51 protein-coding genes and 1 pseudogene (1 of these 52 running past the window's edge) are annotated in these 56,170 nt (G+C 72.2%); 21 read left to right on the top strand and 31 right to left on the bottom strand.

All coding sequences use genetic code 11. The features are described from left to right. Positions 1–114 precede the first annotated feature (114 nt). Genes ACIBI5_RS20000 through ACIBI5_RS19975 form a run of 6 tightly spaced genes read right to left on the bottom strand, consistent with a single transcriptional unit; the run spans position 115 to position 7,345 of the window. Positions 115–489, bottom strand: coding sequence for a Fur family transcriptional regulator (locus ACIBI5_RS20000; protein ID WP_397248724.1), 375 nt, complete (start codon positions 487–489; stop codon positions 115–117). Next, the gene (locus ACIBI5_RS19995) at positions 486–1,319 is read right to left on the bottom strand and encodes a metal ABC transporter permease (RefSeq protein ID WP_397248722.1); all 834 of its coding nucleotides are present in this window, start codon (positions 1,317–1,319) and stop codon (positions 486–488) included. The genes ACIBI5_RS20000 and ACIBI5_RS19995 overlap by 4 nt, the downstream gene beginning before the upstream one ends. Positions 1,320–1,346: 27 nt before the next feature. After that, positions 1,347–2,102: a metal ABC transporter ATP-binding protein gene (locus ACIBI5_RS19990; protein ID WP_397249143.1), complete on the bottom strand. Its 756-nt coding sequence runs from the start codon at positions 2,100–2,102 to the stop codon at positions 1,347–1,349. A 14-nt stretch (positions 2,103–2,116) separates the two neighbouring features. Next, the gene (locus ACIBI5_RS19985) at positions 2,117–3,040 is read right to left on the bottom strand and encodes a metal ABC transporter substrate-binding protein (RefSeq protein WP_397248720.1); all 924 of its coding nucleotides are present in this window, start codon (positions 3,038–3,040) and stop codon (positions 2,117–2,119) included. Positions 3,041–3,079: 39 nt separating this feature from the next. Beyond that, positions 3,080–6,733 carry a helix-turn-helix domain-containing protein gene (locus tag ACIBI5_RS19980; protein ID WP_397248718.1) on the bottom strand — a complete coding sequence of 1,218 codons (3,654 nt, stop codon included), beginning with the start codon at positions 6,731–6,733 and terminating at the stop codon, positions 3,080–3,082. 51 nt (positions 6,734–6,784) lie between these two features. After that, complete coding sequence (locus ACIBI5_RS19975; RefSeq protein ID WP_397248716.1) at positions 6,785–7,345, bottom strand: DUF664 domain-containing protein; 561 nt, start codon at positions 7,343–7,345, stop codon at positions 6,785–6,787. A gap of 48 nt (positions 7,346–7,393) precedes the next feature. Here ACIBI5_RS19975 and ACIBI5_RS19970 point away from each other — a divergent pair, with 48 nt between their 5' ends. Further along, the gene (locus ACIBI5_RS19970) at positions 7,394–9,787 is read left to right on the top strand and encodes a GH1 family beta-glucosidase (RefSeq protein WP_397248714.1); all 2,394 of its coding nucleotides are present in this window, start codon (positions 7,394–7,396) and stop codon (positions 9,785–9,787) included. Here ACIBI5_RS19970 and ACIBI5_RS19965 read toward each other — a convergent pair. Then, positions 9,771–10,931, bottom strand: a complete 1,161-nt coding sequence (locus ACIBI5_RS19965) for a hypothetical protein (protein WP_397248712.1) — start codon at positions 10,929–10,931, stop codon at positions 9,771–9,773. The genes ACIBI5_RS19970 and ACIBI5_RS19965 overlap by 17 nt on opposite strands. 57 nt (positions 10,932–10,988) lie before the next feature. Between ACIBI5_RS19965 and ACIBI5_RS19960 the strand changes: the two genes are divergently transcribed. Further along, entirely contained in the window at positions 10,989–11,936 is a 948-nt protein-coding gene (locus ACIBI5_RS19960) for an isopenicillin N synthase family dioxygenase (protein ID WP_397248710.1), read from the top strand. Here ACIBI5_RS19960 and ACIBI5_RS19955 read toward each other — a convergent pair. Together ACIBI5_RS19955 and ACIBI5_RS19950 are read right to left on the bottom strand one after the other, a co-directional pair. Further along, positions 11,933–12,637, bottom strand: coding sequence for a hypothetical protein (locus tag ACIBI5_RS19955; protein ID WP_397248708.1), 705 nt, complete (start codon positions 12,635–12,637; stop codon positions 11,933–11,935). The two genes, ACIBI5_RS19960 and ACIBI5_RS19955, sit on opposite strands and share 4 nt — an antisense overlap. Further along, entirely contained in the window at positions 12,634–13,401 is a 768-nt protein-coding gene (locus ACIBI5_RS19950) for a hypothetical protein (protein WP_397248706.1), read from the bottom strand. The genes ACIBI5_RS19955 and ACIBI5_RS19950 overlap by 4 nt, the downstream gene beginning before the upstream one ends. Before the next feature lie 193 nt (positions 13,402–13,594). On the opposite strand from ACIBI5_RS19950, the gene ACIBI5_RS19945 reads away from it, so the two are divergent. The 3 genes from ACIBI5_RS19945 to rocD all read left to right on the top strand — a co-directional run bounded on the left by ACIBI5_RS19945 (position 13,595) and on the right by rocD (position 16,249). After that, a complete protein-coding gene (locus tag ACIBI5_RS19945; RefSeq protein WP_184966517.1) occupies positions 13,595–14,068 on the top strand; it encodes an Lrp/AsnC family transcriptional regulator in 474 nt (157 codons plus the stop codon). Between the two features lie 139 nt (positions 14,069–14,207). Continuing rightward, positions 14,208–14,999, top strand: a complete 792-nt coding sequence (ddaH, locus tag ACIBI5_RS19940) for a dimethylargininase (protein WP_397248704.1) — start codon at positions 14,208–14,210, stop codon at positions 14,997–14,999. A gap of 38 nt (positions 15,000–15,037) precedes the next feature. Beyond that, on the top strand, positions 15,038–16,249 hold the full coding sequence (gene rocD, locus ACIBI5_RS19935; protein WP_397248702.1) for an ornithine--oxo-acid transaminase: 1,212 nt from the start codon (positions 15,038–15,040) through the stop codon (positions 16,247–16,249). Between the two features lie 728 nt (positions 16,250–16,977). On the opposite strand, the gene ACIBI5_RS19930 is transcribed toward rocD, so the two are convergent. Next, the gene (locus tag ACIBI5_RS19930) at positions 16,978–17,691 is read right to left on the bottom strand and encodes a methyltransferase domain-containing protein (protein ID WP_397248700.1); all 714 of its coding nucleotides are present in this window, start codon (positions 17,689–17,691) and stop codon (positions 16,978–16,980) included. Positions 17,692–17,713: 22 nt separating this feature from the next. Continuing rightward, the gene (locus ACIBI5_RS19925; protein WP_397248698.1) at positions 17,714–19,255 is read right to left on the bottom strand and encodes an alkaline phosphatase D family protein; all 1,542 of its coding nucleotides are present in this window, start codon (positions 19,253–19,255) and stop codon (positions 17,714–17,716) included. Positions 19,256–19,498: 243 nt separating this feature from the next. On the opposite strand from ACIBI5_RS19925, the gene ACIBI5_RS19920 reads away from it, so the two are divergent. The 3 genes from ACIBI5_RS19920 (at position 19,499) to ACIBI5_RS19910 (ending at position 21,536) form a co-directional block, all read left to right on the top strand. Continuing rightward, positions 19,499–20,776: a Glu/Leu/Phe/Val dehydrogenase gene (locus ACIBI5_RS19920; RefSeq protein WP_397248696.1), complete on the top strand. Its 1,278-nt coding sequence runs from the start codon at positions 19,499–19,501 to the stop codon at positions 20,774–20,776. A 75-nt stretch (positions 20,777–20,851) separates the two neighbouring features. Further along, on the top strand, positions 20,852–21,040 hold the full coding sequence (locus ACIBI5_RS19915) for a hypothetical protein (protein WP_397248694.1): 189 nt from the start codon (positions 20,852–20,854) through the stop codon (positions 21,038–21,040). A gap of 16 nt (positions 21,041–21,056) precedes the next feature. Continuing rightward, positions 21,057–21,536 (top strand): cupin domain-containing protein, encoded by a 480-nt coding sequence (locus ACIBI5_RS19910; protein WP_397248692.1) that lies wholly within the window; start codon positions 21,057–21,059, stop codon positions 21,534–21,536. Positions 21,537–21,539: 3 nt separating this feature from the next. Here ACIBI5_RS19910 and ACIBI5_RS19905 read toward each other — a convergent pair whose 3' ends face one another. Next, on the bottom strand, positions 21,540–21,911 hold the full coding sequence (locus ACIBI5_RS19905) for a VOC family protein (protein WP_397248690.1): 372 nt from the start codon (positions 21,909–21,911) through the stop codon (positions 21,540–21,542). 170 nt (positions 21,912–22,081) lie between these two features. On the opposite strand from ACIBI5_RS19905, the gene ACIBI5_RS19900 reads away from it, so the two are divergent. Genes ACIBI5_RS19900 through ACIBI5_RS19890 form a run of 3 tightly spaced genes read left to right on the top strand, consistent with a single transcriptional unit; the run spans position 22,082 to position 25,310 of the window. Beyond that, the gene (locus tag ACIBI5_RS19900) at positions 22,082–23,461 is read left to right on the top strand and encodes an APC family permease (protein ID WP_397248688.1); all 1,380 of its coding nucleotides are present in this window, start codon (positions 22,082–22,084) and stop codon (positions 23,459–23,461) included. Further along, complete coding sequence (locus tag ACIBI5_RS19895; protein WP_397248686.1) at positions 23,458–24,468, top strand: acetamidase/formamidase family protein; 1,011 nt, start codon at positions 23,458–23,460, stop codon at positions 24,466–24,468. The genes ACIBI5_RS19900 and ACIBI5_RS19895 overlap by 4 nt, the downstream gene beginning before the upstream one ends. A gap of 53 nt (positions 24,469–24,521) precedes the next feature. Next, positions 24,522–25,310, top strand: coding sequence for a trypsin-like serine peptidase (locus tag ACIBI5_RS19890; RefSeq protein WP_397248684.1), 789 nt, complete (start codon positions 24,522–24,524; stop codon positions 25,308–25,310). Here ACIBI5_RS19890 and ACIBI5_RS19885 read toward each other — a convergent pair. From ACIBI5_RS19885 to ACIBI5_RS19875, 3 genes are read right to left on the bottom strand one after another with little or no spacing between them, the layout of a single operon-like run. Then, on the bottom strand, positions 25,294–26,184 hold the full coding sequence (locus ACIBI5_RS19885; RefSeq protein WP_397248682.1) for a Gfo/Idh/MocA family protein: 891 nt from the start codon (positions 26,182–26,184) through the stop codon (positions 25,294–25,296). The genes ACIBI5_RS19890 and ACIBI5_RS19885 overlap by 17 nt on opposite strands. Then, positions 26,181–27,092 (bottom strand): NAD-dependent epimerase/dehydratase family protein, encoded by a 912-nt coding sequence (locus ACIBI5_RS19880; protein ID WP_397248680.1) that lies wholly within the window; start codon positions 27,090–27,092, stop codon positions 26,181–26,183. Before ACIBI5_RS19880 ends, ACIBI5_RS19885 begins: the two co-directional genes overlap by 4 nt. A gap of 2 nt (positions 27,093–27,094) precedes the next feature. Beyond that, positions 27,095–27,439 carry a YrdB family protein gene (locus ACIBI5_RS19875; protein WP_397248678.1) on the bottom strand — a complete coding sequence of 115 codons (345 nt, stop codon included), beginning with the start codon at positions 27,437–27,439 and terminating at the stop codon, positions 27,095–27,097. 121 nt (positions 27,440–27,560) lie between these two features. Here ACIBI5_RS19875 and ACIBI5_RS19870 point away from each other — a divergent pair, with 121 nt between their 5' ends. Then, positions 27,561–28,274 carry a TetR/AcrR family transcriptional regulator gene (locus tag ACIBI5_RS19870; protein WP_397248676.1) on the top strand — a complete coding sequence of 238 codons (714 nt, stop codon included), beginning with the start codon at positions 27,561–27,563 and terminating at the stop codon, positions 28,272–28,274. Here ACIBI5_RS19870 and ACIBI5_RS19865 read toward each other — a convergent pair. From ACIBI5_RS19865 to ddaH (ACIBI5_RS19845), 5 genes are all read right to left on the bottom strand, one after another. Then, a complete protein-coding gene (locus ACIBI5_RS19865) occupies positions 28,240–28,836 on the bottom strand; it encodes a TetR/AcrR family transcriptional regulator (RefSeq protein ID WP_397248674.1) in 597 nt (198 codons plus the stop codon). The genes ACIBI5_RS19870 and ACIBI5_RS19865 overlap by 35 nt on opposite strands. A gap of 9 nt (positions 28,837–28,845) precedes the next feature. Beyond that, positions 28,846–31,119 carry a PEP/pyruvate-binding domain-containing protein gene (locus ACIBI5_RS19860; RefSeq protein ID WP_397248672.1) on the bottom strand — a complete coding sequence of 758 codons (2,274 nt, stop codon included), beginning with the start codon at positions 31,117–31,119 and terminating at the stop codon, positions 28,846–28,848. Beyond that, positions 31,116–32,450: an MFS transporter gene (locus ACIBI5_RS19855; RefSeq protein WP_397248670.1), complete on the bottom strand. Its 1,335-nt coding sequence runs from the start codon at positions 32,448–32,450 to the stop codon at positions 31,116–31,118. Before ACIBI5_RS19855 ends, ACIBI5_RS19860 begins: the two co-directional genes overlap by 4 nt. Before the next feature lie 132 nt (positions 32,451–32,582). Next, positions 32,583–34,289 carry a 2-isopropylmalate synthase gene (leuA, locus tag ACIBI5_RS19850; RefSeq protein WP_397248668.1) on the bottom strand — a complete coding sequence of 569 codons (1,707 nt, stop codon included), beginning with the start codon at positions 34,287–34,289 and terminating at the stop codon, positions 32,583–32,585. A gap of 163 nt (positions 34,290–34,452) precedes the next feature. Next, positions 34,453–35,196: a dimethylargininase gene (gene ddaH / locus ACIBI5_RS19845; protein WP_397248666.1), complete on the bottom strand. Its 744-nt coding sequence runs from the start codon at positions 35,194–35,196 to the stop codon at positions 34,453–34,455. 38 nt (positions 35,197–35,234) lie between these two features. Here ddaH (ACIBI5_RS19845) and ACIBI5_RS19840 point away from each other — a divergent pair, with 38 nt between their 5' ends. The 5 genes from ACIBI5_RS19840 to ACIBI5_RS19820 all read left to right on the top strand — a co-directional run bounded on the left by ACIBI5_RS19840 (position 35,235) and on the right by ACIBI5_RS19820 (position 39,927). Then, on the top strand, positions 35,235–35,480 hold the full coding sequence (locus ACIBI5_RS19840) for a DUF2630 family protein (RefSeq protein WP_397248664.1): 246 nt from the start codon (positions 35,235–35,237) through the stop codon (positions 35,478–35,480). Between the two features lie 24 nt (positions 35,481–35,504). Beyond that, complete coding sequence (locus tag ACIBI5_RS19835) at positions 35,505–36,488, top strand: GNAT family N-acetyltransferase (protein ID WP_397248662.1); 984 nt, start codon at positions 35,505–35,507, stop codon at positions 36,486–36,488. Between the two features lie 109 nt (positions 36,489–36,597). After that, a complete protein-coding gene (locus ACIBI5_RS19830; protein WP_397248660.1) occupies positions 36,598–37,914 on the top strand; it encodes an MFS transporter in 1,317 nt (438 codons plus the stop codon). A gap of 10 nt (positions 37,915–37,924) precedes the next feature. Continuing rightward, positions 37,925–38,590, top strand: coding sequence for a response regulator transcription factor (locus ACIBI5_RS19825; protein WP_397248658.1), 666 nt, complete (start codon positions 37,925–37,927; stop codon positions 38,588–38,590). Then, complete coding sequence (locus ACIBI5_RS19820) at positions 38,587–39,927, top strand: sensor histidine kinase (protein WP_397248656.1); 1,341 nt, start codon at positions 38,587–38,589, stop codon at positions 39,925–39,927. The genes ACIBI5_RS19825 and ACIBI5_RS19820 overlap by 4 nt, the downstream gene beginning before the upstream one ends. On the opposite strand, the gene ACIBI5_RS19815 is transcribed toward ACIBI5_RS19820, so the two are convergent. The 3 genes and pseudogenes from ACIBI5_RS19815 to ACIBI5_RS19805 form a co-directional block, all read right to left on the bottom strand. Beyond that, entirely contained in the window at positions 39,906–40,220 is a 315-nt protein-coding gene (locus tag ACIBI5_RS19815; RefSeq protein WP_397249141.1) for a carboxylesterase family protein, read from the bottom strand. The genes ACIBI5_RS19820 and ACIBI5_RS19815 overlap by 22 nt on opposite strands. Before the next feature lie 212 nt (positions 40,221–40,432). Continuing rightward, positions 40,433–41,356 (bottom strand): annotated as a pseudogene (locus ACIBI5_RS19810) (carboxylesterase/lipase family protein); the annotation flags it as partial. An 86-nt stretch (positions 41,357–41,442) separates the two neighbouring features. Further along, positions 41,443–41,652 (bottom strand): hypothetical protein, encoded by a 210-nt coding sequence (locus ACIBI5_RS19805; RefSeq protein ID WP_397248654.1) that lies wholly within the window; start codon positions 41,650–41,652, stop codon positions 41,443–41,445. A 104-nt stretch (positions 41,653–41,756) separates the two neighbouring features. On the opposite strand from ACIBI5_RS19805, the gene ACIBI5_RS19800 reads away from it, so the two are divergent. Then, a complete protein-coding gene (locus ACIBI5_RS19800) occupies positions 41,757–42,353 on the top strand; it encodes a TetR/AcrR family transcriptional regulator (RefSeq protein ID WP_397248652.1) in 597 nt (198 codons plus the stop codon). Here ACIBI5_RS19800 and ACIBI5_RS19795 read toward each other — a convergent pair. Then, positions 42,350–43,255, bottom strand: coding sequence for a TAXI family TRAP transporter solute-binding subunit (locus ACIBI5_RS19795; RefSeq protein ID WP_397248650.1), 906 nt, complete (start codon positions 43,253–43,255; stop codon positions 42,350–42,352). The two genes, ACIBI5_RS19800 and ACIBI5_RS19795, sit on opposite strands and share 4 nt — an antisense overlap. 26 nt (positions 43,256–43,281) lie before the next feature. On the opposite strand from ACIBI5_RS19795, the gene ACIBI5_RS19790 reads away from it, so the two are divergent. After that, positions 43,282–44,076 carry a Mut7-C RNAse domain-containing protein gene (locus tag ACIBI5_RS19790; RefSeq protein WP_397248648.1) on the top strand — a complete coding sequence of 265 codons (795 nt, stop codon included), beginning with the start codon at positions 43,282–43,284 and terminating at the stop codon, positions 44,074–44,076. Here ACIBI5_RS19790 and ACIBI5_RS19785 read toward each other — a convergent pair. Next, a complete protein-coding gene (locus ACIBI5_RS19785) occupies positions 44,032–47,532 on the bottom strand; it encodes a protein kinase (RefSeq protein WP_397248646.1) in 3,501 nt (1,166 codons plus the stop codon). The genes ACIBI5_RS19790 and ACIBI5_RS19785 overlap by 45 nt on opposite strands. Positions 47,533–47,590: 58 nt before the next feature. On the opposite strand from ACIBI5_RS19785, the gene ACIBI5_RS19780 reads away from it, so the two are divergent. After that, positions 47,591–50,113: a BTAD domain-containing putative transcriptional regulator gene (locus tag ACIBI5_RS19780; RefSeq protein WP_397248644.1), complete on the top strand. Its 2,523-nt coding sequence runs from the start codon at positions 47,591–47,593 to the stop codon at positions 50,111–50,113. 116 nt (positions 50,114–50,229) lie between these two features. Continuing rightward, the gene (locus ACIBI5_RS19775; protein WP_397248642.1) at positions 50,230–51,774 is read left to right on the top strand and encodes an endonuclease/exonuclease/phosphatase family protein; all 1,545 of its coding nucleotides are present in this window, start codon (positions 50,230–50,232) and stop codon (positions 51,772–51,774) included. A 39-nt stretch (positions 51,775–51,813) separates the two neighbouring features. Here the strand turns inward: ACIBI5_RS19775 and ACIBI5_RS19770 are convergent, their stop codons facing one another. The 6 genes from ACIBI5_RS19770 to ACIBI5_RS19745 all read right to left on the bottom strand — a co-directional run. Then, entirely contained in the window at positions 51,814–52,299 is a 486-nt protein-coding gene (locus ACIBI5_RS19770; RefSeq protein WP_397248640.1) for a hypothetical protein, read from the bottom strand. Between the two features lie 51 nt (positions 52,300–52,350). Then, a complete protein-coding gene (gene era, locus ACIBI5_RS19765; RefSeq protein ID WP_379616648.1) occupies positions 52,351–53,259 on the bottom strand; it encodes a GTPase Era in 909 nt (302 codons plus the stop codon). Positions 53,260–53,277: 18 nt separating this feature from the next. Continuing rightward, on the bottom strand, positions 53,278–53,757 hold the full coding sequence (locus tag ACIBI5_RS19760) for an NUDIX domain-containing protein (RefSeq protein ID WP_397248638.1): 480 nt from the start codon (positions 53,755–53,757) through the stop codon (positions 53,278–53,280). A 1-nt stretch (position 53,758) separates the two neighbouring features. After that, positions 53,759–54,076, bottom strand: a complete 318-nt coding sequence (locus ACIBI5_RS19755) for a cytidine deaminase (RefSeq protein ID WP_397248636.1) — start codon at positions 54,074–54,076, stop codon at positions 53,759–53,761. 11 nt (positions 54,077–54,087) lie between these two features. After that, positions 54,088–54,720 (bottom strand): hypothetical protein, encoded by a 633-nt coding sequence (locus ACIBI5_RS19750; protein WP_397248634.1) that lies wholly within the window; start codon positions 54,718–54,720, stop codon positions 54,088–54,090. Positions 54,721–55,276: 556 nt separating this feature from the next. Further along, on the bottom strand, positions 55,277–56,170 hold the 3' portion of the coding sequence (locus ACIBI5_RS19745) for a hemolysin family protein (protein ID WP_397248632.1). Its footprint extends 396 nt past the window's final position; 894 of the gene's 1,290 nt are visible here — the last part of the coding sequence; its start codon lies beyond the right edge, outside the window — the gene reads right to left on this strand; the stop codon is at positions 55,277–55,279.

Here is a 56,170-nt window from a genome sequence, read left to right as displayed (position 1 = left end):
GAGCGCAGCGAGGCCCTCCAGGGGTCGGGGCCGGCCCCGACCGGAAGAACGCGCGGAGCGAAGCGGAGCACCTTGCCTTTTCAGGCCCGGTGGAACGCGCGGAGCACCTTGCTTTCAGGCCGAGCACCCAGCGCAGGTCCCGAACACCTCGACGGTGTGGGTGATCTCGGTGAAGCCGTGTTCGCTGCCCACCGCCTCAGCCCACCGCTCCACCGCGGGCCCGGCCACCTCGACCGTCCGCCCGCACCGCCGGCACACCAGGTGGTGGTGATGGTCGTCGGTGGCGCAGGCCCGGTACACGGACTCGCCGTCGTCCGTACGCAACACGTCGACCTTGCCCCCGTCGGCCAAGGCCTGAAGCGCGCGGTAAACAGTAGTGAGGCCGATCTTGGCCCCATCCTGCCGCATCTCGGCGTAGACGTCCTGCGCGCTGCGGAACCCCGCGCTGCGGCGCAGCGTGTCGTGGACGGCATCGCGTCTGGTCGTCATGTGGTCTCCTGTGGTCGGCCTCGCCGTACGAACTTACCGACCCCGAGGGCCAGCACGAAGCCGGCGAGCGCGAGTAGGACGATCGAGGCTCCCGGCGGCACCTTGGGCGAGACCGTGGACACGAGCAGACCGCCGACCGCCGCCACCATCCCGAACACCGTCGCCAGCCCCATCGTCGCCTTGAATCCCCTGGTCAGCTGCTGGCTCGTGGCGACCGGGATCACCATGAGCGCGCTGACGAGCAGCAGCCCCACCACCCGCATGGCGATGACCACGGTCAGTGCCGCGGTCACGGCGATCAGCAGGCTGAGGAATCGCACCGGCAGCCCGCTCGCCTTCGCCACCTCCTCATCCTGGCAGAGCACGAACAACTCTCTCCCGAAGAACCCCACGACCGCCAGCACCGCGACGGCGAGCCCGCCGATGATCCAGATGTCCTGGCGGGTGACGCTGGCGATGGCGCCGAACAGGAAGGAGTTGAGTTTGGCGTTGCTGCCGCCGGGCGCGATGGCCATGAGCATGACGCCGCCGGCGATGCCGCCGTAGAACAGCAGCGCGAGGGCGACGTCGCCGCTGGTACGCCCGCGCGCCCGTACCAGCTCGATGGCGATGGCTCCGGCGACGGAGACGAGCACGGCGGTGAGCACCGGCGCCGTGTCGGTCAGGAATCCGAGGGCGACGCCGGTCAGCGCCACGTGGCCGATGCCGTCGCCGAGCAGGGCGAGGCGGCGCTGCACGATGAACGTGCCGACGGCGGGCGCGCACAGGCCCACCAGCAGGGCGGCGATGAGGGCGAGCTGGAAGAACTCCCTCTGGAGAAGGTCGCTCACGGTGCACTGCCAATCGGTCGGGGGTGGCTACGGTTTGACGCGGAGGTCGGTCAGCGGGCCGGTGACGGTTTCCTCGGCGTGCGGGTGGACGTGCTCGTGTCCGGGTTTGGCGCATTCTCCTTCCGGCTGCGGCGGCCGTCCGTCGTGCTCGATGAGCCCGGCGCGTACCACGACGCCGCGTGAGATGACGGGTTCGAGCGGGCCGAGCTCGTGGGCGACGAGCACGACGGTGCGTCCTTCGCGGACGAGCGTGGCGAGCGTCCCGGCCAGCAGCTTCTGGCTGTCGGCGTCGACGCCGGCGGTGGGCTCGTCCATGACGAACGTGTCCGGCTCGCCGGCCAGCGCCCGCGCGATGAGCACCCGCTGCTGCTGCCCGCCGGACAACGACTGCACGGGGTCGCCGGCCCGCTCGGACAAGTCGACCGCCGCGAGCGCGCGCGCCACCGCCGCGTGGTCTTCCTTGCTGGTACGGCGGAGCCTGCTCTGCCTGGCGATGCGCCCGGAGGCGACGATCTCCCTGACGGTGGCGGGCACGCCGCCGCCGACGGCCAGGCGCTGGGGCACGTAGCCGATGCGCCGCCAGTCGCGGAATCTGCCGGGCGGCACGCCGTACAGGAGAGTCTGCCCGCCCGACAGCGGCGTGAGGCCGAGCAGGGCGCGCACCAGCGTCGACTTGCCGGAGCCGTTGGCGCCCATGATGGCGACGACCTCACCGGGGCACACGGTGAGGTCGACGCCGCGCAGGATGGGGCGGCGGTCGAGGGTGACCTGGCCGCCGGTCATCTGGAAGACGGTGTTCACGCGCAGCCCAGGGCGGTCTGGAGTGTCTTGAGGTTCTGCCGCATCTGGGAGAGGTAGTCGCCGTTGCCCGGCTTGCCCTCCAGCGGGTCGAGTACCGCGGTCTTGGCGTGGACCTCCTGGGCCAGTACCTCGGCGACCTTCGGGCTGACCAGGGCCTCGGTGAAGATGGTGGTCACCTTTTCGGCGTTGGCGAGCTTGGCGACCTCGGCGATGCGGGCGGGCGACGGCTCGGTCTCGGGGTCGAGGGTGATGCCGATCTGCTTGAGCTTGTAGCGGTCGGCGAGGTAGCCGAACGCCTCGTGGCTGGTCACCATGGTCTTGGTGGTGCAGTTGGTCAGGCCCTTGGTCATCTCCTGGTCGAGCGCGGTGAGGTCGGCGGCCGTCTTGGCGGCGCGGTCCTTGTACGCCTGTGCGTGCGCCGGATCGGCCTGGGCCATGCGCTCGCCCAGCTTCCCTGCGACGGCGGCGAACCTGGACGGGTCCAGCCACAGGTGCGGGTCGTAGGAGACCTCGTGCTCGTGCGCCTCTTCTTCCCCGGCGTGCTCGGGGGCGGGCAGTGTCTTCACGGCGGTCGCCGCGTCGAAGGCGCGCTCGCCCTGCTGCGCGAGCGCGTCGTCCACGGCCGGCTGGACGCCTTTGATGTAGACGGACAGGGTGGCGTCCTCCAGGTCGGCGATCTGCTGGGCGCCGAGTTCGAGGTCGTGCGGCTCGACGCCGGGGGCGGTGAGCACGGACACGTCGATGTCAGCGCCGCCGACGCGCTCGGCCAGCCACTGCAGCGGGTAGAAGGCCGTGACCACGCGGGGCTTGTCGCCGGCGGCGGCGGGGGCGGCGGCGCCCGAACCGCAGGCGGCGGTGGCGAGGAGTCCGGCACCCGCGAGCAAACCCACAGCGCGCACCCGGAAATGTCCTGACATCATGGGAGTCATTATGCGGCAAAATGAAAATGGTTGTCAAAATCAGGTGTGATCTCCGCACGGCGGTTCGAAGGTCAGACCCGGGAAGTAGTGCTGCCACTCGGCGGCGGTGATCCGCGGCGTCGCCAGCGCGCACAGCCGCCGCGCGACACGTTCCGGATCCATGTCCCACAACCTGGCCGTGCTGTCGCTGCTGCCGGTGACCAGGGTCGCGCCGCCGGGGCCGAAGGCGACGGAGTTCACCCGGTCGGTGTGGCCCGCCAGCGGCACCGGCGGGCCGGGGCTGCGGGGGCGCGTGATGTCCCAGACGCGGGCCGTACCGTCGAAGCCCGCCGTGACGAGCGTGCGGCCGTCGGGACTGAAGGCGAGCCCGTTGACGCTGTTGCTGTGTCCCGTCAGGACCGACAGAGGCCGCGGGCCGCGCGGGTCGGACAGGTCCCAGAGGCGGGCGGTGTGGTCGTAGCCCGCGCTGGCCAGCACGTCGCCGGAGGGGGCGAACGCGACGGCGGCCACGCTGTTGGCGTGCGCGCTGATCGTCGACAGCGCGACCGGGCGGCGCGGATCGGACAGCTCCCACAGCCGCACCGTACGGTCGGCGCCCGCGCTGGCCAGCACGCGTCCGTCGGACCTGAAGGCCAAACCGAGCACCCGATCGGTGTGCGCGCGCAGGACGCGGGTCTCGACCGGCTCGCGCGGGTCGGACAGGTCCCACACGCGCACGACGCCGCCGTCCTCGCCCACCGCCAGAACCCGGGCGTCGGGCCGCAGCGCCAGCGTGAACGTGTTGGCCGGCGCGCTCACCATGCCCAGCCGCACCGGGCGGCGGGGGTCGCGCACGTCCCAAACGCGGGCGGTGCGGTCGAGGGAGACGGTGACCAGCCGGGCGCCGTCGGGGGTGAAGGCGGCGGTCAGGACGTTGTCGGTGTGCTCCTTCAGCGTCGCCAGCGGCGCGGGCCGGCCGGGGTCGGACAGGTCCCACAGGTGCGCGCGGCGGTAGCTGTTGGCCACGAGCAGGCGCCCACGCGCGCCGGGCACCGCCGAGTGGATCGGGCCGCTGTGGCCGTACAGGACCGGGCCCCTGACCTCCCACAGCCGGGCCGTGGTGTCGCGGCCGCCGCTGGCCAGCGTGCGGCCGTCGGGACTGAAGGCGACCGCGTAGACGGTGTCGGTGTGCCCGGTCAGCGTGAGGGGCACGGCGGCGAAGCGGGGCTCGGCGATGTCCCACAGGCGCACGGTGAGGTCGTAGCTGCCCGTCGCGACGGTACGCCCGTCGGGACTGAAAGCCACCGCGACGATGCCGTTGACGTGCCCGGAGAGGGCCGCCAGCGCGACCGGTCGCGCGGGGTCGCGCACGTCCCACAGCCGCAGCGTGTTGTCGAAGCCCCCGGTCGCCAGCGTGCGGCCGTCCGGGCTGTAGGCGGCGGCCAGCACCCGGTCGGTGTGCCGGACCTCGGCCATCCGCCGCGGCTCGCGCGGGTCGGCGACGTCCCACAGGCGCACGGTCGAGTCGCCGCTGGTGGTGGCGAGCGTACGCCCGCCGGGGGCGAACACCGCCGCCGAGACGCCGTCGCCGTGCCCGCCCAGCACCGACAGCCGCTCGGCCCGAGCCGGCGTCGTGACGTCCCAGAGCCGGACGGTGCGGTCGGCGCCCGCCGAGGCCAGCGTCCGCCCGTCCGGGCTGAACGCCACCCGCCGGATCTCGCCTTCGTGCCCCCGGAGCGTGGCCGCGGCGGCCGGGCGGGCGGGGTCGGCGAGATCCCACAGCCGCGCGGTGCCGTCCTGCCCCGCGGTGGCCAGCAGCCGCCCGTCGCCGCGGATCGCCGCCCCGAGCAGGCCGCCCGAGCCCGGCAGCACGGCCAGCGGGCGTGGCGCGTGCCGCGCGCCGACGTCCCACAACCGGACCGTGCCGTCCGTGCCGGTGGTGGCGAGCAGCCGCCCGTCCGGGGTGAACTCGGCCGCGTAGACCGCCCCGGTGTGCCCGGTGATGCGCGTCGAGTACGGCGTCGCGAACGTGCTGAGCAACGCCCCCCGGGCCTCCGCCGTGGGCGCCAGCCGGTAGGCGGCCAGGCCGATCTGCGCGGCCAGCGCCGGGTTGGTGCCGCGCAGCGCGACCGCCTCGTTGGCGGCCTTGCCGGACAACGCCTGGTTGCGCTGGTCGCTGACGGTCTCCACGCTGCGTACGCTGACCACGGTCGCCACCACGGTGAGCAGCAGCATCGCCGCCAGCCCCGCGACCAGCTGGTAGAGCCGCCGGGTCCTGCGGCGGGCGGCGGCCAGCTCACCGGCCTCGCGGGCGGCCGAGGCGTCCAGGAACGCGCGGTCCTCCTGCTGGATCGTGGCCAGCTCGCGGGCGGCGGCCAGCCGGGCGCCCCGGTAGAGGAGCGCGGGGTCGCGGTGTTCGCGTTCCCAGGCGGCCGCCGCGTCGGCGAGCTGCCGGCGGATCACCAGCCCGGCCCGGTCCTCCTCCAGCCACTGCCGCAGCAGCGGCCAGGCCGTCAGCAGCGCCTCGTGGCTGATCTCCACCGAGTCGGTGTCGGCGGTGATCAGCCGTTGCGCCACGAACCGGTCGAGCACCTCCTCGGGTAACCGCTCGGTGGCCACCCGCCGCCGCGTGTCGGCGGTGTCGGCGGCCACGTGCACCAGATCGACGAACAGCCGCCTGGCCAGCTCCTGCTGCGGCCCGCTGAGCGAGGTGTAGACCTGGGTGGCGCTGGCCGCGACCGCGCCCTCGATGCCGCCCACCGCCCGGTAGTCGGCGATGGTCAGACGGCGTCCGCCGCCCTGCCGCCAGGTGGCGTACAGGGCGTGCGACAGCAGCGGCAGCACCCCGGCCTCGTGGGCGCCCGCGCGCGGGGCGACCTCGCTCAGCAGGAGGTCGACCAGCCCCTCCCCCAGCTCCACGCGGGCCTTGCGCGCCGGTTCGACGATGGCCTCGCGTAGTTCTGCCTCGCTCATCGGGCCCACCGCGAACTGGCCGTCCCTGGCCGCGGCCAGCAGCGGCGGGTGGCGCAGGGCGTGGGCGTAGAAGTCGGCGCGCAGGCCCAGGACGACCGTCGCGCCGTCGCTCGCCGCCTCGGCCAGCTCGGCGATGAGCGCCTGGCCGGGCGAGCTCGTGGTGAAGACCTCCTCGAACTGGTCCACGACCACGAGCCCGGACAGCTCATCGGGCGGGCGCGTGCCGGGCGTGAACAGCAGCGCGGGCCGCTCGCCCAGCGCGGGGATGAGCCCGGCGCGCAGCAGCGAGGACTTGCCCGAGCCCGACGCGCCGACCACCAGGTGAAGGCCGTGGCCGCGGGTGACGCGCTCCACCAGCTCCTCGGTCAGCGCCCGGCGGCCGAAGAACCACTCGGCGTCCTCGACCTGGAATCCGGCCAGCCCGCGGTACGGTTCCGGTCCGGCCGGCCTGGGGCCGGGGGCGCGGCGTACCCGCCGCCAGGCTTCCACCCAGCGCTCCAGCTCGGCGACGTCGTCGACCCCGCACGCCCGCAGGACGCGGTCGAGCAGGTCGCGCGAGCCCGTCGCGGGCAGTCCGCGGCCGGCGAACCAGTCGCCGACCGTGCTGTGCGCGCCGTGCACCCCCGTCGCCGCGGCGACCTGGCGGACGGTGAGGCCGGCGCGCTCGCGCAACGCGGTCAGCTCGCGGGCGAAGTCCTGGCGGGTGTGGATCAGGTCGATCGCGTGCGAGCTGCCGGACATTCGAGTCTCGATTCGACACGTGGCGACGGCTGGTCACCGCGATGGTACGTGTCAGCCGGACTTCGGCCGCCAGCCGGGCGGGGGATCCTCGCCGACCCGCCCGTCGATGGACTCACGGAGCAGATCGGCGTGCCCGGTGTGCCTGCCGTACTCCTCGATGAGGTCGCAGACCAGCCTGCGCACGCTGGCGTGGTTGCCGTCGGGGTCGCTGATGTGCGCGAGCTGGTCGAGGCCCCCGTCGGCCAGGGCCGCCCCGAGCCGCGCGCGGGAGCGTTCCACCGCGCCGTCCCACAGGGCGTAGAGCTGCTCGGGGGTGTGGCCGGTGGTGGCGAACTGCCATTCGTCGCCGCTCCGGTCGATGGTGTCCCACGGCGGGCCGACCGGCTCGCCTCTCATCTTGGCCGTGAACATGTGGTCCTCCACGAGGGCCAGATGCTTGAGCAGACCGCCGATGGTCAGGTCGGAGGCGCCGATCCGGGTCCGCAACTGCCCCGCGTCGAGGTCGTCGGCCTTCCACCGGAACGTCGCGCGCAGCCGGTCGAGCGCGCCGATCAGGTGCTCGGTCTCGGTGCCGGCGAGGGGTGGCTCCCAAGGGGTGTCGCTGTCGCTCATGGCCGACACCGTAGCCGCCGCCTCCGACAGTCTCGGCACAATGAGGTCATGCGATTTCCCGATGGCTTCGTGTGGGGCGTCTCCTCGTCGGCCTATCAGATCGAGGGCGCGGCGGCCGAGGACGGCAGGGGGCCGTCGATCTGGGACACCTTCTCCCACGCTCCCGGCCGGATCGCCGACGGGAGCACCGGCGACGAGGCGTGCGACCACTACCACCGCCACGCCGAGGACGTCGGGCTGATGAAGGGGCTCGGGGTGCGGGCGTACCGGTTCTCGGTGAGCTGGTCCAGGGTGCTGCCCGACGGGGCGGGAAAGGTCAACGCGGCCGGGCTAGACTTCTACGAACGGCTGACCGACGACCTGCTCGGCCAGGGAATCGCCCCGTACGCCACCCTCTACCACTGGGACCTGCCCCAGGCGCTGGAGGACCGGGGCGGCTGGCCGAGCCGCGACACCGCCGAACGGTTCGCCGACTACGCGGCGGTCGTGCACGAGAGGCTGGGTGACCGGGTCGACACCTGGTTCACGATCAACGAGCCGTGGGTGGCGTCCTTCCTCGGCTACGCGGCCGGCACGCACGCCCCGGGGCGGCGCTCGGCGGCCGAGGCGTTCAGGAGCGCGCACCACATGCTGCTGGCCCACGGGCTGGGCGCAGGGGCGCTGCGGGAGGCGGGCGCGCGGCGGATCGGCGTGGCGCTCAACCTGTCGCCCGTGCTCACGCCTGGCCAGCTCGGCGACCAGGACCAGGAGCTGACGCCCGAGGACGCCGGGGCGGTGTCCAGGATCGACGCGCTGCTCAACCGCCAGTTCCTGGACCCGATACTGCGCGGCTCCTATCCGCCGGAGCTGCTGGAGGTGGTGGAGCGGCACGCCGGGCTCGATCACGTGCGCGACGGCGACCTCGATCTCATCGCGCGGCCGATCGACGTGCTCGGCGTCAACTATTACGCGCCGCACGTCGTCCAGGCGCAGCCCAGCCGGCCGGGCGAGCCCGCCTTCCCCGGCAGCGAGGGCGTGCTGTTCGCCGCCACGCCCGGCCCCGCCACGGCGATGGGCTGGCCGATCGTGCCGAGCGGGCTGACCGTCCTGCTGCGCAGGCTGGCCGCCGACCATCCCGGGCTCGACCTCATGGTCACCGAGAACGGCGCGGACTTCGGCGACGGCGAGCGCGACGCCGAGCGGGTCGCGTTCATCGAGGCGCACGTGCGCGCCGCCCACGCCGCGATCTCCGACGGGGTACGGCTGCGCGGCTTCCTCGCCTGGACGCTGATGGACAACTTCGAGTGGGCCGACGGCTACCGGCGCACGTTCGGCCTGGTCCACGTCGACTTCGCCACCCAGCGGCGCGCCGAGAGGGACAGCGCGCGCTGGTTCCGCGAGGTGATCGCGCGCAACGGCCTGCCCGCCGCGCCCCGGCCGACGCTGGAGACGGTGGCGGCGCGCGCCGGAGTCTCCAGGGCGACGGTCTCGCGCGTGGTGAACGGCGAGGCGTCCGTCCGCCCGGAGGTCAGGGCCAGGGTCCAGGCGGCGGTCGAGGAGCTCGGCTACGTGCCGAACCAGGCGGCCCGCAGCCTGGTCACGCGGCGCACCGGCACGGTGGCGCTGGTGCTGTCCGGGCCGCGCCACGACAACGCCGCCCTGGTCTCGGCGGTCGTCCAGTACGTGACCAGCGTCCTGGAGGCGAGCGGCCGCCAGGTGCGGCTCATGCTGGCCGACTCCGAGCAGAGCCACCGCCGTGTCCTGGCGCAGGCGGAGGGACGGCACGTGGACGGCATGATCCTGCTGCCGCCCGACCGTCAGGACCCGCTGGCGGAGCGGCTGGCCGAGACGGAGGTGCCGCTGGTGCTGCTCGGCGGCCCGCTGGCGGCCGCCGAGCGCGCGGGCGTCGGCCCCGTCGTGGCCGCCGACGACGCGGGCGGCGGCGCCGCGGTGGCCCGCCACCTGCGCGAGCTCGGCCGCTCCCGCCCCGCCGTCCTGACCGGTCCCGGCGCGGCGGCCGGTGAGCGGGTGCGCGGCTTCCTGGAGGTGTTCCCGAGGGCGGAGGTCTCCGACGACGCCGGGCGCCTGCTCACCGGACAACCCGAGGCGGCGCGCACCGAGGCGGCGCGACGCGACGCGGAGCGCACCGAAGCGGTGCGCACCCACACGGTGCGCCCCGACGCGGTCTTCGCCGTGACCGACGCGCTGGCGCTGGAGGTGCTCGGGATCGCGCGGGAGGCGGGCCTGCGGGTTCCCGAGGACCTCGCGGTGGCCGGGTTCGGGGACGGCGAGGCCGGGCGGCACACGCTGCCCGCGCTCACCACGGTCGCCGTCCCGGTGACCGAGCTGGCGCTGGCCCTCGCCAGGTCGCTGCTGTCCGCGCTGGACGGGCAGCCCGTCGCGCCGAGCGTCCTGCCCGTCCACCTGGAGGTCAGGGGGAGCACGGTCAGCGGCGGGCGATGATGCGCTCGGCCCAGCTGGCCGCCTCCGGGTCCTTCAGCCCCTCCACCACGCCGCCCAGGTAGGCCGTGGCCAGGCTGTGGAAGCCGTTGTCGAGCTGGCGTACGCGTCCGGCCCGCCGCCGGTCGGCGCCCTGGAGGTGCTGGCCGATGCTCTCGGCGTACCCGGCGTCGTGCTGGTAGGCGGCCTGGGCCCGCGCGCAGGCCGCGGCGTCGTGGTCGCGCTTGGCACGCAGTTCGCGCAGCCGCCGGTCGTTCGGGTTGTGCATGCGGCGGCCGAGGTCGGCGGCGATGAGCGCGGTGGCGATCAGCAGCGCGAGCAGCAGCACCATCGTGGGCAGCTCGCCGACGCCCTGGGAGGTGGGGCCGATCTCCTGGCCGTCCACGACCAGCGGCTTGACCAGGGCGTCGCGGCGCAGGACGGCCACGGCGACGATCAGGCCGAGCCACACCAGCGCCACCGCGGACAGCAGCCAGCGTCCGCGGGCCGGGCTGCCGTTCTCCTGCCAGGCGCGGAACGCCCTGCCGTACATGTGCGGCGCGACCAGCATGATCAAGGCGGCGCCGGTGGCGAGCAGGGCGGTCATGGCGACGCTGTCACCCCAGCTCAGGATGACCTGGTAGAGGATGGGCACCTCGACGATCAGCAGGAGCAGCAGCAGGAGCGCGCCGGGCAGCCAGCGCCGGATCGCCGGCCAGCGGCTGCCGGACAGCGCGATCGAGCTGGGCCGCCCGTCGCCGGGGCGCCTGCTGGGCTGCTCCAGCTCGGCGACGTGGCGCTGGGAGTCGTCGAGCGCCTTGCGCAGGTCGGAGAAGGTGCGCTGCGACTCGGCCAGCCTGATCTTCTGCGCCTCGAACTCGGCCTTGGCCTGCTGCGTCTCGCGCTCGGCGCACTCCTCGACGCGGGCCAGCTCGGCCAGCCGTTCGTCCTCCAGCTCGTGGAAGCGCGGGACGCTGCCGGTCTCCAGCGTGAGCGTGTCGATCTGCCCTTCTGCGGCGTGGCCGCGGCCCAGCTCGCGTTCCTCGGCGCGGCGGCGCCGCCAGTCGGGCAGGTGGTACAGGTCCCCGTCATAGGCGATCGCGGGGGTGATCCGTGCGACCTGCGCGGGCTCGTCGGGAAGGTCCTTGTGCCGTTTGCGTAAACGCATCGCCCCTCCAGCTTCTGCTTCGATGCTAATCGCCGAAATTCACGGAGAATGGCTTGCGTGAGCGAATTGCCGGTTATCGATATCGCGCCCCTCCTCTCCGGTACGGCCGGCCGCGTCCCCGACCAGATCGGGGCGGCCTGCCGTACCAGCGGCTTCTTCTACGTCACGGGGCACGGCGTGCCGCCCGCGCTGATCGAGCGGCTGGACGCGGCGGCGCGCGCGTTCTTCGAGCTGCCGATCGAGGTCAAGAACGAGATCTCCATGGAGCGCGGCGGGCGGGCCTGGCGCGGCTTCTTCCCGGTCGGCGGCGAGCTCACCTCGGGCCGCCCCGACCTCAAGGAGGGCATCTACTTCGGCGCCGAGCGGCCGGCGAGCGGCACGCCCCTGCGCGGGCCGAACCTGTTCCCCGCCCAGGTTCCGGAGCTGCGTGCGGCGGTGCTCGCCTACATCGAGGCGATGACCGGGCTCGGCCAGGCCGTCATGCGCGGCGTCGCGCTCAGCCTGGGCCTGCCCGGCGACTACTTCAGCGCCGGGTACACCGCCGACCCGACCGTCCTGTTCCGCGTCTTCCACTACCCGCCGTCGGAGCCGGAGGCGGACGGGTGGGGCGTCGGCGAGCACACCGACTACGGGCTGCTCACGCTGCTGCTCCAGGACGCCAACGGCGGGCTGCAGGTCCACACGCCCGATGGCTGGATCTCGGCGCCGCCGGTCCCGGGCACGTTCGTGTGCAACATCGGGGACATGCTCGACAAGCTCACCGGCGGCCTGTACCGCTCGACGCCGCACCGGGTGCGCAACCTGAGCGGGAACGAACGGCTCAGCTTCCCCTTCTTCTTCGATCCCGGGTGGGACAGCGAGGTGCCGCCGCTGCCGTACACCGAGGGCGGGCGGGCCCGGTGGGACGGGCAGGATCTGCGGGCCTTCACCGGGACCTACGGCGAGTACCTGCTCGGCAAGGTCTCCAAGGTCTTCCCCCAGTTGCGCGCGGACGTCCTGGACTAGAGCAGGTCGGAGGAGACGGCGCCGGCGGCCTCGAAGGCCTCCCGCCAGAAGGTCTCCAGCAGCGGGAAGCGGTCCGGGTTCGAGGTCTTGGCGCGCAGGAAGCCGTGCACCACCACCTCGTACCCGGTCAGGTCCGGCAGCAGGCGGGCCTGGCGCAGTTCCTCGATCTTGCGTTTCCTGCCGGCGTCGGTCAGGTCGAGCTTGTTGACGTCGAGGTCGCCGCGGTTGTTGATCAGGTCGCTGAAGACGGCGATCCGGTGCGCGCTGTCCGGCCGGCGCTGGGCGTTCATCTGCTTGACCAGGTAGCGCAGCGCGCCGATCACGTCCGAGCCCTTGCCCTCTTCCGGGCAGTCGAACAGCTTGAGCGCCTTCGGCAGTACCTGTCCCAGGCGGTGCTTCCTGATGCGCTCGTCGACCACCGGGTTGTCGTTCGGGTTCTCCTGCGGCGACGCGGCGATCTTGACCGGGGTCTCGCGGCACGTGCTGCTCTCCGAGGCGCCGGTGACGGCGGCGAAGCCCATCCAGTCGCAGCCGCCGGTGAACTCCGGCAGCTTGGCCGACACATCGCTCCTTGACGTGGCCGGTTCGGCGTACGAGGTGGAGTCCACGACGGTCCCGCACAGGGCGCGCGCGTCCGTTCCGCATCCGCTCACACCCGCGCCGGCCAGCACAACGACCACGACCCCCGCCAGCCGCCTCACGCGTCCCCCTTCTCGTCAGGTGAAGCCTCTTCGAGTTCCGGAGTCTGGGCGGTGGTCAGCTCGCGCCGCCCGTTCACCTCGGCTTGCCAGAGCTCGACCCGCCGCTCCACCTCCTCCAGCAGCCCGCCCATCTCCTCGCTCCCCGCGACCGGGGCGGCGGTGTCCATGGCGATCACCTCGCCCTTCCACAGCGGCGGGATCTCCTCGCGCCGTGGATGGGCCCGCATCACCCCGCTCCGGTAGGCGGCGATCATCCGCTGGGCCCAGGCGTGCACCTGCTCCACGTCGTGGTTGCGCCGCAGCACCGCGCCGTTCCACTCGCGCGTCAGCCGTTCCACCTGGGCCCGCGCCCCGAACACCCGCTCGGCGGAGTCTCTGGCCTCTGCCGCCCGCCGCCGTTCCTCCCGCCGCCGCCTGGCCTCGGCGATCGAGATGAACTCGTCGTCCCCCCGGCCGTTGGCGGCGTGCGTCCCGTTGGGCGACGCGGGCCGGGCGAAGTCAACCGTCATCCGCAGTACGGCCTGCCGCGCCTCGCCCGCCTCCCGTAACAGGACGGTTCGTACCTCGGCCAGTTCGCGGTCCAGCCGGGCGATCCGCTCGCGGGCCATGGCCCGGATCTCGCCCAGGTAGGCGGGCCGGCAGTCGGGGTCGATGAACTCGTGCGGCGCGTGCTGGCGGGCGTCGCGTACACCTTGCCGGTGAGCGTCCTCCCGCTCCTGATCCAGCCCTGTGCTCCGTTTGAACAGCCGCGCCAAGAACGCCATCCGCGTCTCCCGAGTGCCCCTGGACTCTCCACACTAATCGCCCAACCCATCCCGAAAGCGGCTTCTCCCCCGAAACGGAGTCCGGCTGCGGCTTCGTGATCACGACGGTCGTGGAAGAAAGGAGGTGGGAGCGTTCCTGGAATGCGGGGGTGCGGGCGGGTCCGGGCGGGTGGCGAGGCTGTATACAGGTCGCGTGGAACTGGATCGGCTGGACCGCGACATCATCGGGGCGCTCATGGAGGACGCTCGGGCGACATACGCGGAAATAGGCCAGCAAGTGGGTCTGTCGGCGTCGGCGGTGAAGCGGCGCGTGGATCGGTTGCGTGAGGCGGGGACGATCACGGGCTTCAGCGCCGTGGTGGCCCCGCAGGCCCTGGGGTGGACGACCGAGGCGTACGTGGAGCTCTTCTGCCAGGGCAAGACGAAACCCTCCGACATCGCGCTGGCGGTGGCGCGGTTTCCCGAGGTGGTGGCGGCTGCGACGATCACCGGCGAGGCCGACGCCCTTCTGCACATCCGGGCGACCGACGTGGGCCATGTGGAGCGGGTCATCGAGCGCATCGCGGCCATGCCGTTCGTGGTGCGGACCAAGAGTTCGATCGTGCTGTCGAGGCTGGTGGACACCGCCGTACCGACCGCACGCAACGGATCGCCCATCACCGGGTAAGACTCGCAACAGACCCGCGCCAACACGCAATATCAGCCGCTTGGCCTGCATAATCATGCATTCTTAGGCTGTCTCCGTCCCCCCGAGATACCCCTGGTGGCCCGGAGGGGATCCCCCGACGAAGATGACGGAGACCCGCATGCCCAAGCACTTCCTGATGTGCCGCCCCGAGCACTTCACGGTGGAGTACGCGATCAACCCCTGGATGGACCCCGAGGCGGGCGCCGATCGCGAAGTCGCCGTGCGGCAGTGGGAAGGGCTGAAGGCCGCCTATGAGACCCTCGGCCACCAGGTCAGCCTGATCGACCCGATCGAGGGCCTGCCGGACATGGTGTTCGCCGCCAACGGCGCCACGGTGGTCGGCGGTCGCGTGTACGGCGCGCGGTTCGCCTTCCCCGAGCGCGGCCCGGAGGGCCCGGCTTACCTGCGCTGGTTCGTGGAGCGCGGTTACCAGGTGAAGAACCCCGAGCACGTGAACGAGGGCGAGGGCGATTTCCTGACGCTCGACGAGTTCGTCCTCGCGGGCACGGGCTTTCGCACCGACGTACGGGCACACCAGGAGGCCCAGGAGTTCCTCGGCCGCCCGGTGATCTCGTTGTCGCTGGTCGACCCGCGTTTCTACCACCTCGACACGGCGCTATTCTCACTCGACGGACGCAATGTCGCCTACTACCCCGGCGCCTTCTCCGAGGGCAGCCAGGAGGTGCTGAAGCGACTGTTTCCCGAAGCGGTCCTGGCCACGGCGGCCGATGCCGAGGTTCTCGGTCTCAACGCGGTCAGCGACGGCGAGCACATCGTCATCAACTCCGAGGCGGGCGAGCTCCAACTGGAGCTCAAGCGGCGCGGCTACGAAGTGATCCCCGTCGAACTGGCCGAGCTGCGCAAGGCCGGTGGCGGGCCGAAGTGCTGCACGCTCGAAATCCGGGCATAACAGAAAATCCCGGACATAACATGTAATAGGGGGAGATAATGACCAGCACCACACAAGAGCTGATTGAGATCAGCGAGCGGCGCAGCGCGCACAACTACCACCCGCTTCCCATCGTGATCCACGAGGCGCACGGCGCCTGGGTGACCGACGTCGAGGGCAAGCGCTACCTGGACTTCCTGGCCGGATACTCCAGCCTGAACTTCGGCCACGGCAACCCGAAGATCATCGAGGCGGCCCAGGCCCAGCTGCAGAACCTCACGCTCACCAGCCGCGCCTTCTACCACGACCAGTTCGCCGCATTCTGCACCGGACTGGGCGACCTGACCGGCAAGGACATGATCCTGCCGATGAACACCGGCGCCGAGGCGGTCGAGACCGCGATCAAGGTCTCCCGCAAGTGGGGCTACGAGGTCAAGGGCGTCGCACCGGAGCAGGCCAACATCATCGTGATGGAGGACAACTTCCACGGGCGCACCACCACGATCATCAGCTTCTCCACCGACCCTGACGCGCGCGACAACTTCGGCCCGTACACGCCCGGCTTCAAGATCGTGAAGTACGGCTCCGCCGAGGCCGTCCGCGAGGCCATCGACGCCAACACCGTCGCGGTCCTGGTCGAGCCCATCCAGGGCGAGGCCGGAGTCCTGGTGCCGCCGGACGGCTACCTCACCCACATCCGCGAGATCTGCACCGAGAACAACGTTCTCATGATCGCCGACGAGATCCAGTCCGGCCTCGGCCGTACCGGCAAGACGTTCGCCTGCGACCACGAAGGCGTCGTGCCCGACATCTACATCATGGGCAAGGCCCTCGGCGGCGGCGTCGTCCCGGTCAGCGCCATCGCGGCCGACGAGGACGTGCTCGGCGTCATCAAGCCGGGCCAGCACGGCTCCACGTTCGGCGGCAACCCGCTGGCCTGCGCCGTCGGCAACGCCGTCATCGAGATCCTCAACACCGGCGAGTACCAGGCCAGGGCCACCCAGCTCGGCGAGGTCCTCCACGCCCGCCTGAACGAGCTGATCGGCAAGGGCGTCGTCACGGTACGCGGACGCGGGCTGTGGGCAGGCGTGGACATCGACCCGTCGCTGGCCACGGGCCGCGAGGTCTCCAAGGCCCTGATGGCCCGCGGCGTCCTGGCCAAGGACACGCACGGGTCGACGATCCGGCTGGCTCCGCCGATCGTCATCTCCGAGGAGGACCTCCTCTGGGCCGTCGACCAGCTCGCCGACGCCATCGCCTCCTTCCGGTAACCCCGATACGGGCCTCCCGGACGACCGCCTCACACCCGTCCGGGAGAACGGCCCCGCCTCCAGGCGGCGCTCACCAGAGGGGGTGCGCCCGCCGAGGGCGACCGGGGAGGTCGTACCTGCCCGGACGGCCCTGTGGGGCGCCCCTCACCAGAGGCGCCCCGGTTTCGGGAGGCGGCTCGCCAGGAGTGATCCTCCCGGTGAGCCGCCTTCTGCGCGTCCGGGCGCGGATCGCCTGAGGAGCAGGGTGGCGATCAGCTTCCCGGCGGGATCGGAGTCGGCTCCCGGCTCGCCTCAGGTTCCGTTTCGGCGGACGACCGCACCCGGACCCCCGGTTCCCCCATTCTTCCCCGCCCTCCTGGGGACCGGACGGAAACACCAGGACACAGACAACCCCGACCGTGGGAACCCGCGGCACGAAGCCCAAGGCGGGGACCCCGAGCCCAGAGGACCGGAAGAGCCCAAGCCCGAAAGGCCCGAGCGCGAGGGGCCGAGCCCGCGCTCGAACCCGAGGACCGCGCGGGGGGCCCAAGCCCGGGAGCCCAAGCGCGGAGGGCCGAGCGCGGGGGCCTCTGGTGGCGGGGAGCGAGGGGAACGCGGCGTCCCTGCACGCGGGCATGCGGGCGTCCCGGGGACACGGGCACTCCCGGGACAGGGGCACGGGCACCCGCGTCCCGTGGGCATGGGCGCCCTGGGGGCGGGGCACGGGCGCCTCCGGGACGGGTGGTGGGTTAGGGGTGGTGCCAGGTGAGGAGGCCGTCGGGGGCGGGGCCGGGGGTGAAGCCGGCTGCCGTGAGTTCGGCGGTCAGCTCCTCCAGGGTGGGCCGGTAGCCGTCGCTGTCCACGATGTCCTCGCTGATGACGACCCCCCGCTGCAGCACCCGGTAGGAGAAGCGCGAGGTGGCCATCTCGGGCGTGGCCGACACGACCTGCCCGAGGATCTCGTAGGTGTGCCGCCCCACCCGATACGACCCCATGACCTCCGGCGGGCCGGGAACACCCACGGGCCGCTGCCGCCAGTTGAAGATCAGGCGACCTCCGGGCCGGAGCTGCCTGGCCACCGTCTCCCACAACTTCGGGCGTTCCGAGGGCGCGAAGCCGTACAGGACGGAGATCATCACGGCGGCCTCGACGGGCTCGTCGAGGTCGGCGTCGAGCGCTCCGCAGGGCAGGACGGTCACCCGTTCACGCAGGGAGGGCCGGTCGGACAGGCGGGAGAGCAGGATGGCGCGCATGCCGAGCGACGGCTCGACCGCGAAGATCTCGCCGGGCACGGTGTCGCCGATGACCTGGGTGATGAGGCCGGTTCCGGCGCCGATCTCCAGGACGCCGCCGGTGACGCCGTCGAGGAGAGGCGGCAGGAGCTTCCTGATCTCGGGGACGTGGCCGTCCTCGTGCCACAGGTCGTAGAAGGGTGCGGTGCGGGTGTAGGCGTCCAGAGTCACAAGACCCGAACGATAATGGTTTTCATGTTAGATGTACAGTGTCGATGGGTTTGACCGTGTTGTCCGTTGCCTCGTACCAGGTGACCGAGTTCGGGAAGGTCAGGACGGCCAGCGCGTTCTGGAACCACGGCCCGTGCGTCACCCTCCACCGGATCGGCGGGCGCGGGATGCGGGCGAGCCTGGCCAGCGTCCCCCCGATCAGCGTGGCGATGCCGAACTGGGTGAACACGTTGGCCAGCCGCAGCAGCCTGCTGAGCGGGTTGCGGATGGGCGAGCAGACCAGCTGGGTGATGTTGCGGGACTTGGCGACGTAGGAGTAGTGGACGTCACCGGACAGGATCATCACCGGCACGCCCGTCTTCAGCAGGAGCTTGGCCAGCGCGTCGAACGAACGCCGGAACGCCGCCCAGTGCTCCAGGTCGAATGCCTGCCGGAACATCTCCGAGAGCCGCGCGACCGGCTTGCCCCACTTGCCGTCACACAGCGCCTCGTTCCAGTTCTGCACGGAATGCACGCCCTCGGGCAGCATGAACGGGATCGACGAGCCGATGATCAGCCGCTCGGCCGGCAGCGCGACCTGCTCCTCCAGCCAGGCCCACTCGACGTCGTCGAGCATGCGCCGGTCGCCCGGCGTGAGCTGGCGGGCGCAGCGGGTGTCGACGATGAGCAGCCGGGTGTGGCCGAGGTCGCGGGCATAGCTCCACCGGTTGCTGCTCGGCTCGGCGTCGGCCCGCTCGGCGAAGGCGTCCAGGCGTTCGGAGCCCGCGCCCTTCAAGAGGTCCTGCAGCAGCGGATCGGAGGCCCGCTCGGCCGGCGAGAGGTTGCCCAGGTGCTGGTAGACCCAGTACGCGCCGAGCCCGGAGATCACCCGGTGCTTCCACCAGGGCACGCCGGCCATGGTCTCGCGCCAGGTCTGGGAGGTGTTCCAGTCGTCGCGCACGTCGTGGTCGTCGAAGATCATGGCGGTCGGCACCGTGGACAGGAGCCAGCGCAGCTCCGGCTCGGTCCAGGCCAGCCGGTAGAGCTCGGCGTACTCCTCGAAGTCGGCGATCTCGTCCTGCGGCGCGGTGGTGCGCCGGGCGCGGATGTAGTCGAGCATCTCGGGCGAGGGGTTGTCGGCGTAGACCTGGTCGCCAAGAAGCAGCAGCAGGTCGGGCCAGGTGGGGTCGTCGGCGGTCTCGAGGTGGTCGCCGTAGGCGCGCAGCACGTCGGGGCCGTGCGTGCGCACGTGCGCCGCGTCATGGGGCACGCTGGTACGGCAGGAGCCGAACGCCAGCCGGCGCGGCCCCTCGGGCGGAATCAACCGGATCCGGCTGGGCGCGCGGCCCTCCAGCGGCCAGACGGGGGTTCCGTCCAGCTCGACCCGGTACTCCGGCACGTCCCGTGTCAGCTCGGTGAGATCGACGATGGCGTAGTGGTGGCCGTGCACGGTGAACGTCGGCGAGGAGTGCTCCCCGTCGCGTGTCGAGACCGTGACCTGGCATGGCTCGTCGGTTTCCACCCATATGGACGCGCTGGTCTCATCGACGTAGCGCAGCATGGGACCGATCACCAACCCGGGCATCCCACCCCCTCATGTGACAGTTCGGCGAAGAGCTTCTACCCAGCCTGCCAGTGTGGCACGTTCCCTGAGCGACGATCACGCGCTTGGATTTGTCCACAACGGATCGGCTGCGAATCTGGACAGAATCCCTACACAATTCGAAACCACTCGATATAGGCTGATCACGACAAGAACGTCCAAATGGATCGAGCAACGGCGCTTAATCCACTGATTTGGGCGTACATAACAGGAGGATTTCCTTCCATGAGCATCATGGTGCCGTCAAAGACGCCGGCCCTGATCACCCCTGGACAACAGGCTCTCGACTCCGCTCTGCACCAGCTCGGCCACGCGGCCGAGCACCTCGGTCTCGACGACGGGCTGCGCACGATGCTGGCCACGCCACGCCGTTCGCTGACCGTCTCCGTGCCGGTCCGCCGTGAGGACGGCCGCATGGACGTGGTCCAGGGCTTCCGTGTCCAGCACAACGTATCGCGCGGCCCCGCCAAGGGCGGCATCCGCTTTCATCCCAGCACCGACATCCACGAGGTCACCGCGCTGGCGATGTGGATGACGTGGAAGTGCGCGCTGGTCGGCATCCCGTACGGCGGCGCCAAGGGCGGCGTCTCCGTGGACCCGGCCGCGCTGACCACCCGCGAACTGGAGCGGCTCACCCGCCGCTACGTCAACGAGATTTTGCCGCTCATCGGTCCGGAGAAGGACATCCCCGCCCCCGACGTCGGCACCGACGAGCAGACCATGGCGTGGATCATGGACACCTACAGCGTCAACGCGGGCTACTCGGTGCCCGGCGTCGTCACCGGCAAGCCGATGACGCTCGGCGGCTCCCTCGGCCGTGCGGGGGCGACCTCGCGCGGCGTGCAGATCGCGGCCCTGGCCGCGCTCGGCCGCTCGCCGGAGGGCGTGAGCGTGGCCGTGCAGGGATTCGGCAAGGTGGGCGCGCCGGCCGCGCAGTACCTCGCCGACGTGGGCTGCAAGGTCGTGGCCGTCTCCGACGTGCGCGGCGCGATCTACTCGCCGTCCGGCCTGGACATCGCCGATCTGCGCGCCCACAGCGCCGAGACCGGCAGCGTGTACGGCTACCGCCACGCCGACGCCATGAGCCACGCCGACCTGTTCGAGCTGGACGTGGACCTGCTGATCCCGGCGGCGCTGGAAGGTGTGATCACCGAGGAGAACGCCCCGAGGGTCCGCGCCCGCCTCATCGTCGAGGGGGCCAACGGCCCGACCACCCCGGAGGCCGACGAGATCCTCGCCGCCTCCGGCACCACCGTCGTGCCGGACATCCTGGCCAACGCGGGCGGGGTGATCGTGTCGTACCTGGAGTGGGTGCAGAACATGCAGGCCTTCTCCTGGAGCGCCGCCGAGGTCGAGATGAAGCTGCGCGACCTGATGCAGAGCGCGTACGGCGAGGTGAAGTCGCTGGCCGCGGAGAAGAGCCTGACGCTGCGCCAGGCCGCCCACGTCATCGGCGTGGGCCGGGTGGCCGAGGCGCACCAGATGCGCGGCCTCTACCCGTGAGCGCGACTTAAGTAGGTGGCGCGACCGCCCTGGGACCGATGTTCCGGTCCCGGGGCGGCTGCGAGGCTGGGCCCCATGAGAGCAATCGTGGGGGTCATCCTCCTCATCCAAGGGGTGGCCGGCTTCGTCGGCCTCACGTTCTTCGACTCCAAGTGGGGTCTGCTGCACCGCGTCGCCGAGGTCCCGAACTGGGGCTACCTGGGCATCGCGCTGGTGGGGGCCGGCCTGGTCATGTGGGGTGAGTCGGCGAAGAAGAAGAGCTGACCCGTACGCTCTGACCATGACCTACCCGGATCCGATCTACCACGGTGACCAGGGCGAGAAGAGCGCCCTGCACCGGCCCGCGGGCCACGCGCCCGAACTCGTCTACCCCAACGGCAACGAGGTCCACTACATCGCCACCGGCGCCTCGACCGGCGGCCTGTTCGGCCTCTACCGCTGGGTCATGGGACCGACGCCCAGCGGGCCGGGCCCCCACTTCCACAAGACGATCACGGAGTCGTTCTACGTGCTGCGCGGCACGATCCGCATCTTCAACGGCGACCAGTGGCTGGAGACCGAGCCGGGCGACTGGGTCCACGTCCCGGCCGGGGGCATCCACGGCTTCAGGAACGAGTCCGGCGAACCCGCCGAGATGCTCCTGCACTTCTCCCCGGGCGCGCCTCGCGAGGGGTACTTCGAGGGCCTGGTGGAGTCGGCGGACATGACCGACGAGGAGCGTGCCGCGTTCTACCTGCGCCATGACAACTACTGGCTGTAGGGATCAGGCGTACGGCGCGGTGATGACCTCCATGTTGTGGCCGTCGGGGTCGTCGAAGTAGACGCCGCGCCCGCCGTACAGGTGGTTGATCTCGCCGGGGGTGTGGTGGCCCGGGTCGGCCCAGAACTCCAGGCCCGCCTCCTCGATGCGCGCGAAGATCGCGTCGAACTCCGGCTCGCTGACGATGAAGCAGTAGTGGTTCGGCTGGATCGACGTGGCTTCCATGTAGTCGAGCGTGACGCCGTTGGAGGTCTCCAGCGGCGTGAACGGCCCCCAGTCCTTGCCCACCGGGAGGCCGAGGATCCTGCCCAGGAACTCGGCGGAGGCACGCTTGTTCCGGCTCTGCACAATCGTGTGGTTCAAGTCGACTGCCATATCACCCAAGCTATGCCCGGCCCGGCCCCGATGCCAGGCGGCCGGGCGGGCTTGGCGCGTCGGCCCACGAGCCCCATAAGTCCATAATTGCCCCTTTCGCGTGAATGCACCGCCGGTAGATACTCGCGATCATCAAGCCCCTACAGGGGCTCCATGAGAGGACCGGCAACATGCCCACACCCCCCACCACCGTGGAGCAGTTCGGCTACCGCCAAGAGCTCCAGCGATCCCTGGGCTTCGCGGATCTGATGATCTACGGGCTCATCTTCATGGTGCCGATCGCGCCGTTCGGCATCTTCGGCAGCGTCTTCTCGGCCTCCGGCGGCATGGTCGCCCTGGCCTACGTCGTCGGCATGGTCGCGATGGCGTTCACGGCGCTGTCGTACGCCCAGATGGCGCGGGCCTTCCCGATGGCCGGATCGGTCTACACCTACGCCGGCCGCGGCATCACCGCCCCCGTCGGGTTCATCGCCGGATGGGCGATCCTGCTCGACTACCTGCTGGTGCCCGGCCTCCTGTACCTGGTCGCCGGCGTGGCCATGAACTCCTTCGTGCCCGTCATCCCGGTATGGGGATGGGTGGTGGTCTTCGTGGCCCTCAACACCGTGGTCAACTACCTGGGCATCCAGATGACCGTGCGCATCACCCGGATCATGCTGGTCGCCGAGCTGATCGTGCTCGCGATCTTCCTGGTGGTCGGCGTGGTCGCGCTGGCCCAGGGCAAGGCGCAGACGGGCGCGCTGACCCCGCTCTTCGACTCCTCGACGTTCACCCTGCCGCTGGTGTTCGGGGCCGCGTCGGTGGCGGTGCTGTCCTTCCTCGGCTTCGACGGCATCTCGACACTGGCCGAGGAGAGCCGCGAGGACGGCAGGCGGCTGGGCCGTTCCATGGTGGCCGCGCTCGCGCTGGCGGCCGTGCTGTTCGTGGCGCAGACCTGGGTGGCGGCGCTGCTCACGCCCAACCGGGCCACGCTGCTGGAGAAGGGCGACCCGGCTGGCAGCGCCTTCTACGACACCGCGGCCTTCGCCGGCGGTCCCTGGCTGGCCACGCTCACCGCCGTAGCCACCGCGATCGCCTGGGGCTTCGCCAACTCGCTCGTCGCCCAGGCGGCCACGTCCCGGCTGCTGTTCGCGATGGCCCGCGACCGTCAGCTGCCCGCGTTCCTGTCGCGCGTCCACCCCCGCCACAAGGTCCCGGTCAACGCCACGCTCGCGGTCGCCGCGCTCTCGCTCGCGCTGGGCGTCTACATGAGCACCCGCGAGGACGGCATCCCGCTGATGAGCTCGCTGGTCAACTTCGGCGCGATGACCGCCTTCCTGCTGCTGCACGTCGCCGTCGTGGTCCACTATCTGCTACGGCAGCGCAGCTCCAACCTGATCGCCCACCTCCTGGTCCCGTTGCTGGGATTCGCGATCCTGGTCTTCGTCGTCGTCAACGCGAACGTGGCCGCGCAGCGGCTGGGGTTCGCCTGGCTCGGGCTGGGCCTGGTGGTCCTGGCCGTCACCTACATCGTGGGCCGCCGCCCGCGCCTGCCGAAAGAGGTCGTGTGAACATCCACCCCTACCGCCCCGGGCCGGACGAGCTGAGCTACACCTTCGGCGGCCGGGCCCCGGTCGGCGAGGTACGGCCCGGCACGATCCTGGAGCTCTACACCGAGGACTGCTTCGGCGGCCGGGTGCGGACCGTGGACGACCTGCCGTCACAGGTGTGCGAGTTCCCCTATCTCAACCCGGTGACCGGCCCCTTCCACGTGGCAGGCGCCGAGCCCGGCGACACGATCGCGCTGCACTTCGTCTCGATCACCCCGGCCCGCGACTGGGCGATGTCCACGACGTTCCCGCACTTCGGGGCGCTGACAGCCACCCACACGACCGCGATGCTGCATCCGGCGCTGGAGGAACGGGTCTGGCGCTACGACCTGGACCTGGAACGCGGCGTGGCCGTCTACCGGGCCAGGAAGAGCGACTTCACCGTCGAGCTGCCCCTGGACCCCATGCACGGAACCGTCGGCGTCGCCCCGGCGGCCGGTGAGGTCAAGATGACGATCACGCCCGACGCCCACGGCGGCAACATGGACACCCCGGAGCTGCGCGCCGGCGTCACGGTCTACCTGGGCGTCAACGTCGAGGGCGGCCTGTTCGCCATCGGCGACGGGCACGGCCGCCAGGGCCACGGCGAGGTGTGCGGCACCGCGCTGGAGGCCGCGATGAACACCGTCGTCGCGGTCGACCTGATCAAGGGCGTGGGCACGCCGTGGCCGCGCATGGAGGACGACCTGCACCTGATGTCCACGGGCTCGGCCCGCCCCCTGGAGGACGCCTACCGCGTCAGCCAGCACGACCTGGTCACCTGGTCGGCCGAGCTGACCGGGCTGGAGACGCTGGACGCCTACCAGCTCATCAGCCAGGCGGGCCAGGCGCCGGTCGGCAACGTGTGCGACACCAACTACACGATGGTCGCCAAGGTCGCCAAGGCCCACCTGAAGGATCCGGCCGCCTACGGCTCCGCCCACGCCCGGCTGCGGGCCCTCGGCGCGGAGTATCTTTCTTCGCGCTGAAAGGCGAGTGTCGCAGGTCAGGGTAATGATCACCTTCGATCTACAGTGGAGGCGTGCTCCGGCTGCTGCTGTCCATGACCCTGCTCAACCCGACGGCCGAGCCACCCCTCGACGCCGTTCCCGCCACCCACGTGCTCACCCCCGGCGGCGACCGGCTGGGGTACGCCCCGGCCGGCCGCGCCCGGCCCGACACCGGTGTGCTGATCGGCCACGACCCGGTGGCGGGGACGGCCGTGATGTGCGGCGGCGCCGTCCTGAGGTCACGGAGCAGGAGCCTGGTCCTGACCGCGGCGCACTGCCTCTACCACCGGGGCAGGCCGCTGCGCGGACTGGTGTTCATGCCCGGCTACGACGGGGGGCGGGCGCCCATGGGCGTATGGCCCGCCGTGCGTACCTGGGTGCCCTCGGGGTGGCGCGACCGGCCGGACTCCCCCGCCCGGCTGCCCTACGACGTCGCGCTGGTCGGCGTCGCCGGGAAGGGGCGTTCGACCCTGGAGTCGGTGGCCGGGCGCGGGCTGCGGCCGGTGGCGCGCGGGACGCTGTCGCGGCGCCGGGCACTGGACCTGCTCGGGTATCCGGCCGGGCGGCGCTATCCGGGCACGCGGCTCTACCACTGCCTGGGGCAGGCGGCGCCGTACCGGGGAGTGCTCGTCACGCACAACTGTCACGCGTCCGGCGGCGGGAGCGGCGGCCCGGCCCTGTACGGCGGGGCCGTGGCGGGCGTGGTCTCCTCCTCGAGCCCGCTGTCGGACCCGGCCGGGTTCACGGTGCTGGCGCCGCTGGACTCGCAGCCCTTCGCCCGCATGCTGAGCAGGGCCGACCGCGTCATGCGGCGTGGCTGACGATCTCCTCGCAGATCGCGTGGCTGACCAGCGCGTCACCGGCGTCCAGGACGCGGCCCTCGCGCACGGCGGCCAGGAAGTCCAGCGTGATCTGCTCGATGCCGCGCTGCCGTGAGACCGGCACCCAGTCGGGACGGCGGCGCAGGACCTCGCCGGACCCGGTGTAGTCGACGACGTCGCCGAGGTTGACCACGCGGCGCTTGACGCCGTCGCCCATGACCTCGCAGCTCTCCTCCGAGGCGCCGCTGAGCCGGTTCATGACGCCGATGGCGGTGAAGCCGTCGCCGGACAGCTCCAGCGTCACGTGCTCGACCTGGCCGGCGCGGACCCGGGTGCGGATGCGGGTGCCGCTCACCTCGCCGGGGGCCAGGAAGCGCAGGGTGTCGACGACGTGGATGAAGTCGTCGAACATGACCGGGCGGGGAGCGTCGGGGTGGTTCTCGCGGTTCTTCTGCATGATCACCAGGTGCCTGGGCAGCTCGGCCAGGCCGGCGTAGCCGGGGGCGTACCGGCGGTTGAATCCGACCTTCAGCGAGCGTCCGGCCTCGCGCGCCAGGCTCACCAGCCGCTCGCAGTCGGCGAGGTTGTCGGCGATCGGCTTGTCCACGTAGACGTGGACGCCCGCGCGCAGGAGGGTGTCCACGATCTTGGGGTGGGCGCTCGTGGCGGCGTGGACGAACGCCGCGTCGAGCCCCTCCTCGACCACCTGCTCGACCGTGGTGAAACGTTTGGCGATCCGGTGGACCGCGCCCAGGCGGTCGAGCGTTCCGGCGTTGCGGGTGCACAGGTGGAGGTCGAGGCCGGGCTGGGCGGCCAGCACGGGGAGATAGGCCTTCTCCGCGATGTCGCCCAGGCCGATCATGGCAATCTTCATCCGGCCAGGCTAGCCTTCAGCGCCTCGTCGATCGGCGTGGGCGCGACGTCGAAGGTGCGCTGGAAGGCGCTGGAGTCGAGCACGAAGGGCGCGACGAACTGGTAGCGGATGTGGCGGAACTCGCCGATCAACGGGTTGAACAGCCCGGCGACCCGAAGGACCGGCCACGGCAGCGCGCTCATCTTGGGCTCGGGGCGGCCGAGGACGGCGGCCATGCCCGCGCCGATCTGCCGGAAGGTCATCGGCTCGTTCGTGGGCACGTGCCAGGCCTTGCCCCAGGCCCGCTCGTCGGCGGCGGCGGTGATGAGCGCGTCGGCGACGTCGGGCAGGTAGGTCCAGCTGTGCGGCACGTCGGCCGGCCAGACGAGCTGGATGGTCTTGCCCGCCTTGAGCGGGTCGATGAAGCGCCCGCCCAGGTACGACTGGTCGGTGGCGCCGGGGCCGAAGAAGTCGGAGCCGCGCACCTCGGTCACCCGGATGCGGCCGGCCTCGTGCAGGGCCAGCGCGTCCTGCCACATCTTCGCCCTGACCATGGCCTTGGGGCTGCGCGAGGCCAGCGGGAGGTCCTCGGTCATGGGGCCGTCGACGGGTCCGTAGGGGTAGAGGTTGCCGAGGATGGCCAGCACGGCGCCGGTGGACTCGGCGGCGGCCAGGAACGCCGCGGACATCGGCGGCCAGTCGGTGAGCCAGCGGTGGTACTTCGGATTGACGCAGTTGTAGAGGGCTTCCGCGCCCTTGGCCGCCTCGGTCAGCCGGACGGCGTCGGCCACGTCCGCAGCCACCTTGACGACGCCTTCCGGGCCGCTGCCCGATCGGGTGACGACCGTGACGTCCTGGCCGAGGTCGCGGAGCTTGACGGCGAGGTGGGTCCCGACCTGGCCGGAACCGACGATGACGTGCTTACCCATGATCAGGCCTGCTTCCAGATGAGGCGGAGGGTCGCGTTGACGGCGAAGAGGATCGCGAAGACGGCGGCCGGAGCGGCGGCGCCGGCGGCGTAGAGTGCGGCGGCCCCGCCGCCGAACCAGAGGATCTCCAGGACGCCCCGCCAGATCCCGGTGGCCGGGAAGGTGGCGTTGACCCCGCCACCGGCGCCGAACAACGCCCAGGCGGCGATGAAGAGGGCCGGCGCGCCGAGCCCGGCGAGCGTGTTGATGATCCAGTTCGAGCTCACGGTGAAGCCCCAGTATCCGACTGCGGCGATGACGCCGAGTTCCAGGAGGAACATCAGCACCATGTTCGCGTTCTTCATCATCTTTGGGACTCCAACCTTCGTGACTGCCGTTCGCTTACGAGAGCAATGCTCTCTCAAAAGAGCACCTTTCGTCAAGAGCGGTGCTCTCGTTTATTCTCACCGCTCTGGTAACGTGCTGAGCATGACCGCTAGCAGGACCGCCAGAGAACGCGTCCGAGCCGAGCTCACCAAGGAGATCGCCGACATCGCCCGGCGCCAGCTCGCCACAGAAGGGGCCGGCGGACTGTCGTTGCGCGCCGTGGCCCGCGAGATGGGCATGGTCTCCTCGGCCATCTACCGCTACTTCCCCAGCCGGGACGACCTGCTGACCACTCTGATCATCGACGGATACAACGCGATCGGGGAATGCGTGGAACAGGCCGACGCCGCCACCGAGCGGGGCGACCACCTGGGCCGCTGGCTGGCAGTCTGCCATGCCGTACGCGACTGGGCGCTGACCAACCCCCACGAGTACGCCCTGCTGTACGGCTCGCCCGTACCCGGCTACCAGGCGCCGATGGACACCGTGGAGGCGGCGGTCCGCGACACGGTCGTCTTCGGCCGCATCCTGTCCGAGGCCCACGAGGCGGGCGTCCTCGATCCCCCCGACATCGCGCCCGCTCCCCCGCCGTCGCTAGCCGAGGACGCCGCGCTGGTCCGCGCCGTCATGCCGGGGATCTCCGACCTGGTCGTCTTCCGCGCGATCAACGCCTGGACCGGCCTGTTCGGCTGGGTCAGCTTCGAGCTGTTCGGCCAGTTCAACAACACGCTGGACAACCGCAGGACCGCCTTCGAGCACGCCATGCTCAACAACGCCGCCCTCATGGGGCTGGGCATCCCAGAAGCGGCACGATGATCTCGTCGACCACCTCGACGATGAGCGTGTCGGGGATCGGCGGCCCGTTGAACAGGAAGTACTGCCTGATCATCGCCTGACCCACGTCCAGCCGGCGAGGGGTGACCGCGCCGGCCTCGACCTCGCCGCGCTCGACCGCGCGGCGGACCACCTCGTGCATCATCCTGCGCCCCGCGCCCTGGGAGTTCTCGCGCAGCGCGGCGCCCCGGCCGCGGTCGCCGAGCGCCTCGCTGAGCAGCCCGCGCATGGCCTCGCCGGGGGCTCCGTCCAGCGCGGCCGCGGTGTGGCGGAGCACGGCCAGCAGGTCGCCGCGCAGGCTGCCGGTGTCGGCCACGTCGGAGGGGTCGGGCAGGACGGAGTAGACCGCCGCCATCACCAGCTCCAGCCGGGTCGGCCAGCGGCGATACAGCGAGGCCTTGCCGGTCCTGGCCCGCTCGGCGACCCGTTCCATGGTCAGCTTGGCGTAGCCGACCTCGGCCAGCTCGTCGAGCGTCGCCTGGAAGATGGCGGCGTGCAGCGCCTCGCCCCGGCGGCGGGGCTGTTTGCGGTGGTCGGTGACCATGGATGCATCCTATGGAGCCTTGCCGACCGTGCCGGTGTCTCCGTCCACGACGACCATGAGGCCGTCGGTCAGCACCGAGGTGCCCTCGCCGGTGCCCATGACAGCCGGGATGCCGTACTCCCTGGCCACGATCGCCGCGTGCGAGCCGGTGCCGCCGGTGTCCACGACGACCGCGGCGGCCCGCTGGAACAACGGCGTCCACGACGGGTTCGTGTATGGGCAGACCAGCACGTCCCCCGCGGCCAGCCGGCCGAACTCCCCGGGTTCGCGGATCACCTTGACCGGCCCCGTCACCGTGCCGCCGCCGGCCGGGGCGCCGGCGACCAGCGCGGCACCGGCCTTGGGCGCGGGGAAGATCGCGCGGGGGTCGATGAGCCGTACCCCCCGCAGTTCGTCCCGCTTGGCCGCCCTGGCGACGATCGTGGCGCGCAGCCTTTCCCGGTACGGCCCCGCCGCCGGATCCTCGACGCTTTCCAGCTCCTCCAGCCGCAGGTGGAAGACGTCCTCCGGGTCGGCCAGCCCGAGCCGCCTGCCCATCTCCACCAGCGACCGGCGCAGGATGGGCTGCGGCATCGTGAAGGAGAAGTGGCTGTCCTCGCGGAAGGCGAGCCCGGCCCGCGCCGCCCTGACCAGCCGCTCGACGCGCCGCCTGCGCCGCGGCGAGCGCAGCCGGGGATGGCTCAGCAGCCGCTCCAGCGGATCGGGGCCGTGCTCTCGCGCGGCGGGGCTGCTCGCGAGCAGCTTGACCATGTCGAGCACGGTGCCGGGGGCGTCGCTCCAGGTGGGCGGGGTGACGAGGATGGGGCTGGCGGTCTCCCGATGCCCGTACTCAGCAAGGAAGGCCTGAAATTTCAGGTCGAAGTCGGAGTCGTGGAGATGGGCGGCCAGCTCCTCCAGCCCCCGGTTGGCGTCCTCCGTCCGGCTGCCGCCACCCGTGATCACCGTCCCGAAGTGCTTGCCCAGCCGGTACATCTTCAACGTCACCAGCAGGCGCGCCAGCGCCAGACCGGTGCCCGGCAGGTAGTCGATGCGCAGGTCGGCCACCGGCCCCACCAGGTCGAGCGCCCGCCGGGGCATGGCCCGCAGCTCCGGCCACGGCAGCGCCGCCAGGTCGATCGCCGCCAGCTCCCGCTCGCGTTCCAGGAAGGCGACGAAGCGCGGGTCGCGCGTCCAGGTGGCCGGGTCGAACCGGCGAGCCTTGCGCAGCACGCGGAACGGCAGCCCCAGCAGCCGCGGGCTGGGCCGGGGCGTGGGCGGGACCATCCGGTAGACGACGCCGTCCTCCTCCCTCAGGAAGCCGTCGAACGCGCCCCGGATGCCGAAGTCGGCGGCCACCCTGGCCATCAGTCCGGCGGGGCCGTGCGGGAGCCAGGTCGTCATGTCGATCGGGTAGGGGCGCACCGGCAGATACTCCAGCAGGATCCCGGCGATGCGGCGTTCGACGGGGTTGAGCCTGCGGCCCAGCGGAGGCGGCGGGAGCGCGGTCATCGGGCGGGCCTGCAGCAGGCTGACCCGACCTTCCGCGTAGGCCCATTCGAGGTCCATGGGGCGGCCGAAGTGGCCGGCCACCCGGACGCCGAGCTCGGCCAGCTCGCGCAGGGCCGTCTCGGGCAGGCGTTCGGCCCGGTCTTCCTCACGGGTCTCGGTGGTGCCGCCGCCCGCCGTACCTCTGATGACCACCTCGCGGCGGCCCGCGCGGAAGGCGGTGAGACGGCCCGCGCGGTCGAGCACGTAGTGGTCGGGGGTGACGCGGCCGGAGACGACGGCCTCGCCGAGGCCGCTGCTGGCGTCCACGACCAGCGTGGCGCGCTCGCCCGTGACGGGGTCGGCGGTGAACATGACGCCCGCCGACTCCGCCTCCACCATGCTCTGCACGACGACCGCGATGCGCACGTCGGCGTCGGGGATGCCGAGCCTGGCCCGGTAGGCGACGGCGCGCTCGGTGAACAGCGAGGCCCAGCATCGGCGGACCGCGTCCAGGAGCGGGTCCTCGCCGATGACGTTCAGGAAGGTGTCCTGCTGGCCGGCGAACGCGGCGCCGGGCAGGTCCTCGGCGGTGGCGCTGGAGCGCACGGCCACCGGCCCGCCGCCGAGCGCGGCGTAGGCGGCGGCGATCTCCCGCCTGAGGCCGCCGGACATCTCGGTGCCCGCGGCGGTCGTGACGACGAACCCGTCCGGGACCGGCAGCCCGAGCCGGACCAGTTCCCCCAGGTTGGCGCCCTTGCCGCCGGCCCGATCGAGGTCGGCGCGGCCGAAGTCGCGCAGGGGTGCGACGCGTGTCATACGTTCTCCTCCACATGGGATCTGGTACGCAGCGGGCGTACGGGCAGCGCGAGCGCGAGCAGGAACGCCACCCCGAGCAGCGGCGCCATCATGGCGAAGACCGGCGGCACGGCCTCGGCGAACCCGGCTCCGGCCAGCCGCAGCGTGATCAGGGCCCCGACCACCGCCACCCCCGCCGATGCCCCGATCTGCCGCAGGAACGTCACCGCCGAGGTGGCCGTCCCGAGGTCGGCGTGGACGACCGTGTTCTGCGCGACCAGCACCATGACCTGCATGACGAGCCCGACGCCGAGCCCGGTCAGCAGCATCACCGCGGCGATCGCCACCGCGCCCTCGGCCACGGCCAGCAGCCCGAGTCCGAGCGCGGCCACGAGCGCGCCCGCCACGGGGTACGGCTTGTAGCGCCCGGTCCTGGTGATCAGGCGGCCGGAGACGATCGTGGTGGCCAGCACGCCGCCCATGAGCGCGGTGACCAGCAGCCCGGCCTGGGTGGCGGTGGTGCCGAGCGCGATCTGCAGGTAGGCGGGCATGTAGGTGATCGTGCCGAACAGCGCGAACCCGATGAGAAAGCTGATCGCCACCGGTACGGCGAAGCCCCGGTCGCGAAAGAGCCGCAAAGGCAGGATGGGATCGGCCGCCCGCCGCGCCGTGATCAGCCACGCTCCGGCGCCTGCGGCCGCGAGCGCGAGGTAGACCGGCTCTCCGGTCTGCCCGAGCAGCACCATCCCGACCACCGCCACGGCCAGCGTGAGCGCGCCCGCCACGTCCAGCGGGGTTCGCGCGCCCGGCCTGGGCAGGTGCAGCGTACGGCTGAGCACCACCAGCGCGAGCAGCCCGAGCGGAGGGTAGATCGCGAAGATCCACCGCCAGCCCACGGTGTCGATGAACAGCCCGCCGACCAGCGGGCCGCCGACGGCTGCCACGACGTAGGCGGCGCCGATGAGGCCGAGGTAGCGGCCCCGTTCCCGGGGACTGACGATCTCGCCGATGATGGCCTGGGCGCCGATCATCAGCCCGCCGCCGCCGATGCCCTGGAGCGCGCGGAAAGCCACGAACTGCGACATCGACCCGGCGACCGAGCACAGGACGGCGCCGGTCACGAAGATCACGATGGCGGCCTGCATGAGGGGCTTGCGGCCGTAGCGGTCGCCCAACTTGCCGTACACGGGCATCACGACCGTGGCCGCGACCAGGTACGCGGTGACGACGGCCGGCATCTGGTCCAGCCCGCCGAGGCTCGCGGCGACGGCGGGCAGGGCGGGCGCCATGATCGTCTGGTCGAGCGCGCCCAGCAGCATGGCCAGCATGAGCCCGGTCAGCGTGAGCCGCACGCCACACCTCCTTAGAGAACGTGTCGTTCTCTAAGGAGAGTAGATGAATTCCCCGTGAATGAAAAGAGCGCTCCGCCGGGCCGGCGGAGCGCTGGGAGAGGATCGCGCGGAGGGGAGTCCTGCGCGCGTGTCCTAGCGGGAGGCGCGGTTGACCGCGGAGATGATCGCCTTGAGCGAGGCGGTCGTGGTGTTGGCGTCGATGCCCACGCCCCACAGGATCCGGCCGTCCACCTCGCACTCCAGGTAGGAGGCCGCCTTGGCGTCGGTGCCCGCGCTCATCGCGTGCTCCACGTAGTCGAGCACGCGTACCTGGATGCCGATGCCGGCGATCGCGTCGATGAAGGCCGAGATGGGGCCGTTGCCGTTGCCCTCGATCTCGCGGATCTCCCCGTCGAGGCGGATGTCGGCGCCGATGCGATCCTGGTCGTCCACGGTCGACTCGTGGCGGTGGGCCATGAGGCTGAGCCGGCCCCAGCGGTTGCCGGGCGTGGGCAGGTACTCGTCCTGGAAGATCTCGAACATCTCGGCCGGCGTGACCTCGCCGCCCTGCGCGTCGGTGCGGGCCTGCACGACCTTGGAGAACTCGATCTGCAGACGGCGCGGCAGGTCGAGCTGGTGGTCGGCCTTCATGATGAAGGCGACGCCGCCCTTGCCGGACTGGCTGTTGACGCGGATGACCGCCTCGTAGCTGCGCCCGATGTCCTTGGGGTCGATCGGCAGGTACGGCACCGCCCACGTGAAGGAGTCGACCGGCACGCCCGCCGCGGCGGCGTCGGCGGCCAGGTGCTCGAAGCCCTTCTTGATGGCGTCCTGGTGGGAGCCGGAGAAGGCGGTGTAGACCAGCTCGCCGCCCCACGGGTGGCGCGGGTGCACGGGCAGCTGGTTGCAGTACTCGGTGACGCGGCGGATCTCGTCGATGTCACTGAAGTCGATCTCGGGGTCGACGCCCTGCGAGAACAGGTTCATGCCCAGGGTCACCAGGCAGACGTTGCCGGTGCGCTCGCCGTTGCCGAACAGGCAGCCCTCGATGCGGTCGGCGCCGGCCATGTAGCCCAGCTCGGCGGCGGCGACCGCGGTGCCGCGGTCGTTGTGGGGGTGCAGCGACAGGACGATCGAGTCGCGCCTGCTCAGGTTGCGGTGCATCCACTCGATCTGGTCGGCGTAGACGTTGGGCGTGGCCATCTCGACGGTGGCGGGCAGGTTGATGATGACCTTGCGGTCGGGGGTGGGCTGCCACACCTCGGTGACCGCGTCGCACACCTCGACGGCGTAGTCCAGCTCGGTCCCGGTGAACGACTCGGGCGAGTACTGGTAGGAGACGTCGACGTCGCCGGCCTCCGCGAGCTTGCGGACGAGCTTGGCGCCCTCGACGGCGATGGCGGTGATGCCCTCGCGGTCCTGGCCGAACACGACGCGGCGCTGGAGCGTGGACGTGGAGTTGTACAGATGGACGATGGCCTGCCTGGCGCCCTGGATGGACTCGAAGGTGCGCTCGATCAGCTCGGGCCTGGCCTGGGTCAGCACCTGGATCACCACGTCGTCCGGGATGCGCCCCTCGTCGATGATCTGGCGAACGAAGTCGAAGTCGGTCTGGCTGGCGGCGGGGAAGCCGACCTCGATCTCCTTGTAGCCCATCCTGACCAGCAGGTCGAACATCTGGAGCTTGCGGTGGGAGTCCATCGGGTCGATCAGCGCCTGGTTGCCGTCACGCAGGTCTACCGCGCACCATCGGGGCGCCTTGGTGATCACCTTGCCGGGCCAGGTGCGGTCGGCGAGCCGGACGGGCTCGAACGCCTGGTAACGCCGGACGGGCATGGAGGTGGGCTGCTGAGCGGTCATCTGAGGTGTCCTCAAAGTCGGTCCGAACGGCCGACGCGCATGGCTCGCTCCGCGACGAGGGAGCCGGCCTGCTTTTAGAGGCCCTCGCCGCGGCAGCTAAGAAGCAGCCCGCGCAGCATGCGATTCACGTTAGCAGACGTCTCGCCGTGCGCCCTCCCCGATCTCACCTGATGAGAACCGAAAGACAGGTCACACAGCCCTCCAGCTTCTCAAACTCCGAGATATCCACGCTCAGGACATGAAGTCCCCTCTTTCGCAGCATGCGGGCTGTTTCCGGGGCGGAGGCCGCCATCAGCACGGTCTCCTCGTCCAGCACGACCACGTGCGAGCCCGCCTCCTCCGGGGGCTCCAGCAGGTCCGGCAGATCCACCAGCGAAGGGTCGCCGATCAGCGTGCCGTCCGGCAGCGCGGTCACGGCCGACTTCAGATGCAGCACCCCGCGCAACTCCACCGGGACCACGCGCCGGTCGGGCAGGTGCCCGGCGAGCTGGGCGATGCCCTCGTCGTTGGTGCGGGCTGAGCGTCCGGCGTACACGGTCGCGCCGACCTGAAGGACGTCGCCGCCGTCGAGCGTGCCGGGCGCCTCGACGGTCACGGCGCGCAACCCCTGGCGCCGCACGACCTCCGCGACCGCCGCCACCTCGGGCCGCCGTTCCGGCGCCCCTGGACGCGTGAGTACGGCCAGCCGCCCGCACACCACCACGGTGTCCTCCACGAACACCGCGTCCGGCAGGTCGTCGGCCCGCGGCACGTGGACCGGGTTCCAGCCCGCCTCCCCCAGCGCGCCGACGTAGGCCGCGTGCTGCTCCAGGGCGAGCGCGTGGTCGACCGCCCGCCGTTCGAGATGGGTGACGATGCCCTCGGCCAGGCGCGAACCAGGTTCCCTTACCACCGCGATACCCCGCATAGGGCGTGTTCTATCACGCGCCGGTTAGAGTCAGGATCATGCAGGATAACGAGATTCTCACCAGGATCAGCGCCCTCGTCGCGGAGGAGCACGAGCTGCGCGACCGCCTGTCCACGGGCGAGGTGACCTCGGAGGAGGAGAACGCGCGGGTCAAGGAGCTGGAGGTCGCGCTGGACCAATGCTGGGACCTGCTCAGGCAGCGCCGGGCCCGCCGGGGCATCGGGGAGAACCCCGACGAGGCGGCCGCCCGCCCGGTCAGCGAGGTCGAGAGCTACCAGCAGTAAAACCGGTGGCGGGAAGAGGCGCGCGTGCGTTTGCCTGACGGCATGACGATCCAGCAAGTAGATCTCGGCGGCCCCCTGGACGAGGTGTACACCGCCTACCGCGCGGCCACCGGCCACCGGCCGGGCCCGGTCATCTCACAGCGCCACTACGAGTGGCTGATGCGCCAGGGCGACTCCGGCTCCCGGGTCGAGGCCTGGGCCGCGGTCGAGGACGGCCAGATCGTCGGCGGTCTCGGCCTGCAGTACCCGCTGCTCGACAACACGCATCTCGTCGTGGTGTTCGAGGCGTTCGTCGTGCCCGGCCACCGGCGGCGGGGCGTCGGCAGGGCGCTGTACGAGCACACGAAGGAGCGGGTCAGGGCCGAGGGCAGAAGGCTGCTGGTCGGCGAGACCGAGAAGACGGGCAGCGGGGCCGCGTTCATCGCCGCGATGGGCGGCCAGGTCGTGCTGCCCGAGGCCCGCCGTACGCTGGACCTGCGTAAGGCCGACTGGCCGGCGATCAGGGCGATGCTGCCGCAGGCCGAGGGCTACCACCTGGAGCGCTTCACCGGCCCCGCGCCCGAGGAACTGCTGGCCGATCTCGCCCAGCTCATCGGCGGCATGAACGACGCGCCCCGCGGCTCGGACATCGAGGAGATGCGCTTCGACACCGGCCGCATGCGCGAGTTCGAGGCGTCGATCGTGCCCAGCGGAAGCGACTCCTACGCCATGATCGCCCGCCGTACCTCCGACGGCGCCCCCGCGGGCTACACGCGCATCTACATCGAGGCCGACCGCTCCGACGGCTGGGCCCGCCAGGCCGACACCACCGTGCTCGCCGCCCATCGCGGCCGCAAGCTCGGGCTGCTGCTGAAGGTCGCCAACCTGCTGTGGCTGCGCGAGAGCGAGCCGCAGGTGGAGCAGGTCGTCACCTGGAACGCCACCTCCAACCGCCACATGCTGGCGATCAACGAGGCGATGGGCTTCGAGCTGCTCGACGAGTGGAGCACCTGGCAAACGGACGTCTGACGTTTCGCCGATGTTAAGCGCAGGTTAGATATGCGCCCGCCCCCCTTGGCAGAGGAACCTTCGGCGGAGAGGCTCTGGCCAGCACAGACGCCCCCCTGGAGGTATCCCGTTGAGCAAGGCACGCATGCCGTGGAAGAACGTCATCGGCGGTTCTGTCGGCAACCTCGTCGAGTGGTATGACTGGTTCGTCTACGCGAGCTTCGCCACCTACTTCGCGGCGTCCTTCTTCCCCAAGGGGGATTCCACCGCCCAGTTGCTGAACACCTTCGGCATCTTCGCCGTCGGCTTCTTCATGCGCCCGATCGGCGGCTGGCTGCTCGGGCGCTACGCCGACCGCAAGGGCCGCAAGGCCGCCATGACCATGACGGTCACGCTGATGTCGGCCAGCGCCCTGCTGATCGCGATCGCGCCCACGTACGACACGATCGGCGGCGCCGCCGCGGTGGTCCTGCTCGTGGCCCGGCTGCTCCAGGGCATCTCGGTCGGCGGCGAGTACGCGGCCAGCGCCACCTTCCTGACCGAGGCCACCCCGCCCGGCCGGCGCGGGTTCGCCTCCAGCTTCCAGTACGTCTCGATGACCGCCGGCCAGCTCGTCGGCCTCGGCCTGCAGATCATCCTGCAGAACTCCATGACCGAGGAGGCCCTGAAGTCCTGGGGCTGGCGCATCCCGTTCATCATCGGCGCCCTGGCCGCCGCGGTCGTGTTCTACCTGCGGCGCAGCCTGATGGAGACGGAGGCCTACGGCGAGGAGTCCGCCGGCGCGCACGACGCCAAGGACCGCGGCACGCTCAAGGCGCTCTTCACGCACAAGAGGGAATTTCTGCTGGTCATCGCCCTGACCATGGGCGGCACCGTCGCGTACTACACCTACACGACCTACCTGACCACGTACCTGTCGAACACCGCCGGGCTGTCGAAGGCGACCGCCTCGACCGTGAGCTTCTGCGCGCTGTTCATCTTCATGTGCATCCAGCCCGCGGCCGGCGCGCTCTCGGACCGGATCGGACGGCGGCCGCTGCTGATCACCTTCGGCGTCGGCTCGACACTCGGCACCGTGCCGCTCATGTACGCGCTGTCGTCGGTCAGCGGCTTCTGGAGCGCGCTGCTGCTGTCGCTCGTCGGCCTGCTCATCATCACCGGCTACACCTCGATCAACGCGGTGGTGAAGGCCGAGCTGTTCCCGACCAACATCCGGGCGCTCGGGGTGGCGCTGCCGTACGCGATCGCCAACGCGCTGTTCGGCGGCACCGCCCAGTACGTGGCGCTGTGGTTCAAGGGCGCGGGCATGGAGCCCGGCTTCTACTGGTATGTGGCCGGGTGCGCCGCCGTCTCCCTCGTCGTGTACTTCAGCATGCGCGAAACCCGCGACGCCGCCCTGACGCGCAGTGAGCGCGGCGTGGCCGAGGCGGTTCCCGAGCGCGTCTAACCTGGTCGGCATGCGAGTTCTCCTGGTCGAGGACGACGACCGGCTCGCGGCGGCACTGACCACGGCACTGTCGCGGCACGGGCACGAGGTCGTCCGTGCCGCGCTGGCCGTGGACGCCCTCCGCCTGGCGGGGGGCGTCGACTTCGTCCTGCTGGACCTCACGCTGCCCGACATGGACGGGCTCGACGTGCTGCGACGGTTGCGCCGCAGCTCCGCCGTACCGCTGATCGTGGTGACGGCGCGGATCGAGGAGCGGGAGGTGCTGCGCGGGCTGCGTTCCGGCGCGGACGACTACCTCGTCAAGCCGTTCCGCACGGCGGAGCTGATGGCGCGCATGGAGGCGGTGCTGCGCCGCGGCACCCGTCCGCTGCCGGTGCGCGACGAGGTCGTGACCGTCGGGGACGTGCGGATCGACCTGGACGCCCGGCAGGTGCACGTGGCGGGCGCGCAGATCACGCTGACCCGGCGCGAGTTCGACGTGCTGGCGCTGCTGGCCCGCAGTCCCGGCGTGGTGCGCAGCCGCGAGGAGATCCTCGACGAGGTGTGGGGCGACCCGCTGCTGTCGGCCTCCCGCTCGCTCGACGTGCACGTGGCGGGCCTGCGCGCCAAGACGGGCCGGCCCGGCCTGGTCGAGACCCTGCGCGGCACCGGTTACCGCCTGGGTTCGACGGCGTGAACTCCCGGCTGGTGGTGACCTTCACCACGCTGATCGTCTTCCTCATCGCGGCGCTGGCCGTACCGCTGGGGCTCTTCTACGCCTCGCACCGCACCAACCGGCTGCTGCTCGACCGCCGCGCGGACGCCACCCGCTTCGCCGAGCTGGCCGACCAGTCGGCGCGCGACGCCGACCACTCCGCGCTGAGCGCGGAGATCGAGCGCTACAGCGAGCTGTACGGCGCCGCCGTCCGCGTGCTCGGCCGCGACAGGAGGGTGCTGGCCGAGGCCGGGCGGATGACAGCCGACACGGGCGCGGCGACGAGGCTGGCCCTGTCCGGCCGCACCACCGAGGAGTTGCCGGCCATCGGCCCGCTCGGCCCGCGGACGGTGCTGCTGGCCGAGCCGGCGGGCCGCGACGCCCAGCTGTCCGGCGTGGTGCTCCTGCAGGTCCGCACCGACAACGCCCGCACGGACGTCACGCTCGTCTGGGGCGCTCTGGCGGCCGGCGCCCTGATCGCGCTGGCCTACTCGGTGCTGGCGGCGCGCCGCCTGGCCCGCTGGATCCTGCGCCCGGTCACCGAGCTCGACCGCACCACGCGGGCGCTCGCCGAGGGCCAGCTCGACGCCCGCGCGCACCCGGGCAACGGCCCGTCGGAGCTGCGCCGCCTGGAGGAGCGCTTCAACGCGATGGCCGACGCCGTCTCCGGCGCGCTGGAGCGCCAGCGGGCGTTCGTGGCCGACGCCTCGCACGAGCTGCGTACCCCGCTGACCGTGCTGTCGCTGCGTCTGGAGAACCTGGAGCCGCACCTGCGCGAGGAGGGCTCGGCCGAGTACGAGGAGACGCTGGCCGAGCTCGACCGCCTGGCGCTGCTGGTCGAGGACCTGCTGGCGCTGGCCAAGGTCGAGGCGGGCACGGTCGCGGCCACCGCGCGGACCGCCCTCGCGCCGCGCCTGGCGGGCTGGCGCGAGGTCTACACCGCGCGCGGCCTGACGATGGAGATCGAGATCCCGGCGGAGGCGGAGGTTCCCGAGCCGGTGGCCCGCATCGCCGACATCGCGCTGGACAACGCCCAGAAGTTCGTCCCCGCCGGCGGCAGGGTAGTGGTGACCCTCGACGAGGGCGTGCTCCGGGTCGCCGACGACGGCCCCGGGCTCGGCGAGGACGAGCGGGCCGAGGCACAGGGCCGGTTCTGGCGCTCCGGCTCCCACGCCAACGTGCCGGGCAGCGGCCTGGGCCTGGCCATCGCCGCCGAGCTGGCCAGGGCGTGCGGGGCGGCGCTCAGCCTGCTGCCCGCCCACCCGCACGGCCTGGTCGTCGAGGTTCGCCTGGGTTCTCAGAACCAGAGCCCGCAGTGATGCCCGCCCTTCATGTCGTACGGCCGGGCCGCCCCCTGCGCCAGCTCCAGCGCCCGGTCGGTCCCGTCGAGACGCGGCCAGGGCGGGCCGCCGCCCCCGTTCGGGTCCCCGGTGCGGACGAACCGCGTCCAGTAGCCCACCACCCGCTCGGCCAGCGCCCGCTGCCCGGCGGTCTTGCCCGGCGCGTCCACGAAGTCGAACAGGGCGAACGTCTCTGCCCCGTGCGCGGTGACCTCGCCCATGTGCGGGGGCAGCGGCCCGGCGACCGCGGGCGCGGTGGGGTCGGTGAACAGGTAGGCGTACGTGGGGCCTTGCGCGCGTGCAGGCGCCCTGACTTCCAGGTGGGGCAGATCCAGTCGCGGTCGCTGAACACCCTGCTCACCGCCGCGGCGGCCGAGGGATGGTCGCGGCGCGGGTAGCGCTCCGCGACGCGGGTGGCAGCGGGGCCGAAGGCCTTCTTCAGCAGGGCCGGGTAGTCGCGCTCGCCGATGCCGCCCGGGTAGGCCCAGAGCGTGAACTCGGCGTGCTCGTCGCGCGTGTTGCCCTGCAGGAGCGGGACGGCCGCCTCCTTCCCCGCGGCGAACACCTTGGCGGGCTCGCGCGGGACGAACGGCGTGCCGTACGACAGGAGCGGGAAGCCGCCCGTGTGCGGCAGCAGGTCGCCCGCCTTCTTGCCGCGCAGGCAGGCCACGTCCGCGCAGGACATCCGCTCGGCCAGCGCGCGCCCGTTCCGCTGGACGGTGCCGAGCGGGTGCCAGGACGACACCTGTCCCAGCCCCGGGCCGAGCGCGCCGGCCGGATGGCTCATCAGGCACGATCCGCTCTCGACGACGGCCTGCCCGAACAGGCCCTTGGCGGGCGGTGAGGTCATGAGCGTGCAGACGCTCATCGCCCCTGCCGAGGCTCCGGCGAGCGTCACCCTGCCCGGATCGCCGCCGAAGCGCGCGATGTTGGCCCGCACCCAGGTCAGGGCGGCCACCTGGTCCTGCAGGCCGAAGTTGGTCTCGCGGCCGAGCTCGGGGTGGGCGAAGAAGCCGAAGACGCCCAGGCGGTAGTTGACCGTGACGACTACGATGTCGCCGGTTTCGACCAGGCGCGTGGGGTCGTAGATGGAGCCCGCGCCGCTGAGGAAGCCTCCGCCGGGCACCCACACCATGACCGGCCGGTTCGCGCCCGGCCGGGCGGGGGTGGTCACCTCGACGGTCAGGCAGTCCTCGCTGGTCGGCGTGCCCTTGGGCATGTCGGGCGCCTCCAGTTGCATGCAGGCGGGGCCCGGTCTGGTCGCGTCGCGCACGCCTTTCCACGCGGGCGCCGGCCGGGGCGCGCGCCAGCGCGCTTCGCCGACGGGCGGGGCGGCGTAGGGCAGGGCGCGGAACCTGCGCACGCCGCCGACCTCGGCCCCGCGCACCTCGCCCTGGGCCGTCCGCACGACCGGCCCGTTCACCCCTGCGGGAGGTACGGCCGCGCCGCATCCCGTCAGCGCGGCGGCCACCACCAGGACGGACAGGATCCTCCTCACCTGCCCTTCCCCTTCCGCGCCGCCCAGGCCGCCGAGAGCCCGCCGGCGACGACGGCGAGCGCGTAGCAGGCCATCCACGCCGCGAACCCGCCGGGCAGCCCTTGCAGGAGCCCGCCTTCGGTGTGGTCGACCAGCAGCCTGATGGCTCCCTGCGCGCCCACGACCAGCAGTAGGACCCCGATCACCTGCACCGCCGTGTATTTCACTGCGAAACCTCCCCATGTTTTGTGGTTCGATCGCACCATAATCCGTTTTGGTACGATCGCACCACAAACCAAAGTCGAAGCTCGCCCCGACCAAGGACGGACGCATGCCCCGCCACGCCGACCACGACCAGCGCCGCCGCCAGATCGCCGAGGCCGTGTGGCGGCTGGCCGTCAAGGGCGGGCTGGAGCACGTCACCCTGCGGCAGGTCGCCACCGAGGCCGGGGTGTCGGCCCGGCTTCTGCAGTACTACTTCGGCACCCGCGACCAGCTCCTGCTCGGCGCGCTGGAGATCCTCAACACGGTCTCCGGCGAGAGCGCGCGGCGGCGGCTGGAGCGGATCAGCGAGAAGCCCGACCCGCGCACGATCGTGCGCGGGGTGCTGATGGAGTTGCTGCCGCTGGATGCCGAACGCCGGGAGCGGCACCTGGTGTTCGTCGCGTACTTCGTGCACATGCTCGCCGACCCCGCCCTGGCCGCGACGGTCCGCGAGACGCCGCCGGGTCTGCAACGGCTGCTGGTCGACATGCTCGGCCAGGGGCGCGAGCAAGGGCAGGTGGGGCCGGAGGTAGACATCCCGGCGGAGGCCGCGTTCCTGCTGGCCGGGGCCGAGGGGCTCCAGGCCGGTGTGCTGCTCGGCCAGCACACGCCCGAGCAGGCCGTGGCCCTCATCGACCACCAGCTCGGGCGGATCTTCCGCTAGCCGTACACCGAGCGGTAGTAGCGGGCGGCGCCGGGGTGGAGGGGGACGGCGCCGGTGCCGATGGCGTAACGGCGGTCGAGGCGGCCGCCCGGGGCGTCGGGGGCCTGGAGGCGGTCGCGGCTGGCGAACAAGGTCGCGGTCAGCTCCCTGGCCAGCTCCACGTCCAGGTCGCGGCGGCAGACCAGGTAGCTGGGCGTGCCGACGGTGGCCACCGGCTCGGCGGCGCCGTACACGCCGGCCGGGAACGCGGCGTGCTCGTACAGCGGGCCGTGCGCGCGGCGCAGGACCGGCACCAGCGTGTCCAGCGCGCGCAGCCGCACGTCGTCGAGCACGGCCAGCGCGGGCGTGGGCACGCCGCCCGACCAGAAGAAGGCGTCGACCCTGCCGTCGCGCAGCGCCTTGATCGACGCGTCCAGCCCGAGTTTGAGCGGGCGGGTGCCGGTCAGCCCCGCCGCCCGCAGCACCCGCTCGGCGGTGACGGCGGTGCCCGACCCCTCCGCGCCGAGGGAGACCGACCGTCCGGCCAGGTCCCGGGGCGCCATGACCGCCGAGCCCGCCCGTACGACCAGGTGCACGTAGTTCATGTACATGCGGGCCAGCGCGGCCACCGGCTGCCGGCGCACGCGCACCGCGTGGTCGGCGCTGTCGGCCAGCGCGAACGCGGCGTCGGCCCGGCCGTCGCTGAGCATCTCCAGGTTCTCGACGCTGGCGGCGGTCTTGAGCACGCCGACCTCGAAGCCGACCCGCCGCAGCTCCGCCGCGAACCGATCCCCCAGCTGCTCGTACGGCCCACCCGCCGACCCCGTGGCCAGCCGGATCCGCCCGCCCTCCCACTCCCCCGCGGCGCAGCCCGCCAACGCCAGCCCGGCGAGGGCGAAGAGGGAACGGCGCGGCAGACTCACCCCACCAAGGTATCCGCACCGCCGAAATGGGGGTGATCCCCCGACGGCCCGCGTGGCATCCTGACCGTGTGGACGAGACGGACATACGCCTGCGCATCGCCCCCGAGCTGCGGCTCTTCCTGCCCGCGAGCCGCCGCCAGGAGTGGCAGCGGGCGCAGGCGGACCGCACGTCCACGCTGGGGCACGTGGTGGAGTCCCTGGGCATCCCGCTGACCGAAGTGGGCCCGATGACGGTGACCGGCACCGGCGTGGGCCCCTCCTACCAGCCGCGCGGCGGCGACGTCGTGGACGTGGCCCCGGTCCCCAGGCCCCAGCCGCTGTCGGCGGAGCCGCGCTTCCTCCTGGACGTCCATCTGGGCACGCTGGCCAGGCGGCTGCGGCTGCTCGGCATCGACACCGCGTACCACAACGACATGGACGACCCCGCGCTGGTGGTCCAGGCCAACGCCGAGCGCCGGGTGCTCCTCACCCAGGACCGCGGCCTGCTGCGCCGCCGGGCGCTGTGGCTGGGCGCGTACGTGCGGGGCGCAAAGGCCGATCTCCAGCTCGGCGACCTCCTGGACCGCTTCGCCCCGGCGCTGCGCCCCTGGACCCGGTGCACCGCCTGCAACGGCGTCCTGGCCGAGGTGCCGAAGAGCGAGGTGGCGAACACCCTGCGCGACGGCACCCGGCGCAGCTACGACGCGTACGGCCGGTGCCGCGAGTGCGGCCAGGTGTACTGGCGCGGCGCCCACAGCGACCACCTGGAGAAGATCGTCACGCGCGCGCAGGCCGCCCTAACCGGCATCGGCGCACACGGGGAACGGTTCCGCCTCCGGTAGGTGGCGGATCCATTCCTGGCTGGTGAGCGGCCTTCCCGCGGCCTGGCAGGCGGCCCGCGCGAGGCGTACCGCATCGAGCGGGTGGGTGCGCAGCACGCCTTCGGGCGTCGCGCTGAGGAGCGTCCCGCCGTCCTCGCCGAAGGCGATCGCCGCCCCCTCCATGAACCCGTACTCCGTCATGCCGTCGAAGACGGTCCCGAGTGCCTGCCGCGTCCCGATGTCCCACAGCCTGATCTGGTCGCCGAAGCCGTAGGCGGCGAGCATCGTGCCGTCCCGCGACCACGCCAGCCCCGTCGCCTCGAACCCCGGCGGCACGGGCAGGTCGTCGATCCTGGCCGTCAGCCGGGCGTCCCAGAGCACGAGGCGGCCCGTCATCCAGACGGCCAGGTACCGGCCGTCGGGGCTGAAGGCGTAGACCTGCAGCGACGTGCCCAGCATGCGGGGACGGGCCAGCCGCGCTCCCTTGAGCGGGTCGATCAGTGCGGTGGCGGTCATCAGGACGCGCCCGTCGGGACTCCAGGCGGTGACGCCCTCGCTCTCGACGTCCGTGGCGAGCGACGAGCCGCTCCGGAGGTCGCGTAGTTCAAGGGGCAGCGCCCCGTCGACCCCGCCGGTGGCGATGGCGAGGGTCCGGCCGTCGGGGCTGAACTCCAGGCCGTAGACCGAGCTCGCCTTGGGGTTCGCGGGCCGGAAGGAGGTGAGCTTCGTCCCCGTGCCCGTGTCGATCAGCATCACGCCGTCGTCCGTGCCCACGGCCAGCCGGCGGCCCGTGGCGTCGAAGGCCAGCTTGCCCTGCAGCGTGGGGTCGCCCCAGGCGATGGGGGCGCCCACCGGGCGTCCGCGTGCCACGTCCCACAGCCGCACCTCGCCTCGCGCGAAGGTGGCGAGCAGCCGGCCGCCCGGGGCGAACTCGCCGGTGCCCAGCGAGTCCCCGCGGACGACCGGCTTGTCGAGGAGGGCGGCCAGGCTGACCGTGTGGATCACGCCACCGCTCATCACCAGGCGGATGGCCCGGTCGCCCGGGTCGAGGCGGAGGTACTCCAGGTCCTCGGACATCTCCATCCGCAGGACCTGGTGACCGTCCGAACGCCGCTGCACCGCCATGTCGCCCAGAAGATCCCAGTGCGCGATCAGCTCGTCGCCGAAGCCGAAGGCGAGGGTGCGGGCGGTCTCGCCGGGGATCACGCTACGGCGCGTGGCGCCCGACACGAGGTCGCGCATCTCAAGCCGGCGTTCGGTGTCCTGCGAGAGCTCCTGTGTGTACGCCAGCGACCGGCCGTCCCCGCTGATCTCGACGGTCTCGACGTCCCGCGTCATCGGCAGTCCGGGCAGGTCGATCCGCCGGTTGGCGCGCAGGTCCCAGAGCTCGACCCTGCCACGCCGCGGTGTCACCACCCCGCGCGCACCCCGGCCGTCGACGGCGGACAGGTCCGCCCGCAGCGCCTTCCTGTCCTCGACCGTCCACCAGCGCCGCCCGCCCTCGGCGTCGGGGACGGCCAGCAGCCGCCCGCCGGCCTCGAAGGCCAGCTCGCCGGGATCGGTGACATCCAGGCCCGTCGCGAACGCGCCGCCGATCGGCCGGCCGGACGCGAGGTCCCACAGCCGCACCGCACGGTCGTCCTGGAGCGCCAGGGTCTTCCCGTCGGTCGTGACCGCGGCCCGCCCCGCGGCCCCGACGCCCGTGAACTGCCTGAGCTGACGGTGCGCCCGCACGTCCCACAACCGCGCCTGCCCGTTCTGCACCGCGACGAGCAGGCGCCCGTCGCGGCTCGTGGCGTACACCACGTCGGACGCGGCGTCGGGGTCGGTGAAGGTGTCGGTGAACCGCTGCGAGCGCGAGTCGATCAGCGCGGCCCTCGTCTCCGGGATGCCGGGATCCAGCCGGTACGCCGCCACGCTCAGCAGCATGGCCAGCTTCGGGTCGTTCACCCGCAGCCCGGCGGCGCGCAGGGTCAGCGCGCGGGCGGTGGCGGCGTCGCGCTGGGCCGCCACCTCCGTCCTGCGGTACTCGGCCAGGGCCAGACCGCCCAGGGCCAGGACGAGAAGGACGGCCATCGCGCCGGCCAGCATCGCGCGCAGCCGTACCTGGCGGCGGGAGCGGGCGGTGGCGGCGTCCAGGAACTCGCGCTCCAGCCGCACCAGCGTGAGGTCCCGGCGCTCGGCCGCCGCCCAGCGCAGGGTGCGGTCCAGGTGGGAGCCGTGCAGGAGGTCGGCGGGCTTCCTGCCGTGGCCGTCCCAGAAGCGCGCCGCCTCGGCCAGCCGGCGCTGCACGGGCAGGCCGTCGCGGTTGTCGGCCACCCATTCCCGCAGTCTGGGCCAGGCCTGCACCAGGCCGGGCCTGGCCAGCGCGTACGTGCCCTCGCCCGGCGCGGACACCAGTCCCGACGCGGTGAACAGCGCCAGCAGTCCGTCGACCGCCTCCTCCTCGGGCAGTTCGGCGCGGGTGACCTCCCTGACGCTCTCGCCGTCGGCCATGCGCAGGAACACCTCGGGCGCGGCGGCCCGTTCGCGTTCCGACAGCTCGCCGTACAGCTCTTCGGCGACCGCGCCGAGGCCGGGCTCGGCGGCGGGCCCGCCGAGCGTGGCGGCGAGCGCGCCCCCACGGGCGAGCGGCGCGTCGGCGTCACCCTCGCCCGCGTCACCCACGTCCGCGTCACCCACGTCCGCGTCACCCACGTCCGGCAGCCCCAGCAGTGCCAGCAGTACGGCCCGCGCCCGCGGCCGCCGTCCCGGTTCCTGGGCCAGCGCCGCGGCCACCAGCGGCCCGAGGGGCTCCGGCAGGTCCTCCACGTCGGCCCGGAACCCGAGCACCTCGGACACCACCGCGACCGGATCGCCCGTCTCGACCGCGTCGGCCCCGCGCGCCGCGAACAGCACGACCAGCCCCCACGACCACAGGTCGGCCGCCGCCCCGGCCCCGCGCCCGGTGAACAGCTCGGGCGCCATGTAGCTCGGCGTCCCCATCACCGGCCCCGTCGTGGTGGGCCCGTCCTCCCGCGCCACCCCGAAGTCGATCACCCTCGGCCCGTCCGGCCCCAGGATGATGTTGTCCGGCTTGAGGTCGCGGTGCACGACGCCGGCCCGGTGGATGGCGGCCAGCGCGGTCGCCACGCCGACGGCCAGCCGGTGCAGCCCCTCCCCCTCGTACGGCCCGGCCTCCGCGACCACCTCCCGCAGGGTCCGCCCCGGCACGAACTCGCTGACGATGTACGGCACGCCGAGATCCACCTCGACCACCCGGGCGGTGCAGAAGGCGGCCACCCGCCGCGCCGCGTCCGCCTCCTTGCCCAGCCGCCGCCGGGACTCGGGCGAGTCGGCTCGCGGTACCTTGATGGCGACCCGCTCCCCGGAGGGCCCGTACGCGTCGTAGACCACCCCCTGCCCGCCCGCGCCGAGCCGGCCCGCCAGCCAGTAGCCGCCGAGCCGGTGTGGGTCAGAAGGAGTAAGCGCCGCCATCAGATATGAAATTCTGTGCCCATAAAAGATCACAGACGCCTGGATTGCGGGAAATAGCGTGGAATTTCGGATCATGGGGCCGCTAGAGGTGCGCGACGGCGGGGAGGACCGCACCCCCACCGCACCCAAGCACCGCGACCTGCTGACCATGTTCGTGCTGAACGCCCGCCGCCCGCTGAGCGTCGGACGGCTGCGCGACCTGTTATGGCCCCGCGAGGGCGGCGACCGCTCCGACTCGCTGGTCCGCGGCTACATCGGCCACCTGCGCCAGCTCCTCGGCAAGGACGTGATCACCACGGTCTCCGGCACCTACACGCTCGCCGTGGAGGAGGAGCAGCTCGACGTCAACCGGTTCAGGAGCCTGGTCGAGCAGGGCGGCTACGACGAGGCGCTGACCCTGTGGCGCGGCCCGGCGCTGGAGGACGTCGACCCCGACGGCTCGCGCTGGCTGGAGACCGGCCGGCTGCGCGAGGAGCTGGAGGAGCTGCGCCTGCTGGCCATCGAACGCAGGAACCAGCGGGCCCTCGACGCCGGCCGGCACCGGGAGGTCCTCGCCGAACTGCGCGGCCTGGTCGCCGGGCACCCGCTCTGGCAGCGATTTCGCGGGCAGTACATGCTGGCCCTCTACCGCAGCGGCCGGCGCGTGGACGCCCTGGCCGCCTACGCCGCATTGCGCGAGGAGCTCGACGGCGGCCACGCCATCGAGCCCGACCCCGATCTGCAGCTGCTCTACCACCGCATGCTCCACGACGACGTCTCCCTGCACGTCTCCGCCGGGCCGCCGGTGCTGCTGCCGCGCGACGTGGCCGACTTCACCGGCCGGGGCGAGCTGCTGGAAGAGGTGGTCGGGGACCAGGTGGTCGTCCATGGCCAGGCGGGCACGGGCAAGTCGGCGCTGGCCGTACACGCGGCATGGCAGCAGCGCGCGAGCTTCCCCGACGGCATCCTCTACGCCGACCTGCGCGAGAACGGCGACCCCGCCGCGGTGCTCGAGGACTTCCTGCGCTGGCTCGGCTGCCCCGCGCAGGCCGTCCCCGACTCACCCGAAGGCCGCGAGCGGCTGCTGCGCGCCTACGCGGCCGGCCGCCGCCTGCTGGTCCTGCTCGACAACGCCACCGACGAGGAGCAGGTACGCCCGCTGCTGACCTCCTCCCCCACGATCATCACCAGCCGGTCGGCGCTGGCCGGTCTGCCCGGCGCCAGGCGGCTGCCGGTCGGCGTGCTCGGCCCGGAGGAGTCGCTGGAACTGCTGACCAGAAGCTCGGGCCGCGAGCCCGGCGAGGCGCTGGTCCGGCTGGCCCGCTTCTGCGGCGGCCTGCCGATCGCGCTGCGAGTGGCCGGCTCACGGCTGGCCGCCCGGCCCGCCTGGACCGCCGACTACCTGGTCGGCCTGCTGGAGAACGAGCACCGCCGGCTCGACGGCCTGCACGCCGGCGACCAGACCGTGCGCAGCGCGTTCGCCATCGGCTACGACGGCCTGCCGGAGGCGGCCGGGCGCACGCTGCGCGGGCTCGGCGCGCTGTCGGCGCCCGATGTGGGCGACTGGGTGACCGAGGTCTTCGGCGGCCAGGCCGAGGCGCTGGTCGAGGCGGGCCTGCTGGAGGCGCACACGGTGGACGTGGCCGGGCAGGTCCGCTACCGCATGCACGAGCTGGTCCGGTTGTTCGCCCGCGAGCAGCCGGACCCGCCGGGGCTGTCCGCGCTGCCCGCGCTGGTGCTGGCCAGGGTGCGCGTCTCCCGCTTCCCCCTGGTCTCCGGCGACCCCGCGGCCGCCTTCGCCACCCGCGAGATCAAGGAGTCGGTGCAGTGGCTGGCCGCCGAGCGCGGCTTCCTCGTCGCCCTGACCGGTGACCTGTGGCGGGCCGGGCTCGACGCCGACTGCTGGCAGCTCGCGCACCTGCTGACGCCGTTCCTGGAGCGCCACCGCCACCTCGACGACTGGCGTACCGTCCTGGCCCACGCCCTGCCCGCCGCCCAGGCTACCGGCGATCCCCGGGCCGAGGCCCTGATCCTGCGCGACGAGGGCGACCTGCTCCTCGCCGAACACCGCTGGCAGGATGCGCACGAACGCCTCCGCCTGGCCCTGGGCCTGTTCCACCGCACGGGCTCCGTGCGCGAAGCCCACCACACCCGCCGCCGCCTGGGCCGCGCCCACCTGGAGCTGGGCCGCCCGCAGGACGCCGAACGCCTGCTGACCACCTGCCTGGAGGCGGCCGAGGGCGAGCGCGAGCGCGCCGACACCCTGCTCGCCCTCGGCGAGGTGCTGCGCCGCGCGGGCCGCCCGGAGGAGGCCGCAGCGCACCTGAGCGCCGCCGCCGAACACCTCGCCGGCCTCGGCGACCGCCACCGCCGCACCGACGCCCTGCTCGCCCTGTCCTCGGTACGGCTGGCGCAACACGACGTCCCGTCCGCCCGCGACGCCGCCGAACAGGCCAGGAGCATCGCCCTGCGGCTCGGCGACCGCCTGCTCGACGCCGCGGCGCTGACGGCCTTGGCCGAGGTCAACACGGCCGAGGGCGCCACCGGCCGCGCGGCCGAGCTGACCGCCCTCGCCCGCGACATCCTCAAGGAGCTTGTCTAGACAGCTGTGCCACTTGTCCACCCTTGACCAGGGTGGATACTTGTCAGACTGCGTACATCTTGGCTTTACTTTGCCAGTGGATGCTCTCTTCGGACAGCCAGCCACTAGGAGCCCCGATGCGTCTACTCCCCCTGTTAGCCGCCGCCCTCCTCGCCATGACCGCCGTGACCGTTCCCGCCCGCGCCGCCGCCCCCGACGGCACGCTCGCCCTCGAATCGAGCGCCGTGCGGGCCGGCGACCCGATCAGGCTCTCCTACTCCACGCCCCGCCCGCACGCCAAGAACTGGGTCGGCCTCTACACCGAACCCGGCAACGGCCCCGTCGCCGAGCAGTTCGTGGGCCCGTCGCTCACCTGGGTCTACACCCCCGACGCCGGCGGCACCGCCACCCTGCCCACCCAGGGTTTGGAGCCCGGCGACTACGTCGTCTACTTCCTCGCCCAGGACGGCTACGCCTGGCTGGCCCAGCCCGCCCGGCTCAAGCTCGTCAGCTCCGCCGCCCTGCACTTCGTCACCTCGCCCTTCACGCTGCGCAACGGGCGGGCCGGCACGCCGTACGGTGCGAGCGTCACAGGACTGGTGAAAGGCGACACGAGCGGACTGACCTTCACCAAGAAGGCGGGCGCGGCGTGGATCGCGGTCGCCGCCGACGGCCGCGTCAGCGGCACCCCCACCGCGGCCGGAACCTCGGCGCTCACCGTCGAGGCGCGCAACGCGGCGGGACAGACGAGCACGGCATCGGTCTCGATCCGGGTACGCGGCGCGAGCGAGACGCTGGTGCCCCGGCTGAAGGCGATGAGCTGGAACCTGTGGCACGGCGGCAGTCAGGTCTCCGGCGGCCGTGAGAAGCAGCTGCGCTTCCTGCTGGACCGCGACGTGGACGTGGTCGGCCTGCAGGAGACGTCCTCGACCTCGGCGCAGGAGCTCGCCCAGGCGCTCGGCTGGGACCACTACCAGGCCGGCGCCGACCTGGGCATCATCAGCCGCTACCCGATCACCGCGCGCGGCCCGCTGCCGTCGCAGTCGGGGCTCGCCGGCATCTACGCGCGCGTCCGCCTCGACGAGCGCACCGGCCGCGAGCTGGTCCTGTGGAACGCCCACCTCGGCTACACCCCCTACGGCCCCTACGACGCCTGCTTCTCCAACCGCACCACCCAGCAGTTGCTCACCCGGGAGGCGAACTCCGGCCGCACCGGCCAGATCCAGGCGATCGTCCAGGCCATGGGCGGCCACCTGCAGGCCGCCGGGACCCACCCCGTGCTCCTGACCGGCGACTTCAACGCCCCCTCGCACCTCGACTACACCGCCGCGGCGGCGTCGTCCCACTGCGGGCGCTCCGGCATCCCGTGGCCGACCTCGAAGGTTCCCGAGCAGGCGGGCCTCAAGGACTCCTACCGCGTCGCCCGTCCCAACCCGGTCACCGCGCCCGGCAACACGTGGTCGCCCGTCTACAAGACCTTCACCGGCGGATACGGCTACGACCACCGCGCCGGCGACCCCGAACCGCAGGACCGCATCGACTTCGTCCACTACGCCGGCGGCCTGAGCGTCGAGTCCTCCGACGCGGTCGTCGCCGGAACCCCGGCGCCCCACCCCGGCCACGGCGGCAACGAGTGGACCTCCGACCACGCCGCCGTCCTGACCACGTTCACGCTCAGCTGACCCATGGGGGCGGCGGGGAAACCCGCCGTCCCACCCCGGTCAGCCGCGGCGTGGGAGCAGGGAGAGAACGGCGAAGACCACGACGGCCAGCGCGCTGCCCAGGGCGGCGAACCACCCGTACTGCAGCACCGGCTCGATCGCCAGGAATCCGCCCAGGTCAACGGAGATCCGGTCGCCCGCGTCCCGCGGGCCGGCCACGAACAGCACGAGGACGGCCGCCGCCACCCCGCCGGGGATCGCCGCCAGCCCGGCCCACGGCCGGCGTCCCGTCATCAGCCCGGCCACCCCGAACGCGCCCGCGACCAGCCCGGCGATCAGGGTGTAGACGCCGAAGGCGTCGTCGATGCCGCGCACGGTCCTGACGACGCCCGCGCCGATCAGGTCACTGCGTGCCGAGAGCCCCGCCCAGGGCAGGATCGCGCAGACCACCAGCAACGCCCCGGCCGCGACGACGGCGAGCGCGTAGCCCCTGCGCGCCTTGCGTTCCGGCCTGCCCGACACCCGCGACGAAAGGTAGTCGCCCACCCGATCACCATAAGCCCGCCCGGCGTCGCGCACCACAACCCCGCCCGGGGCTCAGTCGAAGAAGCCCAGCCTGCGCAACTGTTTCGGGTCGCGCTGCCAGTCCTTGGCGACGCTGATGCGCAGGTCGAGGTAGACGCGGGTACCGAGCAACGCCTCGATCTGCTTGCGGGCCCTGGTGCCCACGTCGCGCAGCCGTTCCCCCTTGTGCCCGATGATGATGGCCTTCTGCGAGGGACGCTCCACGAACAGGTGCGCGTAGATGTCGAGCAGGTCGTCGCGGCCCTCACGGGGCAGCATCTCGTCGACCACGACGGCGATCGAGTGGGGCAGCTCGTCGCGTACCCCTTCCAGCGCCGCCTCCCTGATCAGCTCGCCGACCAGGACCTGCTCGGGCTCGTCGGTGAGGCGGCCGTCCTCGTACAGGGGCGGCGACTCGGGCATGTGCCGGACGAGCACGTCGGCCAGCGCGCCGAGGTTGTCGCCGGAGGTCGCGGAGACCGGGACGATGTCGGCGAACTCCCCCAGCTCCGAGACGGCCAGCAGCTGCTCGGCGATCTGCTCCTTGGAGGCCAGGTCGCACTTGGTGACCACGGCCACGACGGGCGTCTTCTTCACCGCGGCGAGCTTCTCGGCGATGAAGCGGTCGCCCTTGCCGATCGCGTCACCGGCGGGCACGCAGAAGCCGATGACGTCCACCTCGGTGAGCGTGGACAGCACCAGGCTGTCGAGGCGCTCGCCGAGCAGGGTGCGCGGCCGGTGCAGGCCCGGCGTGTCGACGATGATCAACTGGGCGTCGGGCCGGTGGACGATGCCCCGGATGACGCGCCGGGTGGTCTGCGGCTTGGACGAGGTGATGGCCACCTTGGTACCGACCAGGGCGTTCATCAGCGTGGACTTGCCGACGTTCGGCCTCCCCACGAAGCAGGCGAAACCGGCGCGATGGTTGTCTGGCGAAGTCACATAGTCGATTGTGGCCCATCAGCCACCGTGCTGCCGCCACCAGGCATACGCGTCGGGCAGCACGTGCGGCGACCACGAGGTCATGTCGAGCGCGGCGAGATCCCCGGGAAGGGCCCAGGTGAAGTCGTTGATCTCCTCGCCGTCGGGGGTGGGCGTGACGGCTTCGGTGAGGACGCAGGCGTAGGCGGCGATGACGTAGGCGACCTCGTGGCCGTTGGGGTAATGGGTGCGGAAGTCCGGCCCGCCGTACACGCCGATCAGGCCGCGCACCGAAGCCTCCACGGACAGCTCCTCGCGCAGCTCGCGCACGACGGCGTCCTGCGGCCGCTCGTCAGGGTCGATGCCGCCGCCGGGCGTCGCCCACTTCCCGACGTCGCCGTGGCGTGCGAGCAGCAGCCGCCCCTCCGCGTCGAACACACACGCCGTCACCGAGGGCAGCACCAGCAACCGCCCGCCCACCGCGGCCCTGAGCTCGGCCAGGAACGGCGACATCGCCATGTCAGCCCCTCAACCGGCCGTCGGGACCGGCCACGAGCAGCCTGCCGCCCAGCTCGCCGACCACCGCGGCGTCCGCCTCGCTCGGGCCCTCGCCCTCGGTGACCAGCGCGGCGGCCTCCAGGGTCCGCGCGCCGCTGGAGATCGCCATGGCCGCGGCGACCTGCACGGCGGAGAGCGTGAGCGCGTCGAGCGCGACGTTGGTGGCCGAGTAGGTGCGCCCGGTCTCATCGCGTACGGCGGCGCCTTCGCGCGAGCCGTTGCGCGCCCTGGCCGACCGGGCCAGCGTGATGATCTTGCTGTCTTCGGGATCGAGAGTCACGGGAGACTAGGTTAGGCCCTGGCCATCCCGAGCACCGACCGCGCCAGCTGCTCCGTGCGCTTCGGGTCGACCCGCTTGAGCCCGGTGTGCACCAGCGACACCAGCGTGTCCCCCTCGCGCACGAGCAACACGTTCAGCGCGTACGGATACCCGTTGAGCCGCCCCGCCAGCTCCGCCGCCACCGCCTCGTCACCCACGCCGCCGACCGGCAGCGTACGCAGCCGCAGATCGGTCCCTGCACCGGCGTTCACCGCATGACATCCCCGCAGCGCCTTGCCGAGGTCGTCGATGTGCCACTCGGCCTCCGCCCCCGCGTACCGCGCCAGCGCCACCCCGGCCGTCTCCCCCAGCGCGTTGCCGGGATAGCTGGCCGCCGCCTGCGCGGTGAGCGCCCGCCGCGGCGCCTTCCCCGCCACCGGATCGAGTACGGCCCGGCAGTTCCGGTCACGGGCGGCGAACGGCACTCTCCACGCCTCCTGCGGCCGTGGCGAGAATCCGTCGGGCAGCTTGGGATCCTTGTTCAGGATCTCCTTGAGCCGCTCCTGCGCCCGCATGTCGAGCTGCGCGTCGACGGTGCCGCCCCCGCACGCGGTCAGCCCCGCCATGAGCAGCGCGCCGACGATGATCCATACTCCGCGTTCCATGTTCCCCCCGGAGGGCGATCTCCCCAGAACGCGAATGCGGCAATCCACCGGAGAAGCCATCAGACACCCATGGAAACGCTTAAGGGTGCTCTCGCCCGTTTTATCGGACGAGAACACCCTTTACGCCGAGCAACGTCGCGATCGGCTAGCTGACCGAGACGTTGCCGTCCCCCCAGGGGCTACCTCGCGCCGCGAACCCCACCCGGCGTCCGGATCACCCCTCTGCGACACCCACCGCACTGGGCGTCTGTGAATAGATTGCGACACGTCGCTTGCATTTCGCTTGTAGAACACTTAATACGACTTTGTACGACTTCCCAGGCCCTCCCACCTGCGAAAACCCACCCACAAGGCGGCAACCCCGGAGCCGCGCCACCCCGAGCCCTGACCCCACGGGCAAGCGCCGCCAAGGGAGGCCGCGCCCGTCCTGGCCACGTGCCTCCCGACGGCGTCCGCCAAAGAGGCCGCGACCCGTCGAGCCCGCGCCAAGGTGGGCGACCCCGCACCCGCGCTGCCGAAGAGCACGGTCCGACCTCGGTGGATGAGGAGGGTGGGGTCAGTCCTGTTCGGCGGAGGCGGGGATGGGTTCGCCGGACTCGGGGCGGACGCGGCGTACCACCACCGTGCTGATGCGGTTGCGGCGCCCGGCCAGGCTCTCGGCGGTCAGCTCCAGCCCCGCCACCCGCGCCTGCGACCCCGCGATGGGAACCCGCCCCAGCGCGTGTGCCAGCAGCCCGCCCACCGTCTCGACGTCGTCCACCTCGATCTCGGTGTCGAACAGCTCGCCCAGCTCGTCCACCGGCATCCGCGCCGTCACCCGCATCGCGCCGTCGGGCATGGCCTCGACCCGGGGAGCCTCCTGGTCGTACTCGTCGGTGATCTCGCCGACGATCTCCTCCAGGACGTCCTCGATGGTGACCAGCCCGGCGGTACCGCCGTACTCGTCGATGACGATGGCCAGGTGGATCTGGCGCGCCTGCATCTCGCGCAGCAGCTGGTCGATCGGCTTGCTCTCCGGCACGTACGTGGCCGGCCGCATGATCGACTCGACCTTCTCCGTGCCCTCGCCGCTCTCGTGCACGCGCCGGGTGATGTCCTTGAGGTACGCGATGCCGATCACGTCGTCCTCGTTCTCCCCCACGACAGGGATGCGCGAGAACCCGCTGCGCAGGTGGAGCGAGAGGGCCTGGTCGAGCGTCTTGCCGCGTTCGATGAACACCATGTCGGTGCGCGGCACCATGACCTCGCGCACCAGCGTGTCACCCAGCTCGAAGACCGAGTGGATCATCTCCCGCTCGTCCGGCTCGATGACCCGCCGCTCCTCGGCCAGGTCGACCAGGTCGCGCAGCTCCGCCTCGGAGGTGAACGGGCCCTCGCGGAAACCCTTGCCGGGCGTGAGCGCGTTGCCGAGCAGGATGAGCAGCTTGGGCAGCGGACCGAAGATCTTGGT

Origin of the sequence: Nonomuraea sp. NPDC050540, assembly GCF_044457485.1 — a bacterium.
GTDB lineage: Bacteria > Actinomycetota > Actinomycetes > Streptosporangiales > Streptosporangiaceae > Nonomuraea.
This window is presented reverse-complemented; position numbering and strand designations above follow the sequence as displayed.

What these genes read in the sequence shown, in the direction of transcription:
- ACIBI5_RS20000 (WP_397248724.1), bottom strand. Translation starts at nt 489, where the DNA reads ATGACGACCAGACGCGATGCCGTCCACGACACGCTGCGCCGCAGCGCG.
- ACIBI5_RS19990 (WP_397249143.1), bottom strand. Translation starts at nt 2,102, where the DNA reads ATGACCGGCGGCCAGGTCACCCTCGACCGCCGCCCCATCCTGCGCGGC.
- ACIBI5_RS19985 (WP_397248720.1), bottom strand. Translation starts at nt 3,040, where the DNA reads ATGATGTCAGGACATTTCCGGGTGCGCGCTGTGGGTTTGCTCGCGGGT.
- ACIBI5_RS19980 (WP_397248718.1), bottom strand. Translation starts at nt 6,733, where the DNA reads ATGTCCGGCAGCTCGCACGCGATCGACCTGATCCACACCCGCCAGGAC.
- ACIBI5_RS19975 (WP_397248716.1), bottom strand. Translation starts at nt 7,345, where the DNA reads ATGAGCGACAGCGACACCCCTTGGGAGCCACCCCTCGCCGGCACCGAG.
- ACIBI5_RS19970 (WP_397248714.1), top strand. Translation starts at nt 7,394, where the DNA reads ATGCGATTTCCCGATGGCTTCGTGTGGGGCGTCTCCTCGTCGGCCTAT.
- ACIBI5_RS19965 (WP_397248712.1), bottom strand. Translation starts at nt 10,931, where the DNA reads ATGCGTTTACGCAAACGGCACAAGGACCTTCCCGACGAGCCCGCGCAG.
- ACIBI5_RS19950 (WP_397248706.1), bottom strand. Translation starts at nt 13,401, where the DNA reads ATGGCGTTCTTGGCGCGGCTGTTCAAACGGAGCACAGGGCTGGATCAG.
- ddaH (WP_397248704.1), top strand. Translation starts at nt 14,208, where the DNA reads ATGCCCAAGCACTTCCTGATGTGCCGCCCCGAGCACTTCACGGTGGAG.
- rocD (WP_397248702.1), top strand. Translation starts at nt 15,038, where the DNA reads ATGACCAGCACCACACAAGAGCTGATTGAGATCAGCGAGCGGCGCAGC.
- ACIBI5_RS19925 (WP_397248698.1), bottom strand. Translation starts at nt 19,255, where the DNA reads ATGCCCGGGTTGGTGATCGGTCCCATGCTGCGCTACGTCGATGAGACC.
- ACIBI5_RS19920 (WP_397248696.1), top strand. Translation starts at nt 19,499, where the DNA reads ATGAGCATCATGGTGCCGTCAAAGACGCCGGCCCTGATCACCCCTGGA.
- ACIBI5_RS19915 (WP_397248694.1), top strand. Translation starts at nt 20,852, where the DNA reads ATGAGAGCAATCGTGGGGGTCATCCTCCTCATCCAAGGGGTGGCCGGC.
- ACIBI5_RS19910 (WP_397248692.1), top strand. Translation starts at nt 21,057, where the DNA reads ATGACCTACCCGGATCCGATCTACCACGGTGACCAGGGCGAGAAGAGC.
- ACIBI5_RS19905 (WP_397248690.1), bottom strand. Translation starts at nt 21,911, where the DNA reads ATGGCAGTCGACTTGAACCACACGATTGTGCAGAGCCGGAACAAGCGT.
- ACIBI5_RS19900 (WP_397248688.1), top strand. Translation starts at nt 22,082, where the DNA reads ATGCCCACACCCCCCACCACCGTGGAGCAGTTCGGCTACCGCCAAGAG.
- ACIBI5_RS19885 (WP_397248682.1), bottom strand. Translation starts at nt 26,184, where the DNA reads ATGAAGATTGCCATGATCGGCCTGGGCGACATCGCGGAGAAGGCCTAT.
- ACIBI5_RS19880 (WP_397248680.1), bottom strand. Translation starts at nt 27,092, where the DNA reads ATGGGTAAGCACGTCATCGTCGGTTCCGGCCAGGTCGGGACCCACCTC.
- ACIBI5_RS19875 (WP_397248678.1), bottom strand. Translation starts at nt 27,439, where the DNA reads ATGATGAAGAACGCGAACATGGTGCTGATGTTCCTCCTGGAACTCGGC.
- ACIBI5_RS19870 (WP_397248676.1), top strand. Translation starts at nt 27,561, where the DNA reads ATGACCGCTAGCAGGACCGCCAGAGAACGCGTCCGAGCCGAGCTCACC.
- ACIBI5_RS19865 (WP_397248674.1), bottom strand. Translation starts at nt 28,836, where the DNA reads ATGGTCACCGACCACCGCAAACAGCCCCGCCGCCGGGGCGAGGCGCTG.
- ACIBI5_RS19860 (WP_397248672.1), bottom strand. Translation starts at nt 31,119, where the DNA reads ATGACACGCGTCGCACCCCTGCGCGACTTCGGCCGCGCCGACCTCGAT.
- leuA (WP_397248668.1), bottom strand. Translation starts at nt 34,289, where the DNA reads ATGACCGCTCAGCAGCCCACCTCCATGCCCGTCCGGCGTTACCAGGCG.
- ddaH (WP_397248666.1), bottom strand. Translation starts at nt 35,196, where the DNA reads ATGCGGGGTATCGCGGTGGTAAGGGAACCTGGTTCGCGCCTGGCCGAG.
- ACIBI5_RS19840 (WP_397248664.1), top strand. Translation starts at nt 35,235, where the DNA reads ATGCAGGATAACGAGATTCTCACCAGGATCAGCGCCCTCGTCGCGGAG.
- ACIBI5_RS19825 (WP_397248658.1), top strand. Translation starts at nt 37,925, where the DNA reads ATGCGAGTTCTCCTGGTCGAGGACGACGACCGGCTCGCGGCGGCACTG.
- ACIBI5_RS19800 (WP_397248652.1), top strand. Translation starts at nt 41,757, where the DNA reads ATGCCCCGCCACGCCGACCACGACCAGCGCCGCCGCCAGATCGCCGAG.
- ACIBI5_RS19790 (WP_397248648.1), top strand. Translation starts at nt 43,282, where the DNA reads ATGGGGGTGATCCCCCGACGGCCCGCGTGGCATCCTGACCGTGTGGAC.
- ACIBI5_RS19785 (WP_397248646.1), bottom strand. Translation starts at nt 47,532, where the DNA reads ATGGCGGCGCTTACTCCTTCTGACCCACACCGGCTCGGCGGCTACTGG.
- ACIBI5_RS19775 (WP_397248642.1), top strand. Translation starts at nt 50,230, where the DNA reads ATGCGTCTACTCCCCCTGTTAGCCGCCGCCCTCCTCGCCATGACCGCC.
- ACIBI5_RS19760 (WP_397248638.1), bottom strand. Translation starts at nt 53,757, where the DNA reads ATGGCGATGTCGCCGTTCCTGGCCGAGCTCAGGGCCGCGGTGGGCGGG.
- ACIBI5_RS19750 (WP_397248634.1), bottom strand. Translation starts at nt 54,720, where the DNA reads ATGGAACGCGGAGTATGGATCATCGTCGGCGCGCTGCTCATGGCGGGG.